The organism is Labilibaculum sp. (assembly GCF_041595635.1).
In the GTDB taxonomy this organism is placed as follows: domain Bacteria; phylum Bacteroidota; class Bacteroidia; order Bacteroidales; family Marinifilaceae; genus Labilibaculum.
The window spans coordinates 1-54,215 of sequence record NZ_JBFHJW010000024.1 but is presented as its reverse complement, the minus strand read 5'-3'; the positions used below and the strand labels follow the sequence as shown (position 1 = coordinate 54,215).

51 protein-coding genes are annotated in these 54,215 nt (G+C 36.6%); 27 read left to right on the top strand and 24 right to left on the bottom strand.

Annotated elements, in window-relative coordinates; all coding sequences use genetic code 11:
• On the top strand, nt 1–427 hold a 427-nt coding region (locus ABYT26_RS09085; protein WP_372753072.1), incomplete at its 5' end, for a T9SS type A sorting domain-containing protein.
• Nucleotides 424–1,374: a PorV/PorQ family protein gene (locus ABYT26_RS09080; RefSeq protein ID WP_372753070.1), complete on the top strand. Its 951-nt coding sequence runs from the start codon at nt 424–426 to the stop codon at nt 1,372–1,374. The genes ABYT26_RS09085 and ABYT26_RS09080, both read left to right, overlap by 4 nt.
• An 87-nt stretch (nt 1,375–1,461) precedes the next feature.
• On the opposite strand, the gene ABYT26_RS09075 is transcribed toward ABYT26_RS09080, so the two are convergent.
• From ABYT26_RS09075 to ABYT26_RS09045, 7 genes are read right to left on the bottom strand one after another with little or no spacing between them, the layout of a single operon-like run.
• Nucleotides 1,462–1,920: a hypothetical protein gene (locus ABYT26_RS09075; protein WP_372753068.1), complete on the bottom strand. Its 459-nt coding sequence runs from the start codon at nt 1,918–1,920 to the stop codon at nt 1,462–1,464.
• 12 nt (nt 1,921–1,932) lie between these two features.
• On the bottom strand, nt 1,933–3,756 hold the full coding sequence (locus ABYT26_RS09070; protein ID WP_372753066.1) for a hypothetical protein: 1,824 nt from the start codon (nt 3,754–3,756) through the stop codon (nt 1,933–1,935).
• An 8-nt stretch (nt 3,757–3,764) separates the two neighbouring features.
• Nucleotides 3,765–4,373 (bottom strand): V-type ATP synthase subunit D, encoded by a 609-nt coding sequence (locus ABYT26_RS09065; protein ID WP_372753064.1) that lies wholly within the window; start codon nt 4,371–4,373, stop codon nt 3,765–3,767.
• Entirely contained in the window at nt 4,373–4,876 is a 504-nt protein-coding gene (locus ABYT26_RS09060) for a DUF2764 family protein (protein ID WP_372753062.1), read from the bottom strand. Before ABYT26_RS09060 ends, ABYT26_RS09065 begins: the two co-directional genes overlap by 1 nt.
• 2 nt (nt 4,877–4,878) lie before the next feature.
• Nucleotides 4,879–5,484 carry a hypothetical protein gene (locus tag ABYT26_RS09055; RefSeq protein ID WP_372753060.1) on the bottom strand — a complete coding sequence of 202 codons (606 nt, stop codon included), beginning with the start codon at nt 5,482–5,484 and terminating at the stop codon, nt 4,879–4,881.
• Between the two features lie 36 nt (nt 5,485–5,520).
• Nucleotides 5,521–6,828 carry a V-type ATP synthase subunit B gene (locus tag ABYT26_RS09050; RefSeq protein ID WP_372753058.1) on the bottom strand — a complete coding sequence of 436 codons (1,308 nt, stop codon included), beginning with the start codon at nt 6,826–6,828 and terminating at the stop codon, nt 5,521–5,523.
• On the bottom strand, nt 6,828–8,597 hold the full coding sequence (locus ABYT26_RS09045) for a V-type ATP synthase subunit A (RefSeq protein WP_372753056.1): 1,770 nt from the start codon (nt 8,595–8,597) through the stop codon (nt 6,828–6,830). The genes ABYT26_RS09050 and ABYT26_RS09045 overlap by 1 nt, the downstream gene beginning before the upstream one ends.
• A 945-nt stretch (nt 8,598–9,542) precedes the next feature.
• Here ABYT26_RS09045 and uxaC point away from each other — a divergent pair.
• The 9 genes from uxaC to ABYT26_RS09000 all read left to right on the top strand — a co-directional run bounded on the left by uxaC (nt 9,543) and on the right by ABYT26_RS09000 (nt 19,103).
• On the top strand, nt 9,543–10,946 hold the full coding sequence (uxaC, locus tag ABYT26_RS09040; protein WP_372753054.1) for a glucuronate isomerase: 1,404 nt from the start codon (nt 9,543–9,545) through the stop codon (nt 10,944–10,946).
• Nucleotides 10,947–10,963: 17 nt separating this feature from the next.
• Nucleotides 10,964–12,001: a PfkB family carbohydrate kinase gene (locus tag ABYT26_RS09035; protein ID WP_372753052.1), complete on the top strand. Its 1,038-nt coding sequence runs from the start codon at nt 10,964–10,966 to the stop codon at nt 11,999–12,001.
• 58 nt (nt 12,002–12,059) lie between these two features.
• Complete coding sequence (locus ABYT26_RS09030) at nt 12,060–12,731, top strand: bifunctional 4-hydroxy-2-oxoglutarate aldolase/2-dehydro-3-deoxy-phosphogluconate aldolase (RefSeq protein WP_372753050.1); 672 nt, start codon at nt 12,060–12,062, stop codon at nt 12,729–12,731.
• A gap of 62 nt (nt 12,732–12,793) precedes the next feature.
• Nucleotides 12,794–13,633, top strand: coding sequence for an SDR family oxidoreductase (locus tag ABYT26_RS09025; RefSeq protein WP_372753048.1), 840 nt, complete (start codon nt 12,794–12,796; stop codon nt 13,631–13,633).
• 110 nt (nt 13,634–13,743) lie between these two features.
• Entirely contained in the window at nt 13,744–14,928 is a 1,185-nt protein-coding gene (gene uxuA / locus ABYT26_RS09020) for a mannonate dehydratase (protein WP_372753047.1), read from the top strand.
• Nucleotides 14,929–14,990: 62 nt separating this feature from the next.
• Entirely contained in the window at nt 14,991–15,983 is a 993-nt protein-coding gene (locus ABYT26_RS09015) for a TRAP transporter substrate-binding protein (protein ID WP_372753045.1), read from the top strand.
• Nucleotides 15,984–15,994: 11 nt separating this feature from the next.
• Entirely contained in the window at nt 15,995–16,468 is a 474-nt protein-coding gene (locus ABYT26_RS09010; RefSeq protein WP_372753043.1) for a TRAP transporter small permease, read from the top strand.
• Nucleotides 16,469–17,929 (top strand): TRAP transporter large permease, encoded by a 1,461-nt coding sequence (locus ABYT26_RS09005; protein ID WP_372753041.1) that lies wholly within the window; start codon nt 16,469–16,471, stop codon nt 17,927–17,929.
• Nucleotides 17,930–18,047: 118 nt separating this feature from the next.
• Complete coding sequence (locus ABYT26_RS09000) at nt 18,048–19,103, top strand: LacI family DNA-binding transcriptional regulator (RefSeq protein WP_372753040.1); 1,056 nt, start codon at nt 18,048–18,050, stop codon at nt 19,101–19,103.
• A 34-nt stretch (nt 19,104–19,137) separates the two neighbouring features.
• Here the strand turns inward: ABYT26_RS09000 and ABYT26_RS08995 are convergent, their stop codons facing one another.
• The 3 genes from ABYT26_RS08995 to gluP form a co-directional block, all read right to left on the bottom strand.
• A complete protein-coding gene (locus ABYT26_RS08995; protein WP_372753038.1) occupies nt 19,138–20,085 on the bottom strand; it encodes an ROK family protein in 948 nt (315 codons plus the stop codon).
• 95 nt (nt 20,086–20,180) lie between these two features.
• Complete coding sequence (locus ABYT26_RS08990) at nt 20,181–22,499, bottom strand: glucosamine-6-phosphate isomerase (RefSeq protein WP_372753036.1); 2,319 nt, start codon at nt 22,497–22,499, stop codon at nt 20,181–20,183.
• Nucleotides 22,500–22,614: 115 nt separating this feature from the next.
• Entirely contained in the window at nt 22,615–23,838 is a 1,224-nt protein-coding gene (gluP, locus tag ABYT26_RS08985; protein WP_372753034.1) for a glucose/galactose MFS transporter, read from the bottom strand.
• A gap of 778 nt (nt 23,839–24,616) precedes the next feature.
• Here gluP and ABYT26_RS08980 point away from each other — a divergent pair.
• Nucleotides 24,617–26,077, top strand: coding sequence for an aminoacyl-histidine dipeptidase (locus ABYT26_RS08980; protein ID WP_372753032.1), 1,461 nt, complete (start codon nt 24,617–24,619; stop codon nt 26,075–26,077).
• A gap of 142 nt (nt 26,078–26,219) precedes the next feature.
• Here ABYT26_RS08980 and ABYT26_RS08975 read toward each other — a convergent pair whose 3' ends face one another.
• From ABYT26_RS08975 to ABYT26_RS08965, 3 genes are read right to left on the bottom strand one after another with little or no spacing between them, the layout of a single operon-like run.
• Complete coding sequence (locus ABYT26_RS08975) at nt 26,220–26,657, bottom strand: DUF2062 domain-containing protein (protein WP_372753030.1); 438 nt, start codon at nt 26,655–26,657, stop codon at nt 26,220–26,222.
• A 34-nt stretch (nt 26,658–26,691) separates the two neighbouring features.
• On the bottom strand, nt 26,692–27,810 hold the full coding sequence (locus ABYT26_RS08970; protein WP_372753028.1) for an alanine racemase: 1,119 nt from the start codon (nt 27,808–27,810) through the stop codon (nt 26,692–26,694).
• Nucleotides 27,811–27,848: 38 nt separating this feature from the next.
• On the bottom strand, nt 27,849–29,267 hold the full coding sequence (locus ABYT26_RS08965) for a nicotinate phosphoribosyltransferase (protein ID WP_372753026.1): 1,419 nt from the start codon (nt 29,265–29,267) through the stop codon (nt 27,849–27,851).
• Nucleotides 29,268–29,691: 424 nt separating this feature from the next.
• Between ABYT26_RS08965 and ABYT26_RS08960 the strand changes: the two genes are divergently transcribed.
• Nucleotides 29,692–30,363, top strand: coding sequence for a ferredoxin--NADP reductase (locus tag ABYT26_RS08960; RefSeq protein ID WP_372753024.1), 672 nt, complete (start codon nt 29,692–29,694; stop codon nt 30,361–30,363).
• Nucleotides 30,364–30,428: 65 nt separating this feature from the next.
• Nucleotides 30,429–31,475: a 23S rRNA (adenine(2503)-C(2))-methyltransferase RlmN gene (gene rlmN, locus ABYT26_RS08955; RefSeq protein WP_372753022.1), complete on the top strand. Its 1,047-nt coding sequence runs from the start codon at nt 30,429–30,431 to the stop codon at nt 31,473–31,475.
• A gap of 50 nt (nt 31,476–31,525) precedes the next feature.
• Here the strand turns inward: rlmN and ABYT26_RS08950 are convergent, their stop codons facing one another.
• Nucleotides 31,526–32,545: a LacI family DNA-binding transcriptional regulator gene (locus ABYT26_RS08950; RefSeq protein WP_372753020.1), complete on the bottom strand. Its 1,020-nt coding sequence runs from the start codon at nt 32,543–32,545 to the stop codon at nt 31,526–31,528.
• A 716-nt stretch (nt 32,546–33,261) separates the two neighbouring features.
• Between ABYT26_RS08950 and ABYT26_RS08945 the strand changes: the two genes are divergently transcribed.
• A complete protein-coding gene (locus ABYT26_RS08945) occupies nt 33,262–33,981 on the top strand; it encodes an XRE family transcriptional regulator (RefSeq protein WP_372753018.1) in 720 nt (239 codons plus the stop codon).
• Nucleotides 33,982–34,045: 64 nt separating this feature from the next.
• On the top strand, nt 34,046–35,005 hold the full coding sequence (locus ABYT26_RS08940) for a DMT family transporter (protein WP_372753016.1): 960 nt from the start codon (nt 34,046–34,048) through the stop codon (nt 35,003–35,005).
• Nucleotides 35,006–35,104: 99 nt separating this feature from the next.
• On the opposite strand, the gene ABYT26_RS08935 is transcribed toward ABYT26_RS08940, so the two are convergent.
• From ABYT26_RS08935 to dinB, 4 genes are all read right to left on the bottom strand, one after another.
• The gene (locus tag ABYT26_RS08935) at nt 35,105–35,980 is read right to left on the bottom strand and encodes a cation diffusion facilitator family transporter (protein ID WP_372753014.1); all 876 of its coding nucleotides are present in this window, start codon (nt 35,978–35,980) and stop codon (nt 35,105–35,107) included.
• A 60-nt stretch (nt 35,981–36,040) separates the two neighbouring features.
• Entirely contained in the window at nt 36,041–36,973 is a 933-nt protein-coding gene (locus ABYT26_RS08930; RefSeq protein WP_372753012.1) for a metallophosphoesterase, read from the bottom strand.
• A complete protein-coding gene (locus ABYT26_RS08925; protein WP_372753010.1) occupies nt 36,963–37,745 on the bottom strand; it encodes a 5'-nucleotidase C-terminal domain-containing protein in 783 nt (260 codons plus the stop codon). The genes ABYT26_RS08930 and ABYT26_RS08925 overlap by 11 nt, the downstream gene beginning before the upstream one ends.
• Before the next feature lie 101 nt (nt 37,746–37,846).
• Nucleotides 37,847–38,914 (bottom strand): DNA polymerase IV, encoded by a 1,068-nt coding sequence (dinB, locus tag ABYT26_RS08920; RefSeq protein WP_372753008.1) that lies wholly within the window; start codon nt 38,912–38,914, stop codon nt 37,847–37,849.
• 170 nt (nt 38,915–39,084) lie between these two features.
• On the opposite strand from dinB, the gene ABYT26_RS08915 reads away from it, so the two are divergent.
• The 6 genes from ABYT26_RS08915 (at nt 39,085) to ABYT26_RS08890 (ending at nt 43,917) form a co-directional block, all read left to right on the top strand.
• Nucleotides 39,085–40,602: an MATE family efflux transporter gene (locus ABYT26_RS08915; protein WP_372753006.1), complete on the top strand. Its 1,518-nt coding sequence runs from the start codon at nt 39,085–39,087 to the stop codon at nt 40,600–40,602.
• Entirely contained in the window at nt 40,577–41,248 is a 672-nt protein-coding gene (gene mnmD / locus ABYT26_RS08910) for a tRNA (5-methylaminomethyl-2-thiouridine)(34)-methyltransferase MnmD (RefSeq protein WP_372753004.1), read from the top strand. Before ABYT26_RS08915 ends, mnmD begins: the two co-directional genes overlap by 26 nt.
• A 155-nt stretch (nt 41,249–41,403) precedes the next feature.
• Entirely contained in the window at nt 41,404–42,006 is a 603-nt protein-coding gene (locus tag ABYT26_RS08905) for an FKBP-type peptidyl-prolyl cis-trans isomerase (protein ID WP_372753002.1), read from the top strand.
• A 28-nt stretch (nt 42,007–42,034) separates the two neighbouring features.
• Nucleotides 42,035–42,736, top strand: a complete 702-nt coding sequence (locus tag ABYT26_RS08900) for an FKBP-type peptidyl-prolyl cis-trans isomerase (RefSeq protein ID WP_372753000.1) — start codon at nt 42,035–42,037, stop codon at nt 42,734–42,736.
• 348 nt (nt 42,737–43,084) lie between these two features.
• Nucleotides 43,085–43,522, top strand: coding sequence for a peptidylprolyl isomerase (locus ABYT26_RS08895; protein WP_372752998.1), 438 nt, complete (start codon nt 43,085–43,087; stop codon nt 43,520–43,522).
• A gap of 20 nt (nt 43,523–43,542) precedes the next feature.
• Nucleotides 43,543–43,917 (top strand): DUF3127 domain-containing protein, encoded by a 375-nt coding sequence (locus ABYT26_RS08890; RefSeq protein ID WP_372752996.1) that lies wholly within the window; start codon nt 43,543–43,545, stop codon nt 43,915–43,917.
• Nucleotides 43,918–43,989: 72 nt separating this feature from the next.
• On the opposite strand, the gene ABYT26_RS08885 is transcribed toward ABYT26_RS08890, so the two are convergent.
• Both ABYT26_RS08885 and ABYT26_RS08880 read right to left on the bottom strand, forming a co-directional pair.
• Nucleotides 43,990–44,415 (bottom strand): hypothetical protein, encoded by a 426-nt coding sequence (locus ABYT26_RS08885; protein WP_372752994.1) that lies wholly within the window; start codon nt 44,413–44,415, stop codon nt 43,990–43,992.
• A gap of 27 nt (nt 44,416–44,442) precedes the next feature.
• On the bottom strand, nt 44,443–45,018 hold the full coding sequence (locus ABYT26_RS08880) for an RNA polymerase sigma factor (RefSeq protein ID WP_372752992.1): 576 nt from the start codon (nt 45,016–45,018) through the stop codon (nt 44,443–44,445).
• Between the two features lie 334 nt (nt 45,019–45,352).
• Between ABYT26_RS08880 and ABYT26_RS08875 the strand changes: the two genes are divergently transcribed.
• Entirely contained in the window at nt 45,353–45,688 is a 336-nt protein-coding gene (locus tag ABYT26_RS08875) for a DUF6249 domain-containing protein (protein ID WP_372752990.1), read from the top strand.
• Between the two features lie 74 nt (nt 45,689–45,762).
• Here ABYT26_RS08875 and ABYT26_RS08870 read toward each other — a convergent pair whose 3' ends face one another.
• Nucleotides 45,763–47,046 (bottom strand): M64 family metallopeptidase, encoded by a 1,284-nt coding sequence (locus ABYT26_RS08870; protein ID WP_372752988.1) that lies wholly within the window; start codon nt 47,044–47,046, stop codon nt 45,763–45,765.
• Between the two features lie 117 nt (nt 47,047–47,163).
• Here ABYT26_RS08870 and ABYT26_RS08865 point away from each other — a divergent pair, with 117 nt between their 5' ends.
• The 4 genes from ABYT26_RS08865 (at nt 47,164) to ABYT26_RS08850 (ending at nt 50,641) form a co-directional block, all read left to right on the top strand.
• Nucleotides 47,164–48,402, top strand: a complete 1,239-nt coding sequence (locus ABYT26_RS08865; RefSeq protein WP_372752986.1) for a mechanosensitive ion channel family protein — start codon at nt 47,164–47,166, stop codon at nt 48,400–48,402.
• A 16-nt stretch (nt 48,403–48,418) separates the two neighbouring features.
• Complete coding sequence (locus ABYT26_RS08860) at nt 48,419–48,712, top strand: PQ-loop domain-containing transporter (protein ID WP_372752984.1); 294 nt, start codon at nt 48,419–48,421, stop codon at nt 48,710–48,712.
• 36 nt (nt 48,713–48,748) lie between these two features.
• Nucleotides 48,749–49,303 carry a chalcone isomerase family protein gene (locus ABYT26_RS08855; RefSeq protein WP_372752982.1) on the top strand — a complete coding sequence of 185 codons (555 nt, stop codon included), beginning with the start codon at nt 48,749–48,751 and terminating at the stop codon, nt 49,301–49,303.
• Nucleotides 49,304–49,555: 252 nt separating this feature from the next.
• Nucleotides 49,556–50,641, top strand: coding sequence for a 3-oxoacyl-ACP synthase III family protein (locus ABYT26_RS08850; RefSeq protein ID WP_372752980.1), 1,086 nt, complete (start codon nt 49,556–49,558; stop codon nt 50,639–50,641).
• A 340-nt stretch (nt 50,642–50,981) separates the two neighbouring features.
• Here ABYT26_RS08850 and rlmB read toward each other — a convergent pair whose 3' ends face one another.
• The 3 genes from rlmB to ABYT26_RS08835 all read right to left on the bottom strand — a co-directional run bounded on the left by rlmB (nt 50,982) and on the right by ABYT26_RS08835 (nt 53,991).
• Entirely contained in the window at nt 50,982–51,722 is a 741-nt protein-coding gene (gene rlmB / locus ABYT26_RS08845) for a 23S rRNA (guanosine(2251)-2'-O)-methyltransferase RlmB (RefSeq protein ID WP_372752978.1), read from the bottom strand.
• A gap of 157 nt (nt 51,723–51,879) precedes the next feature.
• On the bottom strand, nt 51,880–52,023 hold the full coding sequence (locus ABYT26_RS08840; protein ID WP_372753074.1) for a DUF418 domain-containing protein: 144 nt from the start codon (nt 52,021–52,023) through the stop codon (nt 51,880–51,882).
• Between the two features lie 27 nt (nt 52,024–52,050).
• Nucleotides 52,051–53,991 carry an ABC-F family ATP-binding cassette domain-containing protein gene (locus ABYT26_RS08835; RefSeq protein WP_372752976.1) on the bottom strand — a complete coding sequence of 647 codons (1,941 nt, stop codon included), beginning with the start codon at nt 53,989–53,991 and terminating at the stop codon, nt 52,051–52,053.
• Nucleotides 53,992–54,215: the final 224 nt, after the last annotated feature.

Here is a 54,215-nt window from a genome sequence, read left to right as displayed (position 1 = left end):
TGGAGAAGATTTGAGCTATGAACTTACTTATGACTCAGACATGTTAAGTGGATCGGTTTCTAGTGATATTTTATCGCTTACATCGGAATCAAACGGACTTTCAACCTTTAGCCTTACAGCTTCCGATGCTCGAGGCGAATCGGCTACAATTACTTTTGAAATTATGGTCCGCGACGATGATGAGACAATAGATATTTATCCCAACCCTGTTACTGACATTGTGAACTTTAGAATGGGCGAAGATGTGGACGGAACGTTAGAAGTAAAAGCTTACAATAGCAATGGCGTACTTGTTGAAACTCAGAATATAGATATTTCAACTTTTTCCCCTGCCAGCATGGATCTATCGAACTATTCGAGCGGAGAATATGAATTAAAATTAACATACAATGAAATAGAAATCACTGAAAACATTGTGAAATTATGAAACTAAAAACACTCTTAATAGTAAGTATTACCATACTATTACCAACTTATACTTTTGCTCAGGCTGGATCCTTTTTGTCTATCCCATTGGATAGTAAATCCATTTCGATGGGAAACACCTATGCAGCTAGTGCAAACAAAAATGCTATTTTCACCAATTTAGCAGCCAATAGCTTAGATAGTAGCAAAATCGACATTAGCCTGTCCTATCGTCCCTGGATGTCAGAATCATCGGACAACTACACAATTGGAAGTTTTTCGGCTGCTTATGCCATAAATAGCAAGCACCACATTTCCATAGGAGCTAGAAAATACAATTACCCTTCCTATTTGGTGACAGATGATAATGGAAATTCTGATGGAGAATATTCGCCTAAAGAAAGTTCAATTGGTATTGGATATGCATATCGATTATCCAAAAAAACTGCAATATCGGCAACGATCAATTACATCAGTTCCGATTTAGCGAATGCTTACGATGGCAACACCTTTAGTATCGATTTAGGCTTTAAAAGTTCCTTTAAGAATCTAAACTATGGTTTAATGCTACGCAATTTAGGATCCGAACTCGATTTTGGGGATTACTCCGTTGAATTACCAACCAGCCTAACTGCCGGAATTTCCTACAGTAAGTTGCTATCTGCCAATCACAAGTTTACCGCTAGTACCGATGCTTCCTACATCTCAACTGCCGATGATGAATCTGGTTTTGCCAATGGATTGGGAATGGAATATCAGTACAAAGAAAAAGTAGCCTTGAGAACTGGTTACTACCATGTAGATGAAGCTATTGGTCTGGACTATTTTTCGCTGGGATGTGGAACAAAACTAGGAGGATTCTCTTTTGATTTTGCCTGGCTACTTTCCAATAATGCGCTAAAAAATGATTATAGCCTATCATGCTCGTGGAATCTGTATAAAAGAAAAAGAACCAAAATTAATCAGTAATAACATCTCAAAAAAACAGAAAAAAGGCAGTTCCTAGTAGGTAGGAACTGCCTTTTATTTACGATCAAAATTTCTAAAATATGGAAACTAAGCAGATGGAATAGCTCCCATACCAAATACCATAGCCAAAAGAGCTACTGTTTCGATAATCCCCATGGCAGCAATATACATTCCTGCTCCCTGCTTATCGTCAACGGCTAAATTTGCACAAGCTGCAGCACCTAATTTCCCTTGCATAATTGCAGAAGCAGCAATAGCAATCCCAACAAAAAATGCCCAGATCATCTGATTCATGTAACTATCAGGATTCAAATTAGCTCCAATCATGGAATTCATAAAAATCATTCCATAAATTACCTGACTTAGGGGCATTCCAACCATCGCCAATGCCAAAGAAGGCAATTTTTTCTTCTCCTTAATGGCCTGTTTCCAAAGACCCATGGCTCCCAATCCCGCAATTCCTGTACCAATAGCCGAGCCAACGCCTGCAATTCCTAAACCAATGGCATGTCCGCCAAAACCTGTTACTACTGTCAATAAAGTCATACTATTAAAAATTTATAAATTTTTCTGATTTTTCAATTTAAAAGGCTGGTATTCATTACCCGAAAATTCCACGTTGGCATGACCAGCGTATTCGAGCATATTTAAACGCACACCGTGCACAATAACCGCCATTCCTGCAAGAATCATGTTTAATCCATGTCCTAACACAAGTACTAAAACTGCACTAATACCCGAGGCAACTGTGGTAATACCATCACCCAAAGCCATTTGATTAAAGCTGCTTGCCATTAAAACCGTTGATAAACCTACTGCATAAAGCCGTATGTAAGAAATAATATCCGAAAAGCCACTAATCACACTCAATGGCAAAGATCCTAAAGAAGAAAGTACGCCTTTAAAAAAGCTGGTTCCCGGATTCGAGAACAAAGCAATTAACACAGCTCCGCCAATAAACAGCCAGGGCATTACAGCGGGTGCAGCAATCCCCAATACCATTTGATCAACCACAAAATACAGTCCCCAAATAATGGCTACCCAACCCAACTGAGCAATTGCTTTCACGCTATTATTGTATTTCCAAGCCGTTTGCAAATGACCAATGGTCAGCTGAATGGCTCCTATGGAAAACATGAGCTGCTGAATAAAGAGACTATCGCCTCCGAAACTGGCCAACTTGTCTACTTTCAGATAACTTAACAATGGCAATTCAGCAATAGCCTGAGAACCAAAATAAGTTCCTGTTAGCACACCCCAAATCATAATAGCTGCCGAGAGTGTATAGATCAAATCGAACTCTATTTTTGCCTTAAATTTACCCTTCCAGTGCACCCCTAAAGTGATCAGTAAAAAAATCAATCCATAGCCAGCATCGCCCACCAAAATACCAGTAAAAAAGGTGAAAAAAATCATGAAGATTTTTGAAACATCAAGTTCCTTATAGCCAGGAACCAGTCCCATAAAATTCATCACCGGGCGAATTCGTTCGGCCCATTTCGCTGATTGAACCAAAGTTGGAACCTCATCTAAATCCTCTTCCTCTGGCTCTTCAATAATATAAGCCCAACTATTTTTTTCAGCTACAGCTACCAATTCGTCAACCGACTGTTCGGGTATAAACCCCTTCCAGCAAACAATCTGTTCGTCAATATTTTTACCTGCATAATGTACATTTCGAACATCCATGCGTCTGATCCGTTCCTGAAGAGCAGTTTCCAAAATATCTTTCTGTAAAGCAAGAATCTGCAACAAATTGCGGTTCTCCTCCTTTTGCAACTGATTTTGATTCACCAATTTCTGCAAATCGGTTAACTGATGTAGGGGAAGTTCAATTTCTTTAAAATCTAACTTTTCATTCGGATCTTGCGAAACGAAAACAATTTGATGCAGGTGATCTATTTTTCCAACTACCGATACATTCTCGCAATCCTGAATCTTTTTAAAATCCCTATCATCCAAAAGGTACAATCTAATAAACGCACCAACTCGTCTCAAGTCAGCAATCTCATTTATGGAAACATTTCCCCATTGCTTGTACCATTCTAATTCCTTATTTTGCTCTTGCTCCAACTTTTCAAGAGCCAACTCCTGCGCCTCTGCCTCCAAAACTTTTTCCAGCAAAGCAATTTCGCCTCTTTCCCGGTTTCTAAAATTTAAATCTGCTGGCATTTCAAGTTTCCGACTGTCCTTTTCCAAACAATTATCCAGAATACCAATGGCTTTCTCCAACTGCTTAATCCGCGCATCTACTCGTTCTATCGATACATCTTTAGCAGGCTGGAAAGGCATTACATGCATTACCCCCAGTTCTCCCAACAAGGTTAAATTGGCGTCAATATCTTCCTCCGAATTTGGCAAAAAAAGCACCAGCTTTTCCATCTTTGTAATCATAGCAAGGCCTCCTCCATTTTTTTCGTTTTCACCACTTTAGCAGTCGCAATGGTCAGTCGCTCATCATCCTGCAATTTCTGGCCAATTTTTCGAATGGCCATTTTTGCATTCGGAATGCGTCGGTTTTCGAATAGTTTTATCCGCGCACGCACTTCGAGTAATTCTTCCTCCAAGCATTCAATCTGCTCTTTCAAACAACCTATTTCAGCAAGTAGCTGAAGCTGTTCCTGCATCAATTCAATAGCGTCATCTACCCACAAAGGAGTATTTTCCGCAATTGGCATTCGTTTAAAATCAACCCCTTCGAATTGTTGCACACGAACGCCGGCAATATCAACCGCTTTGGTAATCACTTTATTTACCCAAATAAACTGATTGATGTCCACCCACGAATCACTCATCACAGCCAGCCAATCTTCTGCTTGCGCCTCATTTTTTTCGATGGCCGCATGTATCTGCTCAATTTTTTCGGCAATACTATTCACCGTCGCCATCAACGATTTCTCCATCGCCTCGAACAAAGGCAACATTCGCAAAGAAACCTTCAAAATTTTATTCTGTCGGGCTCGTTCGGTTTTAGTATATTTTATTTTCACTACTGCCATTACACAATCTCCTTTTCTTTTGCAGGATTAACAATCGATGCCAGCACCTGTCTGCCTTTCTTAACATCGAAGGAATCCAAACGTTCGAGAATCTGCAGTTTTAACTTGTAAACCAACACTCCGGTAAAACTAAAAGTTTCGCCAAACTCAAGATCGCCAAGTGCATCCCACTGAATTTTCAGCAACACCTTTTCACGCTCAAGCGGATTTTTATCAGCAAACGATTTGGGAAGCGTATGCACATTTGGTGTTTGCCCACCTTTTCTGGCTTTCCGGACCTCTGCAAGATCCGCCTTCAGGCCTCTCTCCAAATCCCAAAAGGAATTCATCCGGGCTTGCACATTTCGCCCATTCACATCCTGAAGATCCGTACTTTTCAGCTTCTCAAAATTCCTTTCAGACAACTGAGCTCCTGCTTCCTCATAAAATTCGGCAAGAGAAATGGGTGCAATTTGATTGTAATATAAAGTCGGCAAACTGCAAGTAAGATATACAGTTGACATGTCTATTGCTCCTCTGCGTTGGTGAGTAATTCAACTAAATTTTTATTGACAAGAGAAAAAACGGCCTCCTGAACATCCTTTGCACTTAACACAAATTGAATTCCGCTCTTCTCATCACAATTCACTGCAATTTTGGCTTCGCTACCTGGCAAAGCTTGTATTTCTACTCCTTTATTAACTGCATCTTTCAACAGGTAAGCTTCCATTTTAGGCACTAATTCCTCTGAAATGGCAATTTTTTTATTCCCTGGAATGTTCGCAAGCACAACAGGTAGTAATTCTGACAGGTATTGTTCTTTGGTGAAGAAATTTTCGCATTGCTTTCCAAAAGTAGACTGCAAATGTTTAAGAATAGCGATTTTTGTTGCCTCAATTAAATCACGAGAAGCCTGCGTCAAAGCAGCTTTCGCATTTTTTTCAAATTGAACTGCATTTGCCTTTGCCTCTTGAATAATTTGGTTGCTTTCCAATTTTGCTTTAACCAATAGTTCTTCGGCCTCTTTTTTACCAGCCTCTACAATTTTCTGTTTTTCCTCTTGACCTGCTTTAATCCCTTGCTCTTTAAGCTTTAAAACGATTCCCTCCAGGTTTTCTTTGGTCTCTTTCATTCTTTTATTTTTTAGGCTAACTCCTTTTTCTGCATGTTACAAACCCCAGTACTGATCCGTTAATTTTTTACTCAAGCCAGTTTCTATAGGATCAAAATGCCTACGCAACACATCCCAGCACAAATCTAAAGCAGCTTCAAGTTGCATTGGTTCTCCAAAAGGTTCCTCTATTTGCTCGATAAAATCTTTTCGATATCTCAATAGTTTCTGCGAAAACGCATCATTTGCAGCTCCTACTTCGGCAGCCTCGTAAGCTTTTTCTGCATCAGCAAGCAAGGAAGCCATTGCCGTCATAATAGCGCGATGATCATTTCGGGTTCCTCCATTTACCTGCTGCTTCAGTCGGGAAAGAGAACGGGCCAATTTCAATTTTCCATTTTCCAGGAAGAATTGTCCTTCGGTGATATAACCTGTATTATCAGGAACCGGATCTTCCAGCGATTCCATAGTGGTAGCTCCAATAATTGTAATAGAACCTGCTCCATCGATATCAGCAGCAACCTCGTATCTTTTGGCTAATTCTGAATACAGTGAACCTGGATATCCCTGCAGAGAAGGAATCATATCCTGATAATTTGCCACATTTCGCAGAATATTCGACCAATTGGTCATATCGGTAAGTAAAACCAACACATCTTTTCCCTGATCGGCAAATTCGCGAGCAACACTAAGTGCTACATCTGGTAACATCAATCCTTTAATTTGAGAATCGCCGGCCAAATGAGAAAACATGATGGTTTTATCCATATTTCCCGATTTTGAAAGCTCATCTTTGAAGTAATGATACTCATCGAATTTTAAACCTATACCTGCAAAAATGATAATATCAGCCTGTGCACCCTGTGCAATCTGCGAAAGCAAACGGTTATAAGGTTCGGTGGGACCAGCAAAAATTGGAATCTTCTGCGATTTCACCAATGTATTAAATACATCAATCATTGGAATCCCTGTCCACAAAGGCTGTTTAGGTACCAAACGTGTTGTTGGATTTAAGGTATCCAAACGAGTCGACAAATTCTTCTCAAATAAAATATCCGGTCCACCATCACTCACTTGCCCCGCTCCATCGAAACTTCGTCCCAGCATTTTATGTGAAAAACCAGCCGTTAAAGGCAGCTCATGCATTCTAATCTTTGTTTTGGTACTCAATCCCTGTGTTCCATTAAACACCTGAAAACGAGTTGAATCTTCAGTTATACCAATGGCTTTTGCGAAGGAAAGAGTTTGATTTGTATCGGCTTCGAGCAACTCAACCACATGATTCAGAGCCACACCCGGATTTCCCTCTACAGAAATCAAGGCTTTTCCAACTTCGCTAATCTTATTAATTTCTTTTCGTATCATTATGCGTATTGTTCTTGTAAAACAAAATGTTCGATCTGTTCAGGTAAACTGGCTAATTCTGTTTCGCTTTTGGCATTTGAATTCCAATCCTTCCACCACAAACGAAGCCGGTCGAACTCAGTTTTAATCTGCTCTTTCAATTCTTCGTCCTCACCTTCGCCATTGGAAAAATGAATCGGCGTCTCAATTAATTTTTGAACCGCCTTATTGATTATCTGAAGTCTTTCGGGACGAGTACAGGCATCCAATTCATGAAAAGCATCCTGCTGCAACACGCAAAAATCAATGGTTTGTCCTTTTTGATACAACACATATTTTTCAACGGGCACTTTTTTCAGGCCAATGGTACTAATGGTCTGATCGATATCGTTGGCTTCCTGCAAAGTCTTCACAATCTGCTCGCGATCTTCTTTCGATATAAAACTATCGTACACCGAATTGGTATAAACCAAAGGATCAATGGCCGGATATTTTTTAGCATCAGCACGATCTTGCGATAGCCCCCAAAAACCGCCTGTTGAATCCATGGTTGCCTGCGTTACTGGCTCCTGAAAGTTTCCTCCTGCTGGCGAAACCGTTCCAATAAAAGTTAAGGATCCACCCGAAGCAGTATCAGCTCCTGCACGTTGGTACATTCCTTTAATCTGATCGGGAATATCCATTGGAAAAGCCTCTGGTCCGGGAATATCTCCCTGTCGACCACTTCGTTCGCGAAGAGCCTGAGCCCATCGGGAAGTTGAATCAGCCAATAAAATAACATTGTATCCCTGATAGCGGTAATATTCTCCCACAGTTAGCGCAATAAATACACTCGCTTCACGCGCGGCTACTGGCATTGAACTCGTATTTCCAAAAATACACATCCGATTCATTAAGGATTCACCTGTTGAAGGATCGGCTAGTTCTGCAAAATCTTTGAATACTTCAACCGCTTCACCTGCACGTTCGCCACAAGCCGCCATGATAATAATATCAGCAAGAGCGTACTTACAAAGTGTATGCTGCATAACGGTTTTACCCGCTCCAAAAGGTCCAGGATTTCCAACCGTTCCTCCGTAAGCAACCGGAGCTAACAAATCAATTACCCGCACACCTGTCGAAATTGTTTTATTAGGAATGGAACGTTGCATAAATGGAATAGGCGACTTAACCGGATGGCTAAAAACCAATTTCAACTCATGTTCTTTACCATGTTCATCGATTACAAGAGCAACAGTTTGAGTTATATTAACCCTACTACTCTCAATAATTGTATGAACTTTGCATTTTCCAAAATCAAAAGGAACCAATATTTTGTGATCGAAACGTCCTTCAGGAACCGAACCTATGACCTGACCTCCACAAACTGAATCGCCAGGTTTTACACTTGGTGTAAAATCCCATAATTTCTCTTCATCAAGCGCAGGAGCTTTCATTCCTGGTTTCAAATAACTATCCTGCTCACTTAAAGGATAAAGTGCATTCTGAAGACCATCCCAAATACTGGTTAGCAAACCCGGACCTAAAAGTACCGAAAGAGCTTTTCCCTTAAATACTACTAAATCTCCTATTTTTGCGCCTGTTAAATCCTCAAAAACTTGCATCTCAACAATACCAGCCTTGGCATTTTTTGGATCAGAAGCAACCTGTAGTACTTCCGCCTGCAAAAATTTACCCTCTACCAAAATTTCAGCAGTTTCGCCCATAATTACGTTCTCGAAAAAACGTGCTTTCACCAGCGAATCCTGAATCGATATAAGAGATCCTGTTCGTTTACTGTTACTATTCATTGTTAATTCATTAAATTCTCACTAAGAATCTCTAAACTTTTTACACTATTAATGTTCATTTAGTTCATTTTAAACAAAAAAATTGAGCCTCTGATAAAAAATCTAAATTTATTCACATCAGATTCTTAATCTCAAACTTCAATATATCATTAAATAAAATGGATTGTAAATATCACTACTCTCTACTGGTCGCAAATATTTGGAAAAACAAAAACAACCTTAGAGATTCATTTCTGTTGGATCAAAACTAATTAGTTTTACATTATCTTGTTCGATTGTTATATATATTTTAATTTTATTTAGATTTTTTAACTTTTGGGATCAAAAAATACTATCAAATAACAGATCCAATCATCTGAAAATGGCAAACAAAACGATAATTAAAACCATTACTGCTCTAACTTCAAAGCTTCACTCCTAATAAGAAACACGTAACAAGCAATATTTAGGCAAAAGACTAATATGTGTGAGTTCTACATTTTCATTCAATAATAATGAAGAAGGAATTAAATGTTTAAATAGTCCTCAGCTATTCTAAGAAACCGCACAGCAACATTTCAAATCTTAATTTTTTTTTGCTGTGAAGCCCCTATTCTTTCTTTTTTAGAATTCAACTAAATAAGGAACGTCCTTTTCTTACTCCAGAATCAAACTCAAATAATATCTACTTCTCTAGATCAAGACTACATCAGTATTTCCAGTCTTTCCCTTTATGTATATCCATCATTTTACAAACGGTCAACAAATTGATTAACTAGTCTAAAAATCAAGTGTTATTTGCTTTCGATATAAAAGCTCGTTATCTTCGTGTTCGAACACGATTTAAAGCGATTACTAATGAATAAGATTCATTTTACTCATAAAGCAATCGATTTAAACTTTTTTTTCACAACGACCGTGTTCGCAAACGAATATACAGATAACAAATATCTAAGAGAATAAAGTATGAAGAAGTTTTTAGATAAAGATTTCATATTGGAAACAGAAACAGCAAAGAAATTATACCATGAATTTGCTGCAGACCTACCAATTATCGACTATCACTGCCACATTCAGCCGCAAGAAATCGCTGAAGACAAACAGTTCGATAATATCACTCAAATTTGGCTAAATGGTGATCACTACAAATGGAGAGCCATGCGGGCAAATGGAATCCGAGAAGAAAAAATCACTGGAAAATCCTCATCCGATTGGGAGAAATTTGAAAACTGGGCAAAAACAGTTCCTTACACTCTTCGAAATCCATTGCATCATTGGACACATTTGGAATTAAAAAAACCTTTTGGTGTTGATAAACTATTAAATCCATCAAGCGCTAAAGAAATTTGGGATACCTGCAATGCTCAACTACAAACTCCCGAATTTTCCTGCAAAGGTTTGATTCGAAAAGCCAACGTAGAGGTAATTGGAACGACCGACGATCCTGCCGATTCCTTAGAATACCACAAAATAATTAAAGATTCAGGTTTTGAAACCAAGGTTGTTCCTTCGTGGAGACCCGACAAAGCGATGGCTGTTGACAATACTTCTGAGTACAATGCCTACATCGATAAATTAGCTCAGGCTGCAAAAATGGAAATCAAAAGTTTTTCAGATTTGATTTCGGCACTTCAAAAACGTCACGATTTCTTTGCAGAAATGGGCTGTAAAGCTTCCGATCATGGTTTGGACCAATTCTTTGCTACTGACTACACAAATGAAGATATTACGGCTATTTTTAGTAAAGTACGAAATGGTCAAGAATTGTACGATGAAGAAATCTTACAGTTCAAATCGGCAATGCTATATGAATTTGCTGTTTTAGATCACTCAAAAGGCTGGGTTCAACAATTCCATGTTGGCGCCATTCGAAATAACAATACAGGAATGTTTAATAAAATCGGTGCCGACACTGGCTTCGATTCTATTGCGGACAAATTGGTAGCTGAAGACCTATCGAAATTCCTAAACCGATTAGCAACAGAGGAAAAACTAACCAAAACTATTCTTTACAATTTAAATCCTGCTCACAATGAAGTTTATGCTACCATGATGGGCAACTTCCAGGATGGAGAAATTGCAGGGAAAATTCAGTGGGGATCAGGATGGTGGTTTTTGGACCAAAAAGACGGAATGGAAAAGCAAATGAATGCGCTTTCGAACCAAGGTCTACTAAGTCATTTTGTGGGAATGCTTACCGATTCCAGATCATTCTTAAGCTACAGTCGCCACGAATATTTCAGAAGAATTTTGTGCAATCTGATTGGTACAGATGTAGAAAAAGGGCTTATTCCTTACGATGAAAAACTTCTTAAAGAAATTGTGCAGGGAATTTGCTATTACAATGCAAAAAATTATTTCAACTTTTAATCAAACAAAAATATAAAATGAACAAAGTAGTAACCTTCGGAGAAATCATGCTTAGACTTGCAACTCCTGGATATGCAAGATTTTCTCAAACAGATAAATTTAATGCAACCTATGGTGGCGGAGAAGCAAATGTTGCCGTATCGCTGGCAAACTATGGCTTGAATGTTGATTTTGTGACTCGCTTACCTAAAAATGATATTGGTCGTGCCTGCATGATGGACCTTAGAAAATATGGTGTTGGTGTAGATCAAATTGTTTGGGGTGGCGATCGTTTGGGAATTTACTTTTTGGAGACAGGTGCCGTTAGCCGAGGTAGTAAAGTGGTTTACGATAGAGCCCATTCGGCCGTAGCCGAAATCGAAAGCGGTATGATTGACTGGGACAAAGTTTTCGAAGGTGCAAACTGGTTTCACTGGACAGGCATTACACCTGCCATATCGCAAGGAGCAGCAGATGTTTGTTTGGAAGCTATACAAGAAGCAAACAAAAGAGGAATTACCGTTTCTACCGATTTAAACTATCGAAAAAACCTATGGAAATATGGCAAAACTGCCGATCAGGTAATGCCTGAGTTGGTTGCTGGTTGCGATATAATCCTGGGAAATGAAGAAGATGCTGCAAAAGTACTCGATATTCATCCCGAAGGTGTGGATGTTACTGGCGGACACGTTGATGCTGAAGCTTACCTATCGGTTTCTCAACAAATCATGAAACAATTCCCTCGTTGTAAAAAGGTAATTACCACTTTACGTGGATCAATCAATGCCAATCACAATTCATGGACGGGTGTGTTGTACGATGGAGACAACTTATTTAAAGCGAACAACACCTATCAAATTACTCATATTGTAGATCGTGTAGGTGGTGGAGATTCATTTATGGGCGGCTTAATTTACGGATTAATTACCTGGCCAAAAGATGATCAGAAAGCATTGAACTTTGCAGTAGCAGCTTCCTGTTTGAAACACACCATTTATGGCGATTACAATCAGGTAAGCGTTGAAGAGGTAGAAAAATTAATGAACGGCGACGCATCAGGACGCGTAGCACGATAAATCATTCGGGATGAATTCAACTTCATCCCATAGCTTATAATTCATAAAATAAATTGAAATGGCTCAATTTTCTAGAATAGAAGTAGCAATTAAAATGAAAGAAACAGGCATGGTTCCTGTCTTTTTTCACAAAGATATTGAAGTTTGCAAACAAGTAATATTGGCTTGTTACAAAGGAGGAGCTCGCTTATTCGAGTTTGTAAATCGTGGCGATTTTGCTCACGAAGTTTTTGGCGAACTTATTAAATGGTCTGCCAAAGAATGTCCAGAAATGATATTAGGTGTTGGATCGGTAATCGATGCGGGTACCACTTCATTATACATTCAATTAGGAGCAAATTTTGTAGTTTCTCCAATCCTAAATCCAGAAATGGCAAAAGTATGCAACCGTAGAAAAGTAGCATGGTCGCCCGGATGTGGTTCCCTGACAGAAATCTCTTACGCAGAAGAATTAGGTGCTGAAGTAGTGAAAATTTTCCCAGGACAGCAAGTAGGAGGTCCTGACTTTGTAAAAGCCGTAAAAGGTCCTTTCCCATGGTCATCTATTATGCCAACCGGAGGAGTGAAGCCTGAAAGAGAGAACCTTACAAATTGGTTCAATGCCGGTGTTCATTGCGTAGGAATGGGATCGCAACTAATGGTTAAAAATGCCGATGGAACATTCAATTTAGAAGCCATAGAAGCAGCTGCAACCAATGCATTATCAATTATCAAAGAAATAAGAAAATAGATCGATGTTTATTGAGATGTATAATCTCGAATGAACAATCGTCTCGTTAATAATTAGAAAAAATGGAAACCAATTTAAAAAATAAAGTAGCGGTTGTAACCGGAGCTGGAGGAGTTATCTGCTCATCAATGGCAAAATCGTTAGCTGCAATGGGTGTAAAAACTGCCTTGGTAGATATCAATGCCGAAGCTGTTGAAAAATTAGCCCTGGAAATCGAAAAAGAATTTAATATTACATCTATTGGTGTTGCTGCAAGTGTGCTTGATAAAGACTCATTAATTGCCGCTAAAAAAGTCATCAATTCAAAATTGGGAAGCATCAATTACCTGATTAATGGCGCAGGAGGAAATTCTCCTCAGGCAACATCGGGAGTAGATCAAATGGAAGAATCTGATCTTGAAAACCTTGATCAAACTTTCTTTGGAATGAAAATGGAAGGTTTCGATAAAGTATTCGATTTGAACTTTAAGGGAACCATTCTTCCAAGCATGGTTTTCGCAATGGATATGATTGAAAACAAATCAGGATCTATCGTAAATGTTTCATCTATGAATTCTTACCGTCCATTGACTCGAATTGCAGCTTACTCGGCAGCCAAAGCAGCGGTAAATAACTTCACCCAATGGCTATCAGTTCATTTTTCGAAAATGGGTGTACGTGTAAATGCTATTGCTCCCGGATTTTTATTGACCAATCAGAATCGCTTCCTGTTAACTGATGAAGCTACTGGAGCACCAACTGCGCGAGGAGAAAAAATCATTAAAAACACACCAATGGAACGTTACGGAACCCCTGAAGAATTGCAGGGAACTCTACTCTACTTACTGTCTGACTGGTCGGCATTTGTAACCGGCGTTGTAATCCCTGTTGATGGAGGATTCAGTGCATACAGTGGCGTTTAATTCGCTTTTAAAATTTCAATAAAATATTAGGTTAGTATGTTTATGCGACAAAACAGAATAAGATTTCAATCACCTCCTATCTGTTTTGTCCATAACGAAAAACAAACATTATGTCACTAGAACAAACCTGGAGATGGTATGGTCCTAACGACCCAATCTCACTACAAGAAATAAAGCAAACTGGAGCAACTGGTATTGTATCAGCTCTTCATCATATTCCTAACGGTGAAACCTGGACTAAAGAAGAAATTCAAAAAAGGATATCCGAAATTGAGGCCGTTGGCTTACGCTGGTCGGTTGTTGAAAGTGTTCCTGTTCACGAGGATATTAAAAAGAAAACTGGCGATTACAAAAAATACATCGAGAACTACAAGCTAAGCATTCAGAATTTAGGTGCCTGTGGTATTGAAACCATATGCTACAATTTCATGCCTGTTTTAGATTGGTCGAGAACCGATTTGGCCTTTGAATCGGGAGATGGTTCAAATGCTTTACGATTTGATATGGATATATTTGCTGCTTTTGATGTTTTTATACTGAAAAGAGAAAATGCGCAAACCGATTATTCCGACGACATTTTGAAAAGAGCGGAAGCAAAATTCAAATCCATGTCGGCTGAAGAAATCGAGAAAATCACTAGAAACGTAATTGCTGGACTTCCAGGAGCTGAAGAATCATATACCCTAGAAAGTTTTCAGAAAGTATTAGATGGATACAAAGAAATTGATGCTGCAAAATTAAAGAAACATTTATTCGAATTCCTAAGCGAAATCATTCCTGTAGCAGAACAATCAGGTGTTCGTATGGCAATTCACCCCGATGATCCACCACGTGCCTTACTAGGCTTACCAAGGGTTGTTAGTACCATACAAGATGCTTTGGAATTGACTAAAATAGTAGATTCTGTTTCAAATGGAATTACCTTATGTACGGGATCTTTTGGTGCTGGTCATTTTAACAACTTGCCCGAAATGACAAAAATTCTTGCTCCACGAATTAATTTCGTTCACCTTAGAAATGTGAGTAGAGATGCGGAAGGAAATTTCTTTGAGAACTATTTATTTGATGGTGATATTGATATTCCTGCTGTTATGGAAGCTTTATTGATAGAAGAAAAAGAACGTAAAGAAGCTGGCCGAAAAGACTGGAAAATTCCTATGCGTCCCGATCATGGTAATAAAATGTTAGATGATCTTCCTAAAACCACCAATCCAGGATATTCCTTATATGGAAGAATGAAAGGATTAGCCGAGTTAAGAGGATTAGAACAAGGATTAATGGCCAGACTTAAGTAAAATCCTCACATTATTTATTTCGAAGATCATAAATTAGAATAAATCTTTAGCTCCGATAAGGCATGAAAAAAACACAAGTATTAACTAAGCTATTTTTAAGTATCATCACGTGTTTCCTACTGTTCAGTTGTCAGGAAACACAAAAGCATAAAACTTTAAAATTAGCACACGGTTTAGATCCAACACATCCGGTTCATAAAGCCATGTTGTATATGGCAGATGAACTGGAAAAAATATCCGATGGACAAATGAAACTGGAAATTTATCCAAGTGGACAATTAGGATCCGAACAACAATGTGTAGAATTAATACAATTGGGAAGTTTGGCTATCACAAAAGTTTCTGCCGCTGTTATGGAGGGCTTTACCAACAACTATCAAGTACTTGGTTTGCCCTACGTGTTTCGCTCAAAACATCATGCGTTTACTGTTTTAGATGGGCCAATTGGTGAGGAATTATTAGCCTCCACCGAAAAGTTCAATTTAAAAGGCTTGTGTTTTTACGATGCGGGAGCAAGAAGCTTTTATACCTTAAACAAAAGTATTGATAAGCCCGAAGATTTAGAGGGATTAAAAATGCGTGTTATGAAGAGCCAAACTGCCATGAGTATGGTAAAAGCCCTGGGAGGCTCTCCAACACCAATTTCATGGGGAGAATTGTATACTGCTCTTCAAAGTGGTGTGGTAGATGGTGCCGAAAACAACCCCCCCAGCCTTTATACTTCGCATCACTACGAAGTGTGTAAAAACTATTCTTTAAATGAGCATACCAGAGTACCCGATGTTCTAATTATCAGCACGGTTGTTTGGAATAAATTAAGCAATCAGCAACAAAAATGGTTGCAGGATGCAGCAAAAAAATCGGTGATTGAGCAACGCAAATTATGGGCTGCTTCGGAAGAAGAATCTTTAAAAAAATTGATAGAAAATGGAGTTGAAATCACCTATCCTAACAAAGAGAAATTTGCCAAACGCGTTCAAAGTTTGCTAGACTCTTATCAGGAACAGCCAGAATTGTATCAATTAATTCAACGTATTCAAGCAACAGAAGACTAATCATAAAACTTATGACATTCAAGAATCAATTAGATAGTATACTAGAAAAGATACTGATTAGCCTCATGAGTATCTTGGTGCTCGATGTACTTTGGCAAGTAATAAGCCGCTACGCATTAGCTTCTCCAAGTTCTTTTACCGACGAATTAGCAGGATTTTTACTCATCTGGGTTGGCTTATTGGGAGCGGCATATGTAGCTGGTCAAAAGCAACACTTAGCCATCGACTTGCTCTTGCAAAAATCATCACCAGCAAATAAAAAACACCTACTTCGTTTTATAAACATATGTATTGCATTGTTTGCTCTAAGTGTAATGATTATAGGCGGAAGTTGGTTGGTAATTACTCGTTTTCAATTTAACGTAAACTCAGCGGCTTTGCAAATCCCTTTGGGTTATATCTATCTTGTTTTACCACTAAGCGGATTAATTTTACTTTATTACTCAATTGTATTTATTGTTAAACCTTCAGAAGAATTAAACTAAATGGAATATATTGGAATTATTGTACTCATTGTATCGTTTTTATTCTTACTGATAGCCGGAGTTCCCATTGCATTCAGCATTGGTATATCTGGGATACTAACCATGCTTGTTAGCATTGACTCATTACCTGCATTCGCCACTTTTGCACAAAGAATGGCCACAGGATTAGACAGTTTTGCTCTTTTAGCCATCCCCTTTTTCATACTCGCGGGAAATATAATGAATAGTGGAGGAATCGCCATTCGGCTGATAAATTTAGCCCGCATTTTAGTGGGTCGCTTACCAGCAAGTTTAGCTTTTGTTAATGTATTTGCGAATATGTTATTTGGCGCAATATCCGGTTCCGCAGCAGCTTCAGCATCTGCCATTGGAGCCATAATGGGGCCTCAAATGAAGAAAGAAGGTTACGACGAAAGCTTCAGTGCCTCTGTTAATATCGCCTCTGCCACAACAGGTTTATCTATCCCTCCTAGTAACATATTAATTGTGTATTCTCTAGCGAGTGGAGGCGCCTCTATTACAGCTCTTTTCTTAGCAGGATATATTCCTGGAATATTAACAGGATTCGCTATCATGCTAACGGCCATGAGCATTTCAATCTATCAAAACAAAGGTGTTAGCGCAATGCTTACCAGTTTATTTAAAGTTTTTATTGGTATCGCACTTACCCTTTCTGTGATTTATGGACTAAATCTTCTAAAAGCAAGTTCTCCATCCGGATTTAAGGGAGTTAGCACCACTCTAGCCCTATTGGTAACTGGGTTTATTGCCTATAAATTACGCAACAAAGGAGCTGGTATTAAACGAGGACTGAAAATTTTATGGGAAGCCATTCCAAGTTTATTTTTACTGATTATTGTAATTGGGGGAATTATAGCAGGATATTTTACAGCTACCGAAGCTTCAGCAGTTGCCGTTCTTTACGCACTTGTTTTGAGCTTAATCTACAAAGAAATTACAGTTAAGGATATTCCAAAAATTATACTTGGATCGGTAAAAACTACGGCTATTGTGTTAATTCTTGTTGCAACCTGCATTGGTTTGTCCTGGATTATGGCATACGAAAACATACCACAGAATGTTAGTGCTGGTTTATTGGGACTAAGCGATAATCCAATTGTTATCTTACTTCTGATTAATCTAATCCTTTTATTTGTTGGTGTTTTTATGGATATGACTCCAGCTGTACTCATTTTCACACCTATCTTTTTACCTATTGTGGTTAATTTAGGAATTGATCCGGTACATTTTGGGATTATCATGGTTTTGAACCTTAGTGTTGGGCTTTGTACTCCACCGGTAGGTTCCGTTCTATTTATCGGTTGTAGTGTTGCCAACATCAAAATACAACAAGTAATTAAACCTTTGCTACCAATGTTTATAGCTATGATTCTATGTTTACTGCTAGTAACCTACATCTCTGATTTAAGCATGTGGTTACCCAAATCATTTGGCTTTTAGGTAGTAAATATTCATTTGATACACATACAACTCGACTTTATTTCTTCAATTGTAATTGTAAACTTTTCACTCAGGATGGAACTAAAATCTATTCTGAGTGCAACGTAAAAAGAATAAAATGGTAAAAATTCGTATTAAAGACATAGCCGAACAAGCTGGCGTTTCTGTAGGCACAGTAGACCGTGTTCTTCACAATAGAGGCGAAGTTGCCGAAGAAACCAGAAATAAAATTTTGGGAATTGCAAAAGCGAATAACTATCAACCCAATCTCATTGCCAGAGCTCTTACTTCAAAAAAGCAATGCATTTTTGCATCTCTTCTACCTACTCCTACCGAGGACGATATATTCTGGCAAAGCCCCTTAAATGGAATTTCTGATGCAGTAAGTGAATTGGAACAATTTCAAGTAAAGGTCAGTAAATTCTTTTTCGACCATTTCAACGAACAAGATTTTATCCAACAAACCGAAGCTATTTTAGCGCTCAATCCTGCTGGAGTTGTCTTCTCTCCTATCTTCTCAAAAGAGAGCTTAGAGTTCACTCAGAAACTTGAAAAAAAAGGAATTCCTTATGTTTTTATTGAATCAAAAATAGACCAAAGTAACTATCTGGCTTATGTTGGAAGCGATGGATTTTGTGGCGGAAGAGTTGCCGCTAATTTAATTGATTTTGGAATTCCTGAAAATGGAGATATTTTAATTATCAACCTAGCAAAAAACCTAGAAAATGTTCTTCGCTTAAACGAAAGAACACAAGGTTTTTTGAGTTATTTTATTGATAAAGGGAAAAATCAAGGTCTAAAAATTAGTGTTGAAATTTCAGTATCAGAGGCTGAAATAATTAAAGAAAAATTAGATTCGGTACTCGCTAACAATAAAAACATAAAAGCGATATTCGTCACAGGTTCGAAAGTATACAAAATTGCCCGATACCTTATCAATTCAAACATCAGTGACATCATCACTGTTGGTTTCGACCCAATCGAACAGAACATCAAATATCTAAAACAAGGTAGCATCAGCTTCATTATTGACCAACATCCTCACCAACAAGGATTTATGGCAATAAAGAAGCTTTTTGAACATGTTCTTCTGAACCATGAAATTTCAAAAGATGAATACTTGCCTATAGATATTATCAGTCAGGAGTCTATTCAACTTTACAAAGCTTTCTAATCAATCTTATTGAAGCAAATTGGGTTTCGATACATTAAAGCTGATCGTTCCAAATCAATGCAGCGGCACCTAAAACGGCAGCATCATCACCTAATTCAGAAACCTGTAAGGTAATTTTATTTTTATATAGAAATAGTAAATTTTTCTCTAATGTTTCACGAACAGGATCGAAAAGCAAATCACCTGCTTTTGATAATCCTCCAAAAAAGAAAATAGCTTTAGGACTTGTTATTGAAACCACATTAGCCAATGCTTCACCCAACATTTTTCCGGTGTAAGCAAAAACTTCCAAGGCAAGTAAATCACCTTTATTAGCAGCTTCGGCAACCATAGCGGCATTTAAATTATTAAAAGATACATCTTTTAAACAACTAGTATTTAAGTGTTTGGCCAACATCTTATAAGTAGTACGCTTTACTCCTGTTGCCGAAACATAGGTCTCTAAACATCCTCGTCTACCACAGCCACACTCTCTACCTTCTGGTCGCACAATTATATGCCCTACTTCGCCAGCAAAACCATCGTGACCGTAAAGTAAGTTTCCATTTACTACAATTCCACTACCTAAACCTGTTCCTAGAGTCACCACCAAAAAGTCCGACAAACCTTTAGCACCACCAAAAAGACGTTCTCCCAATGCAGCAGCATTAGCATCATTAGTTAACTTTACAGGAACCTTATAATGAGCCGTAATCTTTTCAACAATCTTCAACTTACCTTTCCAACGTAAATTAGCTGCATCGTCAATGGTTCCCGTTCTGTAATTTCCATTTGGTGCACCAATACCGATTCCTATTAAATTAAAATTGCTATTTTCTAATTTCAAATTTATAGTCGAAAATAACTCATTCAAATAATCATCAAAATGCTCATGCGTTTGTGTTGGAATACTTCCATTATCCCACAACTTTCCTTTTATATCAACAAATGCATAAGCTGTATTCGTTCCTCCTAAATCTATTCCTATTACTATATCGATCATTTCGTAACTTGTCTTTCTTTACTTACTATGTCTCCCTTAAACGAAAATAGGACCGAGGGAAACTCCCTCGATCCTGAGGTATTTATGTGTGGTACTTAAAACGGATTTTCTTCAACCGCTTTTTCTAAATCTTGTGCCATCGACACAAATTCATCGGCAGTCATTTCTTTTAAATACACCAATCCGTGTGTAGCTCGCACCAATGGGTGAGCATTTTCATAAAAGAAATTTTTGCCTAAAAGCAATTGAATTTGTTTGAGTTGTTGAACCCAAACCTTTTGGGTTAACTCATTAAATTTACCATCGTACTCGTAGCTAGGAAAAGATGCATTTACCTGACTCATGTAACTTTCAGTAAACGAATTTTCCATCACATCCAAAGCATTCAACGAAACAGGAACAATTGCATCGGCTTCGGAAGGATGATATTTAAACCAAACATTACGATAACCTATGATTTTCAAATTTGATAAATCTTCTTCCTCTTTCCACTCTTTAACCGCCCCAGCGATGGCTTGTAGTACTTTATAATGTGTATCAGGACCGCTTCCTTCTGGATCCATAGCCAAACTTATAATTGTCGGCTTGTGTTTTCTAAATTCTTCCAACACAGGAAGCATATCTCTATTTTTTTCAGGCAATTCGGTGAATACATCACCTTTATAAAAGCCCAAGCGTAAATGATGAACATTTTTGACAGGAGTTCCAAAATGAGCCCAAACCAGCTCCTCTTCAAACTCGCGAATCATTCCTTTCATCTTCTGTACTTCTGGAGAGTTTTTTCCTCCATCGTAACTATTTTCTAAATCAGCAATTACCTCAGCAATTACTTCTTTAAGACTCGATTTATTACTCACCTTCCAAACTTCAACAATAGAACGAATCACTCGATGACACAAACCTCTTCGTTTGCCATTCTCATTACGTTCTGCAACAGAATTTAGAAAATGGTAAACGTCTTTGTCCCACTTTTCAGCATATCCTTTCTCGAAAAAATCAGGATATTCCAACATCTGAATCTCTCCTTTATCAATAAAATTCTGACATTCTTTAAGTACACCAATCACAAATCCGTTGGTAACAGCGGTAAATCCTGATGTTAAAACAGAAAAATGAACGTCATTACTTGCCGAACGCATTTGCCGATTCGTGTAAGGCATAATTCCCAGCATAATATCATCATGATGAGGACCCGTATGATAAATTACCTCATCGGTATCTGCCTTCATTCCTTTTTGCAACTTCGCTTTTACCGTTTCTATAACCGATTTAACGGTATTTTCGTTCAAATTTGGAATTTGAGAAGTATATGGATCTGATTTTAAATCCTCAAGACTTAAATGATGACCATATTTATTAATTTTCTGACAAAGATCAATGATGGATCGTTCGGTTTTTGCCTCAGTCCAATCTCCTTCTTTGTAGTATTGATTTACACTATCGGTTAACTTACAGGCAGCACCAGTTGTCAAATAAAAACGACTGTTTTTCTGACGCTGAAGAACAGAAGCTGGATAAATAGCATCAGCTTCCGATTCCAAAGATCCTTTTACAATATCGGCTTTAGCTTCCCCTGCTGCAAAAATAATGGAAACGGCATCTGGATTGTGAGTGATTGTATCCAAACCAATGGTAATAACCAAACGATTTCTGGACACTTCAATTCCTCCCAAATCACCAGCTGCAACAGCCTGAGTTTCAAAATTTGTTTTTGTAAGTCTAGTTGTAGAATAATGATCAGATCCGCGAGTATTAAAAGCAATATGACCATCAGGACCAATTCCACCAAGGAAAAATCCAATGCCACCTTTATCGCGAATTTGCTTTTCGTATGAAGTACACCAATTATCGATCTTAAAGATTGACTTCTGTTGCATTTCCTCTACAACACATGTTGCCTCGCGGTATCGTAAAGACAAGTCAATATTATAATCCGGAAAAACCTCTAAAAAGTGCTTGTTATCAACCAAAGGAATTTCTTCGGAATTAATCAGTAATGAATTGGATTTATCCAAACCAAACCCTTCAATATAGTATTTCATCACATAGTTATAAAAACTATTGTGCTGACGTGGATCAATTGGATAAAACTCATCAATCTGTACAAACTGCAATCCTCTTAAATCGGGCTTAGACATATTTCCCAGCCCATATTGAGTGCGAATATCCAATCCTTTAGCTTGATTCCAATTCTCTAATAGGAATTGAGTATATTTAATGAAATACTCAGGAGTTTTACCAGTTGGCAAACTAATTACACCTTGTGGATTTTGCTCGGCCCATTCTAAAAAACGGAGCGAAGTCATCAATCCTAATTTTGGGAAATTATCAACTGTAACATAAGGAATTTTACTTGTGATTTCTGACATTCCCGACAACTCATGAAATGCTTGTTCTACTTTTGATGTAAACATAGTATCCATTTTTTGTTTCTATAATTTATTCGCCTTACTCTTTCAAAACACTTTTTCGCACGTGAAACATTGTTGTAGCACGCTTTACTTCTAATTCGTCAGTCTTAACGAAATTCTATTTCGTTCTAATTTCATGTCCTTTTAAACCATAATAAAGAATATAAAGAAAACAAGGAACACAAATCCAATATGCCGATTGAGCACCTACAGAATCCTTCATCAATCCGTAAATAGTTGGAATCAAAGCACCACCTACAATTGCAATTACCATTAAAGATGAGCCTGCTTTCGTAAATTTACCTAAATCAGTCATCGCTAATGGCCACAAAGCTGGCCACATTAATGAACATCCCAATGCCATAAATACAATGAAATAAATAGAATAAACTTCTGGAGAAAATACAACCATCAACGACCCAAAAAGAGCCAAAACAGCACAAATTTTCAAGGCAGTAGCTTGACTCATATATTTTGGGATTAGAACAGCACCACATATATAACCAATAACCATTCCGATTGGTGCTATCCAAGCATAATATTCAGGATTTGCCAAACCAAGACTAGTAGCATAATCAACTAATGTTCCTAACGACACTGTTTCAACCCCTACATATAAGAATAAAGCCAATACACCCAATAATAAATGAGGGAATTGCCATACGGAGGTTTTGCTTGCTGCATACTCACAAACTTCACCCGAATCTTCATCTTCACCAACAGCCTTAACCTCAGGAAGTTTAGCCAAAAGCGCTAATACTCCTAAAAGAACAAATACACCTATAATAATATAAAAAGGAATATTAATATCTGTTAGAGATACATTTTCCACCTCTTTTCCAATTATTAAGGCTAGAAACAAAGGAGCAATTGGCCAAGCCAATTTATTTGCAATTCCCATGTAACTCATTCGCTTAGCAGCGCTTTCAATCGGACCTAAAATCGTAATGTACGGATTTACAGAAGCTTGTAAAAACGTGTTTCCCATACCACTAACAAAAGAAGCCAATAAAAAAAGTGGCAAACTCTCCATTTTTGCAGATGGAATAAACAAATAGAAACCAAGCGCAAACATCAAGAAAGATAATGCCATTGTTTTCTTATAACCTATCTTACCAATAACCAAAGATGCTGGATATCCAAAAATCAAGAAAGCCGAAAAAGTTGCGGCAATTACCAAATATGATTCCGCCGAAGAAATATCCAAAGCTTTATTCAAAAGTGGAATGATGTAACTATTAATTCCTAGAGCAAATCCAATAGCAAAAAACATTACTCCAACAATGATAAGAGGTATCACATACCCTTTTACAACAGAATTGGCGTTTTTTTCGTCAAGCATAGTTTTATAATTATGAGATTAATATTTATAATTTCTATCGGTTATCTTATTTTTAAAACTTGGCATCATTTGTGGGTCAACCCAATTACAACAAGCATAATATCAATTTCCCTTTTTCGCTACTCAATTCTATGCACATAGCGTAGGCTTAAAAAGTTGATTCTCACAACAACTTCTGATCTAAAAACCATATTCCTTCCTAAATACTATAGGAAGGAAATTGAATTTTTAATTTCAAATAAGAAAACAACCATCCGTCTAACATCACCACTACTACAATGTCCCAATAAAATTAGAAACGACTGATGGTTGTTCTTACTTAAAACTGATTCCTAAAAGAACACTACTTCTACAAAAACTTTCAATACGAATTGAAAACCCAAAGGAATCAGCTTTCCTTACTAATCTAACCTATTACAAACACAAATATAAATATTTTCATTAACAACCCTACACTTTTGTAAATTATTTTTAAAGATGGGCAGATTCTCAATTTGATATTAATTTAATTCCCCTAAATAATTATTTACTTATGGTCGTAACACATTCCCCAAAAAGACATGATCAACACAGAAAAAAAAGAACCTCCCCTTCCATCAAAAGCATACACAATTTCAACTCTCAAAATCACATTCTTTATTTAATATGTCCCCTCTTACCTCTTAAAAATCCTTAATTCCCTATGTCTTTTTCTGATTATCTTTTCGGCTTGATGAAAAAATACTACCTTTAATGCTCTTGACGAAATAACACTAAAATTTAACGGAGGAATATTATAATGAGCAAAGAAATTTTAAGCCTGGAGCCTAAGGCTATTTGGGAAAACTTTTATTCATTAACACAAATACCACGCCCATCAAAACACGAAAGTGCCATACAGGATTTCATGATGAAATTTGGACAAGATTTGGGTTTGAAAACCATTAAAGATGCAACTGGAAACATCATCATAAAAAAACCAGCAACCCCTGGTTTCGAGAATCGTAAAGGGGTTGTATTACAAGGTCACCTAGACATGGTACCTCAAAAAAATGCAGATACCGACCACGATTTTGAAAAAGATCCTATTGAAACCTTAATTGATGGTGATTGGGTTACTGCCAACGGAACAACTCTTGGTGCCGATAACGGAATGGGTGTTGCCGCAGCTATGGCTGTTCTTCAATCGAAAGATCTTGAACATGGTCCTATCGAAGCTTTATTCACAGCTGATGAAGAAACCGGGATGACAGGTGCTTTTGGTCTTGAAAAAGACATTTTAGAGGGTGACATCCTTCTAAATATGGATTCGGAAGATGAAGGAGAACTATATGTAGGCTGTGCCGGCGGTATGGATGCCAACATCACATTCAAATACAAAGAAGATAAATTAGACAAAGGATATGTAGGCTATAAGTTGTGCATGAAAGGTCTAAAAGGAGGTCACTCAGGAATGGAAATCATTTTGGGGCGTGCTAACTCCAACAAACTTTTATTCCGATTCTTAAAGTACGCAACTAAAAAATTCAAACTAAGAATGTCTTCAGTAGATGGTGGATCCTTACGAAATGCCATTCCTCGTGAATCATTTGCGATTGTAACGATTCCCGAAAGATACACCGACAAGTTCCTAGCTGGCGTTGCCGAATACGAAGCTATTTACAAAGCAGAATTATCAGCAGTTGAACCCGATTTAGCTTTTTTCGCTGAGCCTACCGATACTCCAAAATACGTATTCAAAAACAAAAGTCAAAAGAATCTAATCAATGCAATATATGCTTGTCCAAATGGTGTTATTCGCATGAGCGATGCTGTTCCTGGATTGGTTGAAACATCTAGTAACTTGGCTCGCGTAGTTAGTAAAGATGGCGTAGTTTTCATTCAAGCCTTACTTCGTTCATCAGTAAATACTGCAAAAGAAGATTTAGGACAAGCAATTGTTTCCACTTTTGTTTTGGCTGGTGGAAAAGTAAAATTAGAAGGGGAATATCCAGGATGGAAACCAAATATGGATTCTCCAATTCTAAAAACTATGCAGGATATTTACAACAAAAAATATGGAAAAACACCTGAAATAAAAGCCATTCACGCTGGTTTAGAGTGTGGTTTACTTGGTGCTGCTTATCCTCATTGGGATATGATTTCATTTGGACCAACCATTCGTTTCCCTCACTCTCCTGATGAGAAAGTGAAAATTGATACAGTAACTAAATTCTGGGATTTCTTGGTGGAAACCTTGAAAAACATTCCCGTAAAATAACAGAGTAAAATTATAGATTAGCAAGGAACGTACTTTTGTGCGTTCCTTTTTTTATAGGGAAGGTCCCTGTCGGGATTTTGCTCTAGGTTCTCTTTCGGGCTTCTCACATCACCCCATAACTTAAACCTTACAATCAAAAGAATTACAACTTACGATACCTTCCTAAGGTAAGAAATATCACCAAATAAGAAACAAGTCCAACCAATGTTGCAAAAACTAGCGATCCCAAAGCAAATTGCAAGTAATTTTCACCCAAAGTATTTACATTCATTAAGTTGGGAATTTCCTTCTGAAACTTCCCCTGCAAAACAAGAGCTCCAGTCTGATATCCAGCCACTAAAATAAATGGAATCAAAGGAGGTATACTACTAATGTTAACCGTAATTAGAGTAAGAACTTTATTCAAGCGGAAAAACAAGGCAGAAGATACTGCAAGCAGTGTTTGAAAACCCCAGACAGGAGAAAAAGCAAAAAACAGTCCCAAAGAAAGAGACATCGCAATCAATGAATTTGAATTATCTACACAAGTTATCTCGGCCACAATTGCCTTTTTCACTTTGCTAATTTCAAATACTTTCATAAGCACATTTTCTTCACGCAACAAAAACCACTAATCACTGACAACTATTCATTGTTTCAATCCATTCTCCATCAATAGTTAAGAAACCTCTCATTAAATTGGCAGTCATACACGAATGAACGGGCACAATTCCCACTAAATCACCAATAACGAATTCATCAAACAACTCATCGCTACAGCGAATAATCCCATGCTCCTGCGATAGGCTGGCTAAAAACCCTCCACCTAAAATCTCGCTCCATCCATTTTCAGTTATTCGAACAATACTTCCATACAGTTTAGTACCCTCATCGTCTGCCTCCAGAAATTCCTTTGAAAAATGAACACCACCACCCTGAATCACCAATTCATTTCTATCAATATTTCGTGCAATTACCGGACAAGCCATCACTACCGCAATTTGATTCTCATCACAAGTTCCCAGCACATATTGCATCAGGTCATAAAAAACAAAATTACCCGGACGAATTTCATCAATACCATAGAATTCCTCACTTATACTGCAAGCTGGCGTATCGCCCAAAGAAACCTCAATACCCGGAATATCTTTACGAAAAACATCTTTCAATTCATTTAAATCTAACAATGCCTTGCTATGATTTTTGTGAATTTGCTCCTGATCAACAGCCTTGTAGTTGTGTCCGGCATGCATTAAAAAACCCTTACAGTGAATTTTATCTGACTCCTTCATTAAATTCACTAGTAAACGAAGAGAACCTGTTGCCTCTGCAGGAATTCCACAACGCTGGTAACCTGTATCTACCTTAATAAATACATTTATTGAATGCCGAAGTTCCGACTGTAAAAATAAAATTGCTTCCCGCGATTCTACTAATAAATTCAATTGAATCAGAGAAGCCAACTCATTGATCAAATCAATTTCGCGCACATTTACAGGAATCGCCACTGTAATATCCTTCCATCCATTATTTGCAAAATATTCTGCCATCTTTAACGACGAGACGCATATGGCTTCCACTCCTCTTTCTCGAAACCACTCTCCAACCTTAGCCGACTGATGAGTTTTAAAATGTGGTCGTAAACGTGTACTAGAACGCTGTGCTTTAGCCAGCATACTATCAATATTAGTCAAACATTTTTGCTTATCAAGCAAAAGAGTAGGACGAATTATTTGGGAATCTATGTTTAGCATCAAAAATGAATCGAACTAATTTTTAACAAACTATATTTCTATCTAATTTTAGACCTTATATCCATGAGTAGATGATCTCTTACACTCAACAAACTCTCCGAAAAACCAACTTTGTAGATATGTGGACTGATAAAACGCTTGTGTTCATCAGGCAACTGAGCAAAACGCTTTCGTAGATAAGCATTTATTTCTACCGGAGTTTTACTTTCGATTAAGATCTCTCCATTTTCCATCACTTTCTCGGTGATAACCTCACTGCTACAATGGCTAACATAAGTGTTTTTATCAGCTTGAAAAGGATGAAACAAGCGATTGGTCGACTCTTCATTCTCAAGCAGTATCCCATCTCTAAAAAAGAATCCATCCTCATCGAAATATCGAATTACTTTTTTCTTTCCAGGCATAGTAATTTTTTCAATATTCTCCGATATTTTTATCCGAGGAATCCCATTGGTCTGTACTAACTTATACACACCATCCAAAGCTCCAGTATCTTTTCCCGTTACTAATTCAGTACCAATCCCATAGCCATCAATTTGAGCTCCCTGATCGTTTAAACTTTTAATCACATACTCATTTAGCTGATTCGAAGCGATTATTTTCACATAATCCAATCCTGCGTCATCAAGCATTTTTCTGGCTTTTTTACTCAAATAAGCCAAATCACCACTATCCAAACGAATTCCGATCATTTTATAACCTTTAGCTTCCAGTTCTTTCCCAACAATTATGGCATTAGGAATTCCAGACTTAAGCGTATTGTATGTATCTACAAGCAAAACTGTTTTGTCAGGATTAATTTCTGCATATCTGCGAAAAGCATCCATTTCGTAATCAAAACTCTGAATCCAGGCATGAGCCTGAGTTCCAGTAACTGGAATATCGTAATTAAAAGCACTGTACACGTTAGAAGTTGCATTTGCACCACCAATTACTGCTGCTCGGCTAGCATGAACACCACCCAAACCCTGAGCCCTTCGTAAACCAAAATCGGCAAAATCCTTTTCTCCGATCACATTTCTTATACGACAGGCTTTTGTTGCTATTAAAGACTGAAAATTCAAATAATTCAAAAGAAGAGTTTCAATCAGTTGTGCTTCTATTATATTCCCTTCAACTCGCACCAAAGGTTCATTCGGAAATACAATCTCACCCTCTCTCATGCTATAGATCGTGGCTGTAAATTTAAAATCCCTTAAATAATCCAAAAATTCGTCCTTTAAGCCTGCTTTCTTCAGAAAAGCAATATTTTCCTCGTTGTATTGAAACGACTTCAAAACCTGTAAAAGATCCTCTAAACCAGCAAAAACAAGGTATCCTCCTTCGTATGGATTGGTTCTATAATAGTAGTCAAAAACTGTTTGGTCATCTTTCTTACCGCTTAAAAAATATCCCTGAGCCATGCTTAGCTCATAGAAATCGGTATACAATCCTGAATTTTCTGTTAATGTGTTCATTCGATTGAGTTAAATAAAATCAGATCAAATATAGGGAATATATGCTAGGCTGCCCAGAAATGTGGAATTGATCTGGCTAAGAAAACCCGAAATATAATTTTGTTCCTAATCAATGGTAAAAAGACTCAACTACACTTAAAACTACCACTCAGGGTTGTAAAAATAAAAAATAGAAAGCCTTTCTAATCCGTTTCTCTACGTTGATTTTTTTGAAGATTTAAAATTCACACAAAAATACAATCACTATTTATTAACAAAGTTCACACAGAATTCAAAAGTTGGACAATTTCATATATTCTTACAATTGTAGCATTATAAACAAAGAATATTTTTGGTCGTACAAAAACAAGACAATTTGACCTTTTACAATTTAGAATCTTTATAAATAATTGTTATATTTGTGCCCATTCAAAAGTAATATTATATGGAATCAACAACAAAACAAAAAAAGAAATTATCAACTACAATAATCCTTGAAAACAAAGCAATAGCTCCCGGCGTATTTGTATTAACCTACAAAAAGCTAACAAATTTTAAGGCTGGTCAATATATTGGTTTAACAACAGATTTAAATGTTACTCCGCGCTTGTATACAATTGCAAGCGGTGAAAACGACAGCGAAGTTCAAATTCTCTACAACCTAAAAGATGATGGTTGGCTTACACCTAGACTAAGCGAAATTAAAGCAGGTTCGGAACTTTACATCACCGATCCCGATGGCGACTTTATAGACGATAATTCACCCGCATGGTGGATTGCTTCCGGAACAGGAATTGCCCCCTTTTCTGCGATGTTTCGCTCTGGATTACTAAAGAACAAAACCTTAATTCACGGAGGCAGATATAAGCATTCTTTTTATTTTGAAAAAGAATTTATTCCCTTTCTCAAAGACAAATATATTCGTTGTTGCTCACAAGATCAGGCTGAGGGTTTGTATCATGGAAGATTAACACGATATTTGCAGGAAGTAGAACAACTTCCTGACAACTGCCGCTTTTTTCTGTGCGGTAGTCCTGAAATGGTTGTTGAAGTGCGAGATCTTTTGATTAAACGTGGCGTTCAATACGAAAGAATTGTAGCTGAAATCTACTTTTAATTCAATTAATTCACAGACAGCAGAACATTTTGTAAACTTCTGACAATCTGTAATTACAAAATAGAATGATGGTTAAAGATATCCTTTTAGGAAAAACACTTGATGAATTGTCTCAAGTAGTAGCTGATTTGAAGCTTCCAAAATTTACAGCCAAACAAATTGCCGATTGGTTGTATAAAAAAAACATTACGAGCATCGACGAAATGTCGAATCTATCCGCTAAGGCAAGAACAGCTTTGCAGGAAAAATATGATCTTGGCATTACAGCTTCTACGAAAGTACAAACATCTGTAGATGGCACAAAAAAATACTTGTACCCAACAGCACATGCTCACAAATTCATAGAAACAGCCTACATTCCTGACAACAAGAGAAATACCCTCTGTGTTTCGTCTCAAGTAGGCTGCAAAATGGGCTGTCTATTTTGCATGACTGGGAAACAAGGTTTTCAAGGTCAATTGTCAAGTGGCGAAATCATCAATCAAGTTCGAAGTTTACCCGAACGAGAACATCTTACCAATATTGTTTATATGGGTATGGGAGAACCGCTTGACAATGTTCCACAGCTCATGAAATCATTAGAAATTCTTACTTCGGATTATGGTATGGCCATGAGTCCCAGAAGAATTACTGTTTCGACCATTGGGATTATTCCTGGAATGATTGAATTTCTTAACCATAGCGAATGCCATTTAGCGGTTAGTCTTCACTCTCCTTTCGATGATGAGAGAAAAAAATTAATGCCAGTTCAAAATGTTTATCCAATTAAAGATGTTCTAAAAATCATTAAAGATTTTGATTTTGGTCTACAACGAAGAATTTCTTTCGAATACATCATGTTCAAAGGAATTAACGATAGTCCTAGACATGTAAAAGAGCTCTGTAGAATTTTAGATGGAATTAAATGTAGAATTAATTTAATTCGCTTTCATCCAATTCCGGATACTCCATTAGACGGAGCAGATGAAGCAACAATGGAACATTTCAAAGAGCAACTCAACAAAAAAGGAATTACAACCACAATCAGACGATCGAGAGGACTTGATATTTTTGCTGCTTGCGGATTACTTTCCACAAAGGAACTGGTGAAGAAACAAAATGAAGACTTTTAAACAAAAAAATCCTGCTTAATTAAGCAGGATTTTTTTTCATCTATATTTTCTTATTTCTCACTCGATGCTCTTACAATTAGATCGGCATGAACAACCACTTCTTTGATGGATTTAGCATCCGCTGTTTTCTCCATCTGACGAAATAGCAAACGTGCAGCTTCGCGACCAACTTCTTTTGGATTCTGATCCATAGTAGATACTGAAGGCTCCATATATCTGGAACGACGAGAATTTGAGAATCCTACCACTGCTACTTCATCAGGAATTTTAAGGTCCAATTCTTTTGCAGCTGCAATAGCTCCAATTGCCATATCATCGTTAATGGCAAAAATAGCATCCGGACGATTTGAACGTTTTAACAATTCCAATGTTAAGCGTTTGGCATCTTCCACAGTAAAATCACAACGAGAAATTAAGGTTTCATCCAATGGAATATTTTTATCTTCCAAAGCTTTTTTATAACCTCTCAATCGATTTCTACCAAAAAGCATAAATTCTGGCCCAGTTAAAAAAGCAACTCTTTTAGCCCCACCATCCAACAAGTGAGTAACAGCTGTATGTGCAGCAGCAGCATCATCTGCAACTACTTTCGACACTTCTAATTCTTTTGATGTACGATCGAAAAGTACCATTGGAACACCCAAATCCAGTACCTTATGAATATGATCGTAAGTATCCGTAGCACGAGTAAGCGATAGAATAATTCCATCCATTCTCATGTTTAAAAATCCATTTACATTCTTCTCTTCCTTTTCAATCTTTTCATTCGAAGAACTCACAAAAACCTGATAACCATGCTCATCAGCAACTTGTTCAACCCCCTTTACTACAGTAGCATAAAAAGAACTTACGATTTGAGGAACCACAACTCCAATAGTATTCGATTTTTGAGTTTTTAAAGCAACAGCTAATGGATTTGGTTGGTACTTTAATTCTTTAGCCAATTTCTGAACTGCTTCTCTGGTTGCTAAGCTAATTTCAGGATTGTTCTTAAGAGCACGAGATACTGTTGATACTGATATACTTAACTTTTCAGCAATGTCTTTAATGGTTACTGGTCGATTTGCCATAGTAATAATTTTAGAATCTTACATTTGGTGGTCGGGAAAATATACTTTTGATTTCAGTAAACATCCCCCCTATAGCTAACAAAGATAATATAATTTAGATAGCTTCCATCTTGTTAATTCTACTTTTTTGTGGTGCATAATACCCATTTTTTAATATCACAAATTAACTTGAGCTATTCATAATTATTCGTTCATTTATAGGCATTTCTAAACCTGAAAATTCAAATTACAACAACCAATAACAAGCTGTAGGTATGTCTACTAGTATTCAGTCCAACTCGCAACCAACAAAAAAGTTTAACCGTAAAATAATAAAACTAAACTCAAAATACCATATTTTCCTACCGAAGTTTGAAGAATATTCCAGCTTTCATTTAAAATACATATCAATTTTTATTTGTTTTTAATACATCCTGCTTCTACAACTTAAGCGCAACAAGTAGCTACAATTTCTCTTTGAATTCAAAAAATGTTATTGCTTACAAGCTTCTATCAACTCATGTTATTCATAAATGGTACCATCCACCAGTCTATTGCCTATCTGTTCAAACCACAAAACGTAAAAATTCCATTTCCCTTTCGGCCTAATTCATGAAATTAATTAGCAAGGAAAAAAATGAAGGGATAATTTTCGAATTGAACTTTCTTTTGTAAAAAAGAAGCAACAAACTTGTACATTTGCAACTTGCAAAAATATAGTTGAACAACTCTCTATCATGGAAAATTTAAATAAAAACCTTAAACATTTACGCTTACGCAAAAGATTATCGCAAACCAGATTATCACATCGAATTGGGGTTGGCGCTTCGTCGATAAGTGCCTACGAAAAAAGACGAAGCATTCCAAAAATCAGCACTTTATTGAAGTATTCGAAATTTTTTCAGCAAAATTTAGATCGTTTGGTGAATGAAGACATCAGCAGGCAGGAGGAGGAAAAAAAGGCAGAGATTTCGGGCGAAAAGCTAAGAGTGTTACCTATTTTGGTTGATGCTAACAACGAGGAAATGATCAGTTTGGTGCCAGTAAAAGCGGCCGCAGGTTATTTAAATGGTTATTCGGACGCAGAATTTATTGGCGAATTGCCTAATTTCAGAATGCCTTTTACCGAACTTTCAGAAAACAAAACATACCGAGCTTTTCAGATTGAAGGAAATAGCATGCTACCAGTTCCCGCTGGATCGTATATTATTTGCGAATATGTGCAAGATTGGGCTTCGATAAAAGACGATACTTGTTGCATTGTGATAACTGCCGAAGATGGAATTGTTTACAAAAGGGTAGTTAAAGATTTTGATCATCATCAGTTACTTTTGAAATCGGACAATCAGGAATACACTTCCTTTGAAGTTCGCACCCATGATGTTTTAGAAATATGGAAATCCTTAGGTTATGTGAGTTTCCAATTACCTGATGCTCCAAACTCATCAAAAAATTAGATTACAATTTCTTTTTTCTACTTTTGATTTCTTAAAATCATTCTAAATAAATTCATGCAGTAAAATGACTACAGCAACAACTTCAAATAATTACAAAGGGGTTCTATATGCCATGATCACTTCTCTTCTGTGGGGGTTTCTTCCCATATTTTTAAAGGTATCGCTAAAGGATTTGGATCCAATATCCATTGTTTGGTTTCGTTTTACCTTTGCTTTTTTAGTTTTGTTCATCTACTACCTAAATACCGATAAACAACAGCTAAGAATCATAAAAAGGCCGCCACTTATTTTGCTTATTGCTGCTGTAGCACTAGGAATAAACTACCTGGGATTTATGCAGGGAATTAATTACACCAGCCCGAGCAATGCCCAAATTACAATGCAAACAGCGCCTATTTTATTGGCTTTGGTTGGTATTTTCTTCTTTAAAGAAAAGGTAAACCGCAAACAATTACTTGGTTTTGCCATAGCAGGATTGGGTCTATTTCTCTTTTACCAAAATCAGTTACAAGCTTTTATTAACGATAAAGAAGCATTTAACAAAGGTTTTTTCTGGATCGAACTAGGAGCAATCATGTGGGTTCTGTACGCCTCTTTGCAAAAAAAATTGGTCCAAAAACACCCAGCACAACTTTTAAATATGGTTCTTTATGGCATTCCAGCTATTTTTTACGCTCCCTTTGTTAATTATGGCAGCTTCCTACAACTCGATTTCTCCTCGTGGTTAATTGTAACTTTTCTGGGTTTAAATACATTAATTGCTTATGGCTGTTTAGCCTTGGCCTTTAAATATACCGAAGCCTACAAAGTGAGTATTATAGTAGCGGTAAATCCTATTATTACCTTAGTAAGTATCGCCGTATTATCGGTAATGAATGTGCAATGGATTGCTACCGACAGCTTGAGTATCTACTCGATGATAGGTGCATCTTTAGTGATTGGTGGAGCAATTACAGCCGTTTTCTTTTCCAGAAAAAACAAGAAAAAGGCACTTCCCTCTACTGTTAACAGTGAAAACAACTAAAATTCCCAGCCGAATTACACCTACAATCAATTGTTCTGATTTTTACAAAAAACTCGGGTCTTTTTATTTTTAATTTAGATAATCAAAAAAAAGAAAGTTTTAGGCTTCGTCTGGTTCAATATGAATAGTTGATACGTAACCATATTTTTCATGAATCACCTTTTCTAGAAGAGTAGCAATATCGTGCGCTTTTTTAATGGACATATTTTGTGGAAGTACAATATGAAAGGTTAGTTCGGTATGATCACCATACACATGAAGATGAAAATGATGTGGATCCATGTCATAATCGTGAACTTCTTTAATGCTTAACTTTAGCTCTTCGATAATCGTATCAGAAGGACTTTCTCCCAATAGTGAATGAATAGAGTCACTAATTATTTCGTAGGCAGCGTGCCCAATAAGAAAAGCAACTATCATCCCTAATGTACCATCGATCCACCAAAAATAGGGACCTAGAAAAATACCCACTAAGATAACCAAGGATGAAATTGCATCGCTTCGATGGTGCCATCCATCAGCTTTCAGCACTTTTGAATTGGTTTTTTTCGCACCTCGATAAGCAAATTGTGCCAACAATTCTTTAATTACAACCGAAGTAATCATTACAAAAATAGCAATGGAACCAAACTCTGATGATTCGCCACTCTGAAGAGTCTTATATGATTTCATTATAAAATCAAAAGCCACCAAAAGTAACAACATTCCAATGATAAAAGCACTAATTAAATCAGCTCGACCATGCCCAAAAGGATGGTCTTTATCGGCAGGTTTTTTGGAAATTTTAGCGCTAATAAGAACTATCACTGAACTTAAACTATCCGACAAAGTATGCCAAGCATCAGCAATAATAGCAATAGAGCCAGTAGCCAGCCCAGCCCAATACTTTAATCCAAAAAGCAAAATGTTTCCAACAATAGAAAGCCAACCTTCAACAAAGGCCCAATTGGATTTATCTAATTTAAAATTTTTCAATTTAATTGTACTTTACTAATTAGCAAGAGCAAGCAAGTCATCTATAATGCATGCAATTCTCTAAACCAATTTTTCATTCAGCGATAATAATTTTGTTGCCGCTAATTTGGTTTTATTCTTCTTATCTATATAGAAATCAATTCTACCTAGAGCAATTCCTGCCCATCCAACCTGATTTACCATTACTTCCTCTCCGTCTAAATTCAAAATTCGTTCGGGAGTTTCCAGTAAAGTATGAGAATGACCACCTATAATTAAATCGATTCCCCGACTTCTTTTGGCAAAATCAAGATCACAATCTCCACCAGCATCGTTTTTAAGTCCAAGATGCGACAAGCAAATTACCAGATCGCACTCATTCTCGTCTCTCAAAGTAGCAACCATTTCTTCAGCGACATCTACCGGATCAATATAGTAAATAGAGCCTCTATTTTTGGGTTCTACATAACCATCTAAATCAACACCAACACCAAACACTCCAATTTTTAAATCTCCTTTATGGAATATTTTATAGGCTGGTATTTTCCCATCTAATTCGGTTTCTGCAAGATGGTAGTTGGCATTTAATATGGGAAAGTTCAAATATTTTAGCTGGCTTGCAATTCCTGCAATTCCATTATCAAACTCATGATTTCCCAAATTTCCAGCATCATAGCCGATCTTCGACATCAATTTAAATTCAGCTTCTCCTTTAAAAAAATTAAAGTATGGCGTACCTTGAAACACATCGCCAGCATCAAAAAGTAAAACCTGTTCTTCTTCTTTTCTGATTTTTTGAACCAATGCATTGATACGAGCAAAACCACCTAAACCCCCAAATTCAGGATCGGATTTAGGAAACGGATCAATTCTACTGTGTAAATCATTGGTATGCAATATGGTAATTTTCTGCAGTCCTTTTTTTGCTGCCAGAGCACTTTTTGGTAAAAACCCAGAACCTAACAACAAACCTGCAGCACCTATATTCTTTAAGAAATCTCTTCTATTCCACATGATAAATCCTCCCATCTAATTCAGCCGAAATATGTTCTCCTTTTTTATATTTATCGCTGATATATTTAATTATTTCTTCTCGCAATTTTTTATGCAAATGTCGGTAGGTTTCTCGATGAGCAAAAGCAGACACTCCGCCACCTCCATCAGTCAGATAATCCACAGAAATAACATAATAAACTTTATCTGGATCGATCGTTTTTCCCTGGACCAAAACATCCACTACGCTTCCTTCTTTAATGCCCATTTTTACCCCGCTGATTCCTTCCCCATTTCTTTGGGCTAACTGATTTAAAAGATCAAGAACATTTTTCCCTTTCATTCCCAAAATCACTAATTTATTTTTGAAAGGTAGCATTTCAAATAATTTACCAGTATTAATTTCACCTTTGGGCATGCCAGAACGAATTCCACCAATGTTCATTATGGCAAAATCCACCGAATGAGAAAGTCCATTGCTCACACAAAAATCTCTACCAATGCTAAGCATGGCATCTGCAATGTAATTGGACAATTTACTTTCAGGTTTGTGGGCAATCATTGGTTCATCTGCAATGGAAATAAGCTCTCCCATTTCACCATCAAGCTGCGACTTATAGCTTTCAATGGTATTTAAAAAACTAGTATCTCTCTGGGAATAGAAATCAAGGAGAGAATCAACCGCATAATTGTAATGACCTTCTTTTTTGCTGATTTTACTGCTTACTGAACAAGCAGAAAACGCCAACAGTAAAATCAATATTTTCAATGAATTGTATAACAATGTTCTCATAAAAATTCAAGATATAAAAAATAAAATACATCCCTGTCTTTTTTAGGGATGGTAAAACTATAAAAAACCTTCGACTTACGTATTATTTACACTTTAATAGTTCAAAAATCAATTGTTAATTGAAGTGGTTCCGAAAAATTTATTTGATTAGAAACCGTTAAGCCCAGTAAACGAATGCTTTCTTTTACTTCAACCAAATCGAAAAGTTCATTGGCAATTTTTTGAATTTGATCGAGCTCATTCAATTCTTGAAAAACAGTCTTACTCCTTGTAATCTGCTCAAAACTACCATATTTAATCTTCAAGCTCAAAGTTCTTCCCCTAAAACCATTCTTTTTTATGCGAGAGAGCAAATCTTCGGCTGTAACAGCAAGATCTTTTTTTATGGATTCACGATCCGATAAATCGGAATGGAAAGTATGCTCAGTACTTACCGATTTACGAATCCGATTTGGATTTACCGGACGATGATCGATTCCTCTGGCAATTTGATAAAAATACAACCCCGCTTTCCCGAAACTTCGAGTTAACTCACTAAGGCTTCTCTCCTTAAGATCTTTTCCTCTGAAAATTCCCAGCTGATGCATTTTATCAGCCGTAACTTTTCCAACCCCAAAAAATTTATCGATGGCTAAATTCTCAATAAAGCTTTCCACATCTTTAGGTGGAATCACAAAAAGCCCATCGGGTTTTTGATAATCGGATGCAATTTTCGCTAGGAATTTATTTACCGAAATTCCTGCTGAGGCCGTTAATCCAGTTAATTCCTTAATTCTTGCTTTAATTTCCTTCGCAATCAAACTTGCCGATGGCAACTCCTTTTTGTTCTGAGTAACATCCAAAAATGCTTCGTCGATGGAAAGAGGTTCTACCAAGTCGGTAAATTCATAGAAAATTGACATAATTTGTTTCGAAATTTCCTTGTAACGATCATGCCTAACTTTTACAAAAATGAGTTCAGGACATCTTTTTTTAGCAATAGAGGAAGGCATGGCAGAACGCACTCCAAATTTTCGTGCCTCGTAACTGGCAGCCGCAACCACTCCTCTTTCGGCCGATCCTCCCACTGCCACAGGTTTATTACGAAGTTCTGGTTGATCATTCTGCTCTACCGAAGCAAAGAAAGCATCCATGTCAATGTGAATTATTTTACGAGTTTCCTCTGCCATTTTCAATGCTAATATCTCTTATTCAATTTTTAAAAAAATCAGTTCAATTTTAGTAATTTTACACGCGCTTAAAAATAAACGGATCAAATTGTATTACCAAGCTAAATACACTGCGAAAATAGGGAATTAATACATTCAAAACTGTTTCAAGAAAAATCAAAATAAGTAAAGTGAATCAAATTAAAGATCTTACAAGTGGGAATATTTTCTCACAAATAGTAAAACTGGCGATTCCAATTATTGCAACATCTTTTGTACAAATGGCCTACAATATGACCGACATGGCCTGGTTGGGACAAGTGGGCAGTGAAACTGTTAGTGCTGTAGGAATGGCTCTTTACATGGTTTGGTTTGGGGCTTCACTCCTATTTATCACTAAAATTGGAGTAGAAGTAGGCGTATCCCAATCTATCGGTCAAAAAAATCTTGAACGAGCCCAATCTTTTGCTCGAAATGCCTTCAGTTTATCTTTCGTAATATCTATTGTGTTTGCTCTTTGCACATGGCTATTTGCCGATTCCATCATTAACCTTTTTAACATCAAAAATGATTTCGTAAACCAAACAGCCTTACAATACCTTCGTATTATTGCCATTGGAATGCCATTTACGTATTCGAATATCACCATGTCGGGAGTTTACAATGGCGTAGGCAACACAAAAACCCCTTTTTGGATCAATGCTTTTGGATTAATTATCAACATCATACTTGATCCTATTCTCATTTTTGGTTGGGGAGCCATTCCTAAAATGGGTGCTGCAGGAGCAGGAATTGCCACTGTAATTTCCCAATTGTGTGTATTCATCCTGTTTATCTACTTCCTCCATATCAAAGAGAACCCTTTAAATGTGAAAAACTACCTAGGGAAAATCCAGAAAGAATTTCTGATGCCAATACTAAAAGTAGGAGGTCCGGTAGCACTTCAATCAACAAGTTTTGCATTTTTAGCCATGTTTTTGGCTAGAGTAATGAACAATATCGCTGAAGGAAATCCGATTCCTTTTTCAGTTCAATCTATTGGGGCGCAAATAGAAGCACTTTCGTGGATGACTGCCTCGGGATTTTCAACAGCTTTGGGAACTTTCACTGGCCAAAATTACGGAGCAAATCAATGGTACAGAATACAAAAAGGATTTTTTATTACACTCGGAATTGCTGGCTTTATAGGAATTATCAGCACTCTTCTTTTCTTTTTTTGGGGCGATCACATTTTTAACTTATTCCTAAACAGTAGGGAAACAGATGTGGTTAAAATGGGAATTGTTTACTTGATAATCATTAGTTTTTCGCAAGTTTTCATGACTATAGAAATTACCACTACGGGAGCTTTCAATGGCATAGGAAAAGCAATGCCGCCTGCTTTTGTAGGAATTATCGGAAATATTTTACGGATTCCTTTTGCCTTTCTATTCAGCTACAGCTTACTAGATTATTTGCCTCAATTTCAGAATTGGATTCCCGCCGAATCGGTATCTGTAACTGGTGTCTGGTGGGGAATTACTCTCTCCAGTATCATAAAAGGAAGCATTTTATTTTGGTGGTTTTTGCTTTTACTCTATAAACATCCCGAAAACACAAATCCACTTCCCTTTCAACGATTTTGGATTCGAATTATTCCAAGCAGAATACGACAAAATTCAATCATCATGAAACCCATCGAGAATGAAAAACTTAAAAAGAGAACTTAAAATAACCGAAGATGGATCGCATACCCTCTTTGTGCCCGATTTGAATGAACATTACCACTCTACACATGGTGCCATTCAAGAGGCCATGCATGTTTATATAAATGCTGGTTTTAATGAATGTAATCAAAATCCGATTCATATTTTAGAAATCGGCTTTGGTACAGGCCTAAACTGTCTACTTACTTTGCTCGAAGCACAAAAGCAAAACAGAGAGGTCGTTTATCATTCACTTGAACTCTATCCTATAAAGGAAGAACACATTAAACATTTAAACTATAGCGAACAGATTGAAGGCGCAAACGAAAAATTATTTTTGGAACTTCACAAAGCCAAATGGAACCAAGAAGTGAAGATTACCGATCGTTTTACACTTAACAAGCTACTAGCTGATCTGCGAAAAGTAGTCCTGCCAGAAAAATACAATTTGATTTACTTCGATGCTTTTGCTCCCGACATCCAACCCGATTTATGGACTCAGGATATTTTTGAAAAATTACATCAGCACATGCTTCCAGATGGTATTTTAACCACCTACTCTACAAAAGGAATCATCAAACAAGCTTTACGAGCAGCAAGTTTTGTAGTAAAACGTTTGCCCGGACCTCCTGGCAAAAGACAAATGCTACGAGCAAAAAAATTACAATAGAATCAGCAGTTCTAAATTTTATACAAATGCAAAAAAAGGTTAATTACAAGCTGATTCTCGATATTCTAAGAGAAAAGCTTTACCTTAGTCGCTTTCTTATGATTTTACTGATCATAAATACAAACGAAATTATTTAATAAATAGATTATATTAGAATGAAGTATACAGAAGATCAAGATAAGGTAAGCTATTGCCTTGGCTTAAGCATTGCAAGTAATTTAATAACCTCCGGAGTTAAAACCATTAGCGTTGAACCTTTCATGGATGCATTGGATGCTGCTTTTAATGGTAAAATGCCAGAATTATCTCCTGAAGAAGCCAATAAAATCCTTCAAGAATTCTTTGGAAAAATACAAGAGGAACAAGCAGGAAAAGCTGTTGCTGCAGGAAAAGAGTTTTTGGATGAAAATGCCAAAAAAGAAGGTGTTGTAAAACTTGAAAGCGGTCTGCAATATGAGATTATTACAGAAGGAAAGGGAGACATTCCCAAAGGTTCAGATAGCGTGAAATGTCACTACCATGGAACTCTACTTGATGGCACTGTATTCGACAGCTCTGTAAACAGAGGCGAACCAGCTGTATTCCCAGTTAATGGAGTAATTAGAGGATGGGTTGAAGCTCTACAATTAATGCCTATAGGATCGAAATGGAAATTGTATGTTCCCTCGGACTTAGCTTATGGAGCGCAAGGTGCAGGAAACCTTATTGGACCACACACAACTCTAATTTTTGAAGTTGAATTACTTGAAATCGTATAATCATACTAACCATAACAAATAAACAAGAATGAAATTAAAAGTACTATCATTTGTGTTTGGCCTAGGACTAATCACATTAGCTTCTTGTAATCAAACAAGAAATAAAGATGTTGCTATTAACAACGAAATTGACTCTGTAAGCTACAGCCTTGGTGCTAGCTTTGGAACCAATCTTGAGCGCAACGGTCTTACAGAATTGAACGAAGAAGTTCTTATGGCAGCTATTTATGCTTCTCTTGATAAAGATTCATTAGTTATTTCTCCTCAAGAAGGAAATTCAATCATCAATAACTACATCAAAGGAATTCAAGAAAAAATTGGCGCTGAAAACTTAGCTAAAGGACAAAAATTCCTAGAAGAAAATAAAACAAAAGAAGGCGTTGTTGTTACTGCTAGCGGACTACAATATCGTATTATTAACGAAGGAGATGGAGCAAAACCTCTTGCTACTGATAAGGTAACCGTTAATTACAAAGGAACAACCATTGACGGAACAGAATTCGATTCATCATACAAAAGAAACGAGCCAGCAACTTTTGCTGCAAATCGTGTGATTAAAGGATGGACCGAAGCATTACAATTAATGCCTGTTGGTTCAAAATGGGAACTTTTTATTCCTTCGAACCTAGCTTATGGACCTCGTGCAATGGGTGCTGATATCAAAGCAAACGAAACTTTAATTTTTGAAGTTGAGCTATTAGATATCGTAACCGATGAAAAAAAGAACTAATTGAAGCAAGGTCTCAATTAGGACAATTTATTAAAAACATTACCCCTTTTGGTATTTTCCAGAAGGGGTTCTTTTTTCTTTTTTGGAAAAGAATCTTTTTTTAGATTTGCAATCTTTTGCAACTACAATAGCATTGTTGTAAATTTAAAATCTTGTTTTGAGAAAAATGGATAATATACAAGTAGATAGCTTTATTTTGACACATATCAAACTCTATCCTTTCCATTTCACAAAAACTATTTTTCATTAAAAAAGAAGAACATCTCAATCTCCTCTGTCAGTTGAAAGCTGGAAGACAAAAATGTCATTGCATTGAGATTTAATAAGAAATAATTAAAACAAACAAAAATGATGTACGCTGAGATTCATACCGAAAAAGGAGTTATGAAAGTAGAATTCTACGAAAAAGATGCTCCTAAAACTGTTGAGAACTTCGTCAACTTATCTGAATCGGGATTCTACGATGGACTTACTTTTCACAGGGTAATTCCTAACTTTGTAATTCAGGGAGGTTGTCCTGATGGAACTGGAGCTGGAGGACCTGGCTATTCTATTGACTGTGAATTGAACGGAGAAAATCAATATCACGACAGAGGTGTTCTTTCAATGGCTCATGCCGGAAGAAACACTGGCGGATCCCAATTTTTCATTTGCCACGGTCGCGAAAATACTTCACACCTGGATCGCCAGCATACTTGTTTTGGTAAAGTTGTTAATGGATTAGAAGTTATCGATGCAATACGTGCAGGTGATAGCATCGATAAAATTGTAATCGTAAAAGAGTAATATCAAATATACAGAACATTATGAATTTTGAAATTAATGGGAAAATGATCGTGAAAGAGGATACTCAATCCATTAGCGATCGTTTCAAAAAAAGAGAATTTGTTATTGAGGTTGAAAATGAAAGAAATTCTGATTGGAATGATTTCATCAAATTTCAATTAACACAGGATCGTTGCGATTTATTAGAAACAGTTTCTTTAAATGATGAAATTAAAGTTTCTTTTAATGTTCGTGGTCGAAAATGGGAAAAAGACGGAAAAGTAAACTATTTCTCAAACCTTGAAGCATGGAGAATTGAAAAAATTCAAACTGGAGCTTCTGCCGTTCCTGAAATGCCAGAATTCAGAGCCGATGACGTTCCTCCTGCTCCTGAAGAAGATGATCTACCATTTTAAATACATTAAAAACCGCACCAAGAGTGCGGTTTTTTTTTGAAAAAATCATATGAATACCTAGCCTGACTACAACTATCGGTATTGGAAACTTCTTTTCGCAAACCAGTCGAAAACAACCAATACTCCCAATGAAACAGCAATAATGTAAACTAAAATTGGAAGTTGAATTAGAGATTGAGCAACCCGAAACAAAATTTGATGAAGCGGCTGTAAAAATAACACATCTACCTGAGCTAAAAATGTATTATCAACCTGACTGATTAAAGTTCTCACATCAGTTCCCAGTAAGATTAGTCCTAAAATAAAAATCAATCCACTCATCCAAATCCACTGACTTTTTGAAACAGGTTTTGATATTTCAATCGGTTTAGCAAGCCAATCCTGCATTACACCATCCATCACCTTATTGGTAAATTGATCAGACGGTTCTTCGAGTTCAACATCCTTCATCAATTTTCTTATAAAATTATCCTGATAGATTTCTTCTTTTTTACTCATCTGAATTTAATTTTATATTTTAATAAGCTACATTATCGTTTTTAATTCGTCCTTTAAAGCCAATTCCAACTGCAGGTAAAGCTTTTTTCTGGCCCGAAACAATTTTACTTTCACATTGGAAGCACTTAAACCCGTAATTATACAGATCTCTTCAATCGATTTTTCATCCAAATAAAACAAACTAATCAAACTACTTTCATTACCTTTTAAGCCTTGTAAGGCTATGGCCAGATATCTTTTGCGTTCCTCCCTTCGTAAATCCTGAAAAGAAGACTGTGTTGATTGAACATTTACCGAGGCCGTAAAATCATCATCAATAGAACGTACATCAACCTTCTTTTTGCGTAACCGGGATATGGCTGTATTGTATATGATTCGGTAGACCCAAGTCGAAAATTTCGACTCTTCTTTGTATCGATCCAAAGCCTGATAAGCTTTCAAAAAGGCATCCTGAGCAATTTCCTCTGCATCCTCACGATTTCCCATTAATTGCAAGGCCACATTAAAAGCCATCTTCTTGTGCTTATTCACAAGAAAAGCATACGCTCCGGGATCTCCCTCTTTTATTTTGGCGATATAGTAAGTATCCGATTTAAACTTCATAGAACCCACACATGTACATTAATTTGAAACTACAAATCAATTAAAAGACCTGATTTCCATTCCTATTGTTGCTTTAATTCAATTATTAATTCTCTAAAAATGAAATCAACTACAACTTAGACGCGTCAAATCTCTATTCGGTTACATGCAGAACTATAATTCATTTTAGGGAAGTAATCTCATTCAAATTAAATATTCGTCCTCTGAAAAATATTTTCAAAATAGTGTAACCCAATTTCAGAACTTAGCGTCATAAGGTTGAATACAAAAACCAAGTTCTGGTTTTCATACTCAATCAACAAAATAATCGTTGTTTCATTTTAAAAAGTAAATCATGGATATAACAGGAGTAGTCGCAATCATTTCCGTATTTGGAGTCATTCCCTTGGTGGTCTATTTAGTACACCGACACAGAGAAAGAAAAGCTTTAATCGAAAAAGGAATGGATATCAGTCTTCTTCAGGGTGAGAAAAAATGCAGAACTTTAGACAGTTTAAAATATGGTGTTGTACTAATAGGTCTGGCAATAGGAATTCTTATAGGCAATATTTTAGCCGCCAACACCAATTTGAATGATGAAGTATCCTACTTTTCGATGATTTTTTTATTCGGAGGTTTAGCCTTACTAATCTTCTATTCACTTGCGAAAAGACACCAGGAAGAAAATTAAATTGATTTCCTCCTTGCAAAAAATGCGCTTCCAAACGGAGCGCATTTTTTAATTATTTTCTAAAAAACCAAGTTTTACTCACCTATTGTAAAACGAATTACCTCCTCAACTGCTTTTTCGCAGACATGGCAAAAATGCTTCATTCTATTCGATTTCATTTTACAATCCTGAGCTGGAGAATAAATTCCCTTTGCCGAATATCCACCTCCTTCGAATACACCAATTTTCCCTTCGTACTTTTTGCTTCTAGGAGTAGGAACAGGAACGGTATCGCTCAACATGTTTTCCCATTTCTCATGGAAATGAACAAGTGTAGTAATATTGGGTTCCCAAGGCTCTACTTCTAAATTATAATATCCATCGTATGCAACTTCCGAAGAGTAGTACTCATCGGCCAAGCCAGCAAAACCATGCCCAAACTCATGACTCGACACTTCGTAGGATAAAGCATTATCGGCAGAACAACTGGAATAGTAATTGTAAAAACCACCACCTCCGTACTTATCGGTATTAATCAGCACAAAAATCTGATCGTAAGGAACATTAGCCGAAATATCGTGCAATGATTTAATATCGAAGGTAGTTAAGTATCGATCTACGTCGAAGGTGTAAAAAGTAGTATTTACCACAGTATTCCTATAAATATTCTCTCCAGGAATATCTGTTCCCGATTCTTCAGAAACAGATTCAATGGCATAAATATTAAAACGATCGGCATAACGATCAAATGGTGGAACATCCAACAAATAGCCCGCAACACGTTTCGCATCGGCTTTAAATTTATCCATTTCTTTTGCCGTATAACCTTCCGCAATGAAAGCAATATCAACACTTGTTGCAGGATCGCCCTCTCCCATTATTTTTGTGAAAGGAATTGCTTGAGGCTTTTCCTCGGTAATAAAATAATTCGTAGGATCGATTGTATACTCCCAAATTTTCTCTCTATTTCCATCCCATTTTCTGGATTTCAGAACAAAACGCACAGAATTTTTCGGATAAGGCATCACATTTACCTGATAGAATGCCTTCTTAATCTCTTTAGCCTCAGCTGTCGATTGCCATTCTTGGAACAAGGAATTAAATCCTTTTGAATAAATTAATTCTCCAGATTTTAAATCGTATAATTCAAAACAGTAATTCCCATAACCAAATCGATCTACTAAATTACTTGTACTTCCTCCCCAAAAGGGTTCTTCTTTAATATCCTTAAAAAAAACCGCTTGCGAATCAAAATCTCCAGCCATCATGTAGTCAATGCGGAGACTTTTATCTTCAAAATATTTTTCAAATCCACTCTGCCCACAACAAACTCGTGATAAGGTAATTAGAATAATAAAAACTATCGATTTTGTAGCCATGTAACCAATTTTTAATGTTTAGTTCCTAAAATTACAAAATATTATGAAGTTCACTTTCATTTTCCAGCTAGGAAAGGATATCTTAGCTTTCTAATTAAATTAAAACATCTTTACCCCATGAAAGAACTCTTAGGCGTTCAATTAAAAAACTGGTTGATTAACGCAGGAATAAGTGAATACTGGTCGGTTATTTTTCAATCGGCTATTGCCAGTATTATCGTTATACTAGCCGCTTGGATATCTGATATTATAGCAAAAAGAATTCTCATTACTATTATTACCAAACTGGTCCGAAAAACAAAAACAAGCTGGGATGACATTTTATTGGAGCGAAAAGTTTTCACTAAAATAGCACATTTCGCTCCTGCTTCCATCATCTATTTTAGTGCTGAAATGATCGATCATGAAACTTTACAACAATTCGTTCAAAACGGATCCTATGTTTACATGGTTATTTTATCACTACTACTAATCGATACCTTTTTAAGCGCAGGAAATGACATTTACAATACGCTTCCCATTAGCAGATCCAGACCAATCAAAGGTTATCTTCAAATTATAAAAATCTTTTTCTATGCCTTAGGAATCATATCAGTAACGGCACTTTTCTTTCATAAAGATCCTTTCAAAATCATCGCAGGAATGGGAGCCTTTGCCGCTGTTATCCTCTTAATTTTTAAGGATACCATTCTCGGATTCGTAGCTTCTATTCAGCTTTCAGCCAATAAAATGGTAAATATTGGAGATTGGATTTCCATGCCTTCAAAAGGAGCTGACGGAACGGTTATCGACATTAGTTTGAACACCGTAAAGGTGCAAAACTGGGACAAAACCATTAGTACTATTCCTACCTATTCGTTGGTTTCTGAATCCTTTAACAACTGGAAAGGAATGGAAGAATCTGGAGGAAGACGAATAAAGCGACACATCAACCTAGATGTTAAGTCCATTCACTTTTTAAGCGATGATGAAATTAAAAAATTTGAACAGATTCACTTGTTGAAAGATTATATGGCGGAAAAGAAAAAAGAAATTCAAGAGAATAATCCCGAAGGAGAAATTTCTGTGAATCAGAGAAGATTAACCAATGTTGGCACATTCAGAAAATACGTTGAGGCATACTTGTTTGAAAATCCAAAAGTCAATAAAGAAATGACTTTTCTGGTGCGACAACTACAAGCTTCGGAAAAAGGTTTGCCTTTGGAAATATACGTATTCTCGAATGATCAGGAATGGGCGAAATATGAAGCCATTCAAGCTGATATATTCGATCATATTTTCGCTATTGTACCCGAATTCAATCTAAAAATATTCCAAAATCCAACCGGAGATGACTTCAAAAAATTAACTAATTAATATCTTACAAATACTTATGAAAAAAATATTCGACAAGTTCGATTTCTTCGAATCATTAGGCTGGTTCGGCAATATCATTTTAAGCATTGGGGTTATTCCTCAAGTGGTTCAAACCTATAAAACACATGATGTTGGAAGCTTTAATTGGCCCTTTCTTCTGATGTGGGCTTTTGGTGTCCTCTTTACTTTTATCTATATTGTAAATGGAGATTTAAAATCGGACAAACGTCAATACCCTCTATGGCTAAATTATTTAGTAAATATTATTGCCACTTTTTACCTATGCTACGCAAAATTAATATATAGCTAAGCAAAAAATACTACCACAACACCTAACAACCTAAAAATGAAAAAAGCACTCACACTTTTACTCGTATTTTCCAGCTTATTTTGCTTCTCACAAACCAAAGTTGGAAGAGTAGAACTTCCCGATCAAATGCTTGTTAATAATCAACAGTTGCAACTCGAAGGAGCTGGAACACGTGTGAAGCTCTGGATGGACATGTATGCCATGGGACTGTATCTTTCTCATAAAATGAAAGATGCTACGAAAATCATAAATAATGATGAAAACATGGCTATTCGACTGGAAATTATTTCAGGCCTAATTACATCTGAAAAAATGGAGAAAGCATGTAGGGAAGGTTTTACCAACTCCACCAGTGGTGAGATGGAAAACATAAAGCAAGAAATTGAAGATTTCATTTCTGTATTTCAAAATAGCATTGAGAAAAAAGATGTATTTGAATTCGTTTATTTGCCTTCTGAAGGCACTCAGATATACAAAAATGGGAAATTGCAACAAAACATTCGTGGGCTAGCATTTAAACAAGCTTTATTTGGAATATGGCTATGCAATACCCCCGTTGACAAAAATCTGAAAAAGAACCTATTAGAGTAATTGCAGCACCACGAAAAAACTATTCTAGACATTTTTTTCAGAATATTTCCTCCTCTTTTTTTACAGGTTGAGACATGGCATTCCTTTTAAAATAAATGTGAAAAAACACCCATATTAAAATAAATATCTAACTTAGCCGCACGCTCATAGCAATAAGTTGAGTTTACAACTTATCAATAAATTGACACTTAAGAAAATTTTGTGTTCCTAGTAAAATGAGCACATCAATTATTTGAAACAAAAACAAGAACAATGAGTACCAAAATATTTTCGAAAATTGTTGGGTCAGGTAGTTACATCCCAACTGTTCAAATAAAAAATGAACATTTTTTGAGTTATGATTTTTTCGAACCTAATGGTCAGAAAATTGAAACTCCTACGAAACAAATTATTGAGAAATTTAAGGATATAACAGGCATTGAAGAACGAAAATATGCCTCTCCTGAGCAAGTAAATTCTGATCTTGCTTATTTAGCAGCAAAAAATGCATTGGAATCCTCAAAAATAGATAAAGAGAGTTTAGACTACATTATAGTCGCTCACAATTTTGGAGATGTAAAACCTAACGCTACACTAACCAACCAACTTCCTTGTTTGGCAGCAAAAGTAAAAAACCTTCTTCAGATTGAAAATACTAAAACCATAGCTTACGATATACTTTTCGGATGTCCAGGATGGATTCAAGCTATGATTCAGGCCAACTATTTTATCAAGTCGGGAGATGCAAAGAGAATCATGGTGATTGGATCTGAAACCTTATCCAGAGTTTGTGATCCATTTGATAGAGACAGTATGATCTATTCGGATGGAGCTGGTGCTGCTATCCTCGAAGCATGTGAAGGCGAAGAAATGTCGGGAATCTTATCTCATGCTATGAGAACCCATACCAAAAACGAAGCCTATTTTTTGCGTGCTGATATTTCAGACAATGCCGAATTTGAAGGAAACAGCAACAGTTTATTCATTAAAATGTATGGTCGTAAGATTTACGAATATGCAATAACTAACGTTCCAGGTGTTGTAAAGGAAAGCATCGATAAAGCTGGCTTGGATATCAAAGACATCAAGAAAATTTTGATTCACCAGGCTAACGAAAAAATGGATGAAGCCATTGCTAAACGTTTGTTCCGTTTATATAAAGAAAAAGAAATTCCAGATAAAATTATGCCAATGATTATTCAGGAAATGGGAAACAACTCAGTAGCAACAGTACCCATTCTTTACGATCAAATTATCAAAGATCAATTAGTAGATCACAAACTTAATAAAGGTGATCATATTGTTTTTGCTTCGGTAGGTGCTGGAATGAACATTAATTCTTTTGTTTATAAAGTATAATCAGGTTATTATAGGAATATTAAAAAGAAAAATCCTCTTTTTATTACTCCATAAATAAATTACAAAAAGGCTTGCATTAGCAAATTAATTTTAGCAAATTAGCCGTACTGAATTTGAAATGTGAAAGGGCAATAGATATAGAGGAGATAGACAACATTCAGAAGTCAGAGTCAAACTGCATTCTAACCCTAAAATTACTATAGACAGTTACCCGGATCGATTTATTGATTCGGGTAATTATTTTTTAGAACAAATGCTCAACCTGAGATAAATAAAAAATATGTATCAATAAAAAAGCCAGAGAATATTCTCTGGCTTTGTATCCTATTTTTGAAAAAGACTAACCTCTTTGTCGAACAGCTTCGTAAACCATTAAGGAGGCGGCAACTGAAACATTCAAAGACTCAATCGATCCTTTAATCGGTATTTTTACCTGTTCATCAGCCAAGCGCAATAAAGAATCGTCAATACCTACATCTTCCGATCCCATAATAATAGCAGTGGCCAAGCTAAAATCACCTTCGGTGTATACTGTCTCAGCCTTCTCGGTAGCTGCGACAATACGAATTCCTTCTTTCTTTAAGTTACGAGTTAGCGTTTTTAAATTTTGAACTCTGCAAACTGGAATGTTATACAATGCTCCTGCTGATGTTTTAATTGAATCAGGAGTAATTTTAGCCGAGTTTTTAAACGGAATCACAATAGCATGCACTCCTGCACACTCGGCTGAACGAGCAATTGCACCAAAATTACGAACATCAGTAATCTGATCTAAAATCAGAATCAATGGCGTTTTTCCCTGTGAGAATAATTCAGGCACAATTTCTTCAATCTCCTGATATGGAATAGGAACAATCAAAGCTACTACACCTTGATTATTGTGTTGATCGAGTGAATTCAATTTCTCTACTGGAACAAATTGATATTCAACACCTTTTTCTCGAATTAAATCAAATAATTCTTGAAACAAAGCACCCGACAAACCAGTACGGATGAGTACTTTTTCAATTTCTTTTTCACTTTTTATTGCTTCCATTGTTGCTCTTATTCCGAACAACATTTCCTGTCTTTGTTTAGCCATCGATCAATTTACTTGTTGGTATTTTACAATCAGTAAGCACTTTGGTTTTCTCCTTCGTACCTCATTGCCACAAACATCAAAATGTTCCCTTTTTATACTATTCTGCCCCACAAAGGCTAGTTTCACTTGAACTATTTCCATCCACAAAATCAAGTATTTATACTGATTTAGAGCTATATGTTAAGCACTCAAAACCATTAGGATAAAAACTGATGGAACAAATCATGGATTCGCAAAGGTAGTTTGTAAAAGCCATTCGACCAACTGCTTCGGCTGCTTTTGTAAAAAAAGCCTCAACTATTCATTGGTAAAGCAAAATAAAACCTATTTATTCCCCCTTCTCGGCAATTAACTGTTCCAATTCTTCATTACGATTCTCCCAGTTCAGCATTTCGTTCTCAAGATCTTTTTTTGCTTTTTCATACTTTGCAAATACCGAATGGTCTTGCATATTTTCAGGTTTTGCCAGTAGTGCTTCCATTTCAGCTATCTGATCTTCGAATCGAGAAATATTTGCTTCACACGTCGAAATGGCTCTTTCCACCTTGGAAATTTTCTTACTCATTTCTTTTCGCTCCAAATAATTTAACTTATTATCAGAAGGAACTACATCAGCCTGCACCACAGAAATGGTATTGTTTACCTCTAATTCCTTTAAGGAATCCATTTTCTTACTTTGCAGAAAATCGTAAATTCCGCCAAGATGCTCTTTTATTTTTTTATTGGTAAACTCATATACTTTTGAAGACAAACCATTCAAAAACTCACGATCGTGAGACACGACAATTACGGTTCCATCAAACTGATTCAAAGCTTCTTTCAACACATCTTTTGATCTCATATCCAGGTGATTAGTAGGCTCATCGAGCACCAAAAGATTCACTGGCTCCAGCAGTAAACGAATCATCGCCAAACGAGAACGTTCCCCCCCCGATAACACTTTCACTTTCTTATCAATATCCTCTCCCCGAAACATAAATGATCCGAGTATATCACGAATTTTTGTTCTAACATCACCAACCGCTACATCATCGATTGTCTCAAATACCGATTTATTCTCATCGAGTAATAAGGCTTGGTTTTGAGCAAAATAGCCGATTTTAACATTGTGACCAATCTTACAGCTTCCTGTATGTTCCAATTCTCCCATAAGAATTTTTACTAAAGTCGACTTTCCTTCCCCATTTTTTCCTACAAAGGCAAGTTTTTCTCCTCTTTCAATAACAAATTCAAGCTGGTTTAGTACCAAATGATCGCCATAGGCTTTACTCAAATTTTTAACCTCACAAACCAAATCTCCTGATCGGGGTGCTGGAGGAAATTTCAAACTCAATTTAGAACTATCTTCCTCATCAATCTCAATTCGTTCAATCTTCTCCAATTGCTTGATACGAGACTGAACCTGAACCGATTTTGTAGCTTTATAGCGAAATCGTTCAATAAAATCTTCAGTATCCTTTATCTGCTTTTGCTGATTGACATAAGCTTTCATTTGTTGTTCACGCCTCTCGGCATGCAAAACTACATATTGCGAATAGGGAACCTTGTAATCGTATATTTTTCCAACAGAAATCTCAACTGTTCTATTGGTAATATTATCTAGAAATGCCCTATCGTGAGAAACCAAAACAACTGCTCCTGGATAAGTTTTCAAAAAATCTTCCAACCATTGAATGGATTCAATATCCAAATGGTTGGTAGGTTCATCGAGTAGAAATACATCGGGGCGGCGCAAAAGAATTTTTGCCAATTCTATACGCATTCTCCAACCTCCACTAAATTCAGTAGTTTGTCTAGTAAAATCACTTCTCATGAAACCCAAACCAAACAAAGTACGCTCTGCTTCAGCATCAATATTATCGCCACCCATCATATGGTAACGATCGTTTTTATCGCTAAGACGGCCAATCAATTTCATGTATTCATCCGATTCATAATCGGTTCGTTCTGCAATCTCCTCATTAATTTTAGCAATTTCCTTTTCCAAATTCAATACCTCTTCGAAAGCCGACAGAGCCTCTTCCATTACCGTATTTCCATCGATATGATTCACCTGCTGAGGCAAATAGCCAATTTTAATCTCATTGGGCAATGATACCGTTCCTGAGGTAGGAAGCTGAAAACCAGAAAATATTTTCAATAAAGTTGATTTTCCAGCCCCATTTTTTCCTACCAACCCAATTCTATCGCGCGAATTGACAATAAAACTAACTTGCTTAAAAAGGGTAAAGCCACCAAATTCAACCGTAAGATTGTTAATCGAGATCATACTTATTCATATTTTTCTGTTCGAACGACAAAGATAACAACAGTTCTCACTAATCTCTAATCATTAATCAGCAAATGCATTCATTCTGCACGTGCTACTATCTTGTATTCTCTGGAGACACAGAAAAGCTTCCTTCGTAAAAAAAGCCAATAAGCATAAGTGATAATTTACACTATGCCTAAGAAATATCATTTGATGAGTTTAGAAAAAAAATTACATTTGCA

Coding starts and splice junctions, on each gene's coding strand:
- ABYT26_RS09045 (WP_372753056.1), bottom strand. CDS start 8,597: ATGAATAGTAACAGTAAACGAACAGGATCTCTTATATCGATTCAGGAT.
- ABYT26_RS09005 (WP_372753041.1), top strand. CDS start 16,469: ATGGAATATATTGGAATTATTGTACTCATTGTATCGTTTTTATTCTTA.
- ABYT26_RS09015 (WP_372753045.1), top strand. CDS start 14,991: ATGAAAAAAACACAAGTATTAACTAAGCTATTTTTAAGTATCATCACG.
- rlmB (WP_372752978.1), bottom strand. CDS start 51,722: ATGGCTAAACAAAGACAGGAAATGTTGTTCGGAATAAGAGCAACAATG.
- ABYT26_RS08930 (WP_372753012.1), bottom strand. CDS start 36,973: ATGTGGAATAGAAGAGATTTCTTAAAGAATATAGGTGCTGCAGGTTTG.
- ABYT26_RS08860 (WP_372752984.1), top strand. CDS start 48,419: ATGAAAAAAATATTCGACAAGTTCGATTTCTTCGAATCATTAGGCTGG.
- ABYT26_RS08975 (WP_372753030.1), bottom strand. CDS start 26,657: ATGAAAGTATTTGAAATTAGCAAAGTGAAAAAGGCAATTGTGGCCGAG.
- ABYT26_RS08865 (WP_372752986.1), top strand. CDS start 47,164: ATGAAAGAACTCTTAGGCGTTCAATTAAAAAACTGGTTGATTAACGCA.
- ABYT26_RS09030 (WP_372753050.1), top strand. CDS start 12,060: ATGGCTCAATTTTCTAGAATAGAAGTAGCAATTAAAATGAAAGAAACA.
- ABYT26_RS08835 (WP_372752976.1), bottom strand. CDS start 53,991: ATGATCTCGATTAACAATCTTACGGTTGAATTTGGTGGCTTTACCCTT.
- ABYT26_RS08945 (WP_372753018.1), top strand. CDS start 33,262: ATGGAAAATTTAAATAAAAACCTTAAACATTTACGCTTACGCAAAAGA.
- ABYT26_RS09055 (WP_372753060.1), bottom strand. CDS start 5,484: ATGAAAGAGACCAAAGAAAACCTGGAGGGAATCGTTTTAAAGCTTAAA.
- ABYT26_RS09010 (WP_372753043.1), top strand. CDS start 15,995: ATGACATTCAAGAATCAATTAGATAGTATACTAGAAAAGATACTGATT.
- ABYT26_RS09035 (WP_372753052.1), top strand. CDS start 10,964: ATGAACAAAGTAGTAACCTTCGGAGAAATCATGCTTAGACTTGCAACT.
- ABYT26_RS08885 (WP_372752994.1), bottom strand. CDS start 44,415: ATGAGTAAAAAAGAAGAAATCTATCAGGATAATTTTATAAGAAAATTG.
- ABYT26_RS08925 (WP_372753010.1), bottom strand. CDS start 37,745: ATGAGAACATTGTTATACAATTCATTGAAAATATTGATTTTACTGTTG.
- ABYT26_RS08940 (WP_372753016.1), top strand. CDS start 34,046: ATGACTACAGCAACAACTTCAAATAATTACAAAGGGGTTCTATATGCC.
- gluP (WP_372753034.1), bottom strand. CDS start 23,838: ATGCTTGACGAAAAAAACGCCAATTCTGTTGTAAAAGGGTATGTGATA.
- ABYT26_RS08900 (WP_372753000.1), top strand. CDS start 42,035: ATGAAATTAAAAGTACTATCATTTGTGTTTGGCCTAGGACTAATCACA.
- ABYT26_RS08895 (WP_372752998.1), top strand. CDS start 43,085: ATGATGTACGCTGAGATTCATACCGAAAAAGGAGTTATGAAAGTAGAA.
- ABYT26_RS09025 (WP_372753048.1), top strand. CDS start 12,794: ATGGAAACCAATTTAAAAAATAAAGTAGCGGTTGTAACCGGAGCTGGA.
- ABYT26_RS09060 (WP_372753062.1), bottom strand. CDS start 4,876: ATGTCAACTGTATATCTTACTTGCAGTTTGCCGACTTTATATTACAAT.
- ABYT26_RS09070 (WP_372753066.1), bottom strand. CDS start 3,756: ATGGAAAAGCTGGTGCTTTTTTTGCCAAATTCGGAGGAAGATATTGAC.
- ABYT26_RS09080 (WP_372753070.1), top strand. CDS start 424: ATGAAACTAAAAACACTCTTAATAGTAAGTATTACCATACTATTACCA.
- ABYT26_RS08870 (WP_372752988.1), bottom strand. CDS start 47,046: ATGGCTACAAAATCGATAGTTTTTATTATTCTAATTACCTTATCACGA.
- mnmD (WP_372753004.1), top strand. CDS start 40,577: ATGAAAAACTTAAAAAGAGAACTTAAAATAACCGAAGATGGATCGCAT.
- ABYT26_RS09000 (WP_372753040.1), top strand. CDS start 18,048: ATGGTAAAAATTCGTATTAAAGACATAGCCGAACAAGCTGGCGTTTCT.
- ABYT26_RS08880 (WP_372752992.1), bottom strand. CDS start 45,018: ATGAAGTTTAAATCGGATACTTACTATATCGCCAAAATAAAAGAGGGA.
- ABYT26_RS08995 (WP_372753038.1), bottom strand. CDS start 20,085: ATGATCGATATAGTAATAGGAATAGATTTAGGAGGAACGAATACAGCT.
- ABYT26_RS09050 (WP_372753058.1), bottom strand. CDS start 6,828: ATGATACGAAAAGAAATTAATAAGATTAGCGAAGTTGGAAAAGCCTTG.
- ABYT26_RS08960 (WP_372753024.1), top strand. CDS start 29,692: ATGGAATCAACAACAAAACAAAAAAAGAAATTATCAACTACAATAATC.
- uxaC (WP_372753054.1), top strand. CDS start 9,543: ATGAAGAAGTTTTTAGATAAAGATTTCATATTGGAAACAGAAACAGCA.
- ABYT26_RS08905 (WP_372753002.1), top strand. CDS start 41,404: ATGAAGTATACAGAAGATCAAGATAAGGTAAGCTATTGCCTTGGCTTA.
- ABYT26_RS08970 (WP_372753028.1), bottom strand. CDS start 27,810: ATGCTAAACATAGATTCCCAAATAATTCGTCCTACTCTTTTGCTTGAT.
- ABYT26_RS08855 (WP_372752982.1), top strand. CDS start 48,749: ATGAAAAAAGCACTCACACTTTTACTCGTATTTTCCAGCTTATTTTGC.
- ABYT26_RS09075 (WP_372753068.1), bottom strand. CDS start 1,920: ATGACTTTATTGACAGTAGTAACAGGTTTTGGCGGACATGCCATTGGT.
- uxuA (WP_372753047.1), top strand. CDS start 13,744: ATGTCACTAGAACAAACCTGGAGATGGTATGGTCCTAACGACCCAATC.
- ABYT26_RS08965 (WP_372753026.1), bottom strand. CDS start 29,267: ATGAACACATTAACAGAAAATTCAGGATTGTATACCGATTTCTATGAG.
- ABYT26_RS08990 (WP_372753036.1), bottom strand. CDS start 22,499: ATGTTTACATCAAAAGTAGAACAAGCATTTCATGAGTTGTCGGGAATG.
- ABYT26_RS09065 (WP_372753064.1), bottom strand. CDS start 4,373: ATGGCAGTAGTGAAAATAAAATATACTAAAACCGAACGAGCCCGACAG.
- ABYT26_RS08850 (WP_372752980.1), top strand. CDS start 49,556: ATGAGTACCAAAATATTTTCGAAAATTGTTGGGTCAGGTAGTTACATC.
- ABYT26_RS08875 (WP_372752990.1), top strand. CDS start 45,353: ATGGATATAACAGGAGTAGTCGCAATCATTTCCGTATTTGGAGTCATT.
- rlmN (WP_372753022.1), top strand. CDS start 30,429: ATGATGGTTAAAGATATCCTTTTAGGAAAAACACTTGATGAATTGTCT.
- ABYT26_RS08950 (WP_372753020.1), bottom strand. CDS start 32,545: ATGGCAAATCGACCAGTAACCATTAAAGACATTGCTGAAAAGTTAAGT.
- ABYT26_RS08980 (WP_372753032.1), top strand. CDS start 24,617: ATGAGCAAAGAAATTTTAAGCCTGGAGCCTAAGGCTATTTGGGAAAAC.
- ABYT26_RS08890 (WP_372752996.1), top strand. CDS start 43,543: ATGAATTTTGAAATTAATGGGAAAATGATCGTGAAAGAGGATACTCAA.
- dinB (WP_372753008.1), bottom strand. CDS start 38,914: ATGGCAGAGGAAACTCGTAAAATAATTCACATTGACATGGATGCTTTC.